The following is a 40576-nucleotide window of genomic DNA, read 5'->3' on the forward strand; positions in this document are numbered from 1 at the left end:
TTTTTTTTGGGGAACACACATAAACTAAAACACACACAACATATGACCGAAGAACATGCTATTAGTTCAAAAATATAAAATTTCTCTGTGATAGGTGTCATATTGGCGGTGAAGAACACAATTTGAGAGCAATTGACGAAAAATATCAAAGCTGATAATGATTAGAACAGTAAAAAACGTTCTTATTGGCATTTTTATGGGTAAAAAAAAGCCCGGCCAAAAAGCCGGGCTAAATAGTTTAATAAGGGAACACACATAAACTAAAACACACGCTAAATATGACCCATGTAATCTCAATTTAGTTCAAACAAAAATGCAAAAAAGTAAATTATTTAACTATCGGTACTAAATTGCAGATGAGAGCAGGCTGTTTGCCAACTAATCAGTCAACGGTAGCGTCTGTTCTTTGCCCTAAATTTGCGCATTGCGCCCTTTCCCTAAGGACTTTTCATTGGTCAAAAAAAAGCCCGACTAAAGAGCCGGGCTAAACTAGTTTAATCGGGAACACACATAAACTAAAACACACACTAGATATGACCGGCGTGTTCCGTCTTTAGTTCAAACAAAAATGCAAAAAAATAAATTACGTAACTATCGGTACTTGACCAATCCCTTCTGTTTGTTATTTAAAGATGAGGGGACTAGCGGCTAGCGTCTGATTCGCTTGAGGTCTGCAAATGTGACGTGCTTTTAGGTCAAAAAAAAGCCCGGCTAAAGAGCCGGGCTAAACTAGTTTAATCGGGAACACACATAAACTAAAACACACGCTACATATGACCGGTGTGTTCCGTAATTAGTTCACAAAAAGATCAAAAAAAATTAATTGGCGAGTTCAGGCTGTAAAAAATTCAGCTATTACGCTGGAGGCATTAAGCAAATAGCGAAATCAGTTCAGACAAGGTTTAGATGAGCGAAAATTGGATTTGCTATGCGATTTTATTGCGGGTAAAAAAAAGCCCAGCTAAAGAGCTGGGCCAAATAGTTTATTCAGGAAACACATATAAACTAAAACACACACCAAATATGACCAACATATCCTTTATTTAGTTCACTAAAAAGATTAAAAATATAATTATTTATCGATTGGTATGAAATTGGCGCGAATTTAATACAAAACAAGTCCGTTGGAGACAGTATTGAGGGTAGGTATTAGCGGTAAATGTTCAGCGTGATTGGCATTTATCCTAATTTTATTTAGGTCAAAAAAAAGCCCGACTAAAAGTCGGGCCAAATAGTTTAGTCGGAAAACACACATAAACTAAAACACACGCTAAATATGACCGTGAATATCGAAAAATAGTTCCCAAATAAATAACAAAAATTGAATTTATTGGTCGTTAGTACTAATTTAGAGGCCTGGAGGCTGTTTTTATCATCAAACGCAGGTTTATTTGAGATAGTTAGTATACCGGAATCGTGACGTAGTGAGTTCAGTTAATACTGCAGCTGCGTGTCTTTGCTTTGTGCATCTTGGGTTACCCAGAAGTACTTTAATTACAATGGTTTTTGATCGCGAAAGAATCCAACAGGCCTAATAGGCTAGGTCACCAAGCAATAACGAAGGGTAGGAAACGCAAAAGAGTTTGAACGGGAATCAAGGTAAGATATAAATACTAGGCAAAAAAAAGCCCAACCAGAAGTTGGGCTAAAAATTTCGGAAACACACATAAACTAAAACACACGCTAATTATGACCTTAGGTACTGCCAGTTAGTTCAAACAAATATACAAAAAATTATAAAAGGTAGTCGGCAACACTTACAACGCGTCCCACGGCGTGTTTTTGATTAAAAATTCTGGTCACAGCAAAAGCTAACACTCGCCCCATCCAACATTATAAAGAGTTGGATTCTGGTCCCGCTTACCACTAGTGCTTCTTACTAACAGTTCGTTAGTGGCAGCTTGTACCATTCAGAGCAGCGAAAACGAAGTAAACATGTGGAACCGAATGGCGCCTAAGTAAAAGCTTTGGGCCTATAAGTGCAAAAATAAAGATAAAAAAAGAGCAAAAAAAAGCCCAACAAAATGTTGGGCTAAAAAATTTTGGAAACACACATAAACTAAAACACACACAGGTAAGAGTCGACCGCGGATGAATAGTTCAATTGTGAGTGTAATTTTTGTTATCTGTTTAAAAGGTAGGGAGATTTAATTCTCATACTTACCATCGTCATGTCGATCGGGTTAGTATAGGCATTCATTGGGTGCGAATGAATCAACACTTGTGCTTCCTCTATAACTTTTGACGAGAGTGACGTATGTCTCGTAATGTGTACCTTCATCTAAAGTCCAGTCGAATTAAGCTCGGTCGATTCAAGCTTGGTCGAATTTTACTGCTGGCAGCTTCCATCTTTTGTCTGTCCAGTTGCACCACAACGCCACCAAAGAACATCAGTAATATTTGTGAAATATTTTTTGAAAAGCGCGATTGGTTTGATGCCGCTGACGACATGACGGAAAAGTGGGGCGTACCCATGCATGTGCCTATGGCAATGATGTATCAGGAAAGTTCGTTTCGAGCAGATGCCTTGCCTCCAAAAGACTATGTGTTTTTCGGTTTAATTCCTTGGGGGCGAGTGAGCAGCGCTTACGGTTACTCTCAAGCTAAAACTCCGACGTGGGCTGATTATACGCGCGAGACAGGAAATGGATGGGCGAGCCGAGAAGATTTTGACGACGCCATGGATTTCATGGGGTGGTTTATCAGTAAAACTAACAAAATTAACCGCGTTTCAAAATGGGACGCTGAGCTGCAATATTTGAATTACCATGAAGGATGGGGCGGTTATAAACGCAAAAGCTATCGTAAAAAACGCTGGTTACAAAAGGTCGCCAAAACCGTTAAGGCGCGCTCATTGCGTTACGCAACTCAACTTAAGGGCTGCCGTAAAGAGTTAGAGAAAGGCTGGTTTATGCGTTTGTTTACCTAACAATAAATGTTATCCACATAACTTGGAGTATTTAAAATTAACGGCAATGCCGCAGTAATGGAATATATTCTTAATACCCAAGAAGACAAGCGTGAGCGGCTGCTAAAAGTCATGACCTGCATTGAGCAGTGTGCGCCTCTTGCTAGTCTTTCTATGGATTATAATATGCCCACGTTTAGAACAGAGCAAGGCTGGATATCCGTCGCTAATCAAAAGCATTATTTGTCGGTTTATACTTGCCAAGCCGAACACATTGCGGCTTACAAAATGCTTTACCCTAAACAAAAAACTGGAAAGGGCTGCATAAACTTCTCAGATAAAGATGCAATTGATTTCGCAGCGCTGACCGACGTTATTAACAATGCACTGAGCGAATAAACTCCTAGGCCTCGCGCCATAAACATTACTCTTCGCGTTCTATACCAACTCCATTAAATAATTAGCCACTCAGCGAAAATTTAATGGAATTGGTATAAGTTCACGCGGCCATTGAGATTCTTTACTAGCTGTAACGCTCAATCACCTCTGAGCAGGCACTGCTTATTCGCCATTCACTTTATATATACCCTCCCATTTGAAATGCTGATGCAAACCAAAGCCTTGCTTAGGTTATCCTGCTTATACTGTCGATTTATTAATCAAACCTTGGGTCTTGATAGAATTGCTTGAGGCAATGAAGGGGAAGATATACCAAGGATAGGAGAAGCGAATGTCAGGCCATTTTCATTTAGCGGGTGAACAAGTAAAGCGTGAAGACATGTTATCCCGAGCGAGAAAAATTGCTCAAATGCTGCAAAACAAAGGGGTGTCTACTGGTGATGTGATTACCATTTTACTGCGTAACGATACTACGCTTTACGAGGTCGTCGAAGCATGTCGCTATGTAGGAGCTTATTATGTCACTTTAAATTGGCATGGCACCCAAGCTGAATTAATGCCCATCCTTAGTGATAGCGGCGCGAAAGTATTAGTAGGGCACAGTAATTTACTGGATCAATTTACGCAACCGCTACCTCCAGACTTAGCCGTCTTAGTGGTTGATACGCCAGACGTTATCAATCAACGCTACGCAAAGTCCGATGTGCTTCCCACAACAAAAAGTTCGACTGACGATAGGCTCAGCGCAACTGCCCATTGGGAACGCTTGACCGCAGTGCTGCGTGATACCCCTGAAATCGAAAGTCAGCCTGAGCGCTTTAGGGGCATGTTTTCATATACATCCGGAAGTACAGGGCAACCAAAGGGCATTAAACGCGAATACGATGAACAAAGACCCGATCCTTACACTGTCTTTGCTGGCCTAGCAAAGGCGCTTATGCAATTAGACAGCGGTGATCGCTTCTATATAGCAGCGCCGCTTTACCACAGTGCCCCACATGCATTGACACTATGCTGCCTGGCGGCAGGAAACGTAACTGTATTTATCGAGCCTAAATTTGATCCAGAGCGCTTTTTAGCCGATGTGCAGCAGCACAAAATAACCCATACCTACATAGTGCCTACTATGATGATCCGCTTGTTAAAGCTGCCACAAGAGGTACGTGAAAAATACGATGTGTCGAGTTTACGGTACGCGTTATCCACGGGATCGGCTTGGCCTGTTGATGTTAAGCAAGGCATGATTGATTGGTTCGGGCCGATATTTTTTGAGTCCTATGGTGCCAGTGAATTAGGTTTTATGACGTTAATTTCATCTGAAGAGTCGTTGGCGAAACCCGGCTCAGTAGGTAAAGCCATAGCAGGCGGTTCGATCATTATTCTGGATGATGCTATGCAGCCAGTACCTATAGGAGAGTCGGGCTCTATTTACGTGCATTTGCCTATGTTTGGGCCGTTTAAATACACCAATACGCAGGGGACGCTCGATGGCCTACATTATCAAAATTACACCACTCTCGGTGATATGGGCTATTTAGATGACGAAGGATACTTGTTCATCAACGATCGTAAGAAAGACATGATCATATCTGGCGGCGCGAATATATTCCCCGCCGAAATAGAGGCTGTTCTTATTCATATGCCGCAAATAGCTGATTGCGCAATCTTCGGTATTCCTGACAGTGAATTTGGCGAAATGATAGTGCTAGCGGCTCAATGTCAGCCAGGCCAACACTTAGACATAGCACAAGTATGTGAGTTTTTAGACGGGCGTATCGCGCGTTTCAAATGGCCTAAAAAACTAGATATACATGATCAATTGCCAAGAGAAGACAGCGGCAAAATATTTAAACAACGCTTACGAGCAGCGTATGTTTAATCGGGCTCGCGGATAAACAAATTGACTGCGCAAGTGCACATTTCTTCGATATGACTGCGATCAGCGTATATGCCATCTATTAATAAGCGTGCGATGCCGTGCATCGTGCCCCAGGTGACTTGGGCAAGACGAAGGGTATCTTCTTGTGGTGACATTAAACCCTGCTCTTGCCATTTTTTGGTCATTTCAACTTGGCGCTGAAAGCTAGGGTAAGCAATGGCGCGCAGATCTTTAGTCGCGCTGTTCTGCTTCCATATTGTGCGGCCAAACATCAGGTCGTACATTTCAGGATTTTCAGCGGCGTAGCCAATGTAGCTTTGAAAAAACTGATGATATTTTTCTCGGTTACTGATGTCGGTTTGCGCCAAAATACGCTCTGCATTGCTATGCCAATGATCAAAACCTTCTTGAGCGATGGCGCACAGCAGTTCATTTTTATCTTTAAAATGATGGTAGGGCGCCGTGCGCGAAACACCCACTCGGTCCGCCAATTTGCGCAGAGAAAGGCCTTCAATGCCCGATTCGCTGAGCATGGCTTTTGCTGCTTCAAGCAAACTAGAGCGAAGGTCGCCGTGATGATAGCTGCCTTTGATGGTAGCTTTTTTAGATGTTGTATTTTGCATAATGATAATTTACCACACATCTTGACAGCGTCAAAATAAGACTTTATCTTGACGTTGTCTAGTTTAACTGGCTGATGGGCGTGAAATCGTTTTTCACGAGAAAACGCGCTAATTAGCAACCTAAAATCCGTAAAATGGAGAATAACGTGTCTGATTTAGATTTTTCAAAGCTGGAAACCTTGAGTGTCAGTATTGACCAACATATCGCTCATATTCAGTTGTCTCGCCCCGAAGCATTGAACAGTATGATCCCTATATTTTGGCATGAGCTGCCGGCCACCGTTCGCAAAATTGATGAACAGTCAGCAGCGCGTGTCATTGTTATTTCCTCGCAAGGCAAACATTTTAGCGCAGGCATGGACTTGTCAGTTTTTACCCAAATGGGTAAGGACTTTGTAGGCGAGCCTGCCCGTCGAGGTGAGCGAATGCGTCGCATGGTGCTAGAACTTCAAGACAGTTTTAATGCTCTAGAATCAGTTCGCATGCCCGTATTAGTCGCTATGCAGGGCGGTGTCATTGGCGGAGCAGTTGACATGGTTTGCGCAGCAGACAGTCGTTACTGCACTGAAGATACTTACTTCACCATTAAAGAAACTGAAATTGGCATGACCGCAGATGTGGGCACGCTGCAGCGTTTACCGCATCTTATTCCTCAGGGCTTGGTGCGTGAACTGGCATATACCGGCCGTAACATGGGCGCTAAAGAAGCCAAAGAGTCTGGTTTAGTGAATCAAGTATTTGCTGACCAAGAAAGTTTGCTCGCAGGCGTCATGAAAATAGCGGCCAAAATTGCCAGTAATTCGCCTCTCGCCGTAGCGGGTTGTAAAGAAATGATCAACTACACCCGTGACCATACAGTAGCAGATGCATTGAACTATATGGCTACATGGCAGACGGGTATGTTTCAAATGCCTGACATTCAAGAAGCCATGAGCGCAGCGCAAGAACGTCGTAAACCCGTTTACGAAGAATTACATAAGAATATCAGTGGAATGCAGCGTAATAAGTAAGCGCTGATACAGAACAAAACAGGACCAAAAAATGACGACATCAACAGCAAATGTAGCAGGCGCTAGCGTATATCCAAACCTTCTTAAGCCACTGGATTTAGGCTTCACTAAATTAAAAAACCGTGTATTGATGGGCTCAATGCATACTGGCCTCGAAGAAGCTCCTAACGGCCATGAACGCATGGCGAAGTTTTTCGCTGAACGTGCCAGAGGCGGTGTGGGCCTAATCGTGACCGGTGGCATTGGCCCCAATGATGAGGGCGCAACACACAAAAACACCAAACGCCTGAGCAACGATAAGGAAGTGGCTCATCATAAGGTCATCACGGATGCGGTGCATAACGAAGGCGGCAAAATCTGTATGCAAATTCTGCACACCGGTCGTTACGCTTACAACCCGAATTTGGTTGCGCCATCAGCGGTGCAAGCGCCTATTAATCCGTTTAAGCCTAAGGCTTTAGATGACGATGGGATTGAAAAACAAATAGAAGATTTCATTTTCACCTCAACTCAGGCGCAAAAAGCCGGTTATGATGGTGTTGAAATTATGGGTTCTGAAGGGTATTTTTTAAACCAATTCATTGCTGCTCGTACTAACCAACGCGACGATGAGTGGGGTGGTAGTTACGAAAACCGCATTAAATTACCTCTAGAAGTAGTGCGCCGTGTACGTGAAGCTGTAGGTGAGAAATTCATTATTATTTACCGCTTATCGATGCTTGATTTAGTAGAAGGTGGTTCTACCTATGAAGAGGTGGTCGAGCTAGGTAAATTGATTGAGAAAGCCGGTGCGACCATCATCAATACGGGCATCGGGTGGCACGAAGCACGTATTCCTACTATAGCGACCAAAGTCCCACGTGCGGCGTTTACTTGGGTAACAGCAAAATTCCGCGAATCATTGTCTATCCCCGTCATTACCTCTAATCGCATTAACACCCCCGAAGTGGCCGAGCAAGTGCTTGCCCGGGGCGATGCGGATATGGTTTCTATGGCGCGCCCGTTTTTGGCCGACCCTGATTTTGTTATTAAGGCTATCGAAAACCGCTCTGATGAAATCAATACGTGTATTGGTTGTAACCAGGCCTGTTTAGATCACGTGTTTGAAGGCAAGATGACCAGTTGTTTGGTTAATCCTAGAGCATGTCATGAAACTGAGCTTAGTATTCTACCTACTCAACAGCCCAAGAATATTGCGGTTATTGGTGCAGGCCCAGCCGGGCTGGCAGCAGCAAAAACCGCCGCTGAGCGTGGTCACTCTGTTACCTTGTTTGATTCGTCCGATGAGCTCGGTGGGCAATTTAATATCGCTAAGCAAGTGCCGGGCAAAGAAGAGTTTTACGAGACTATCCGTTACTTCAAACGCCAACTCGAATTACACAATGTGACTGTTAAGCTCAACACGCGAGTGAGTGCGAGCGACTTAAACGATAGTGATTTTGATGACGTGATCGTTGCGACGGGTATTGAGCCACGCACACCGCCGATCGAAGGTATCGACCATGCGAAAGTTATGACCTACATCGAAGTGATTAAAGAGCACAAGCCGGTAGGTAAAAAAGTGGCTGTGATTGGCGCCGGTGGTATTGGTTTTGACGTATCTGAGTTTTTATCACACTCTGGGGAATCAACTAGTTTAAGCATTCCTGCTTTTATGAAAGAGTGGGGCATTGACATGACGTTCTCTTCTCGCGGTGGTATTGAGGGCATGAAAGCGCAGCCTGCACCGTCACCAAGAGAGATATTCTTGCTGCAACGCAAGACCACCAAAGTGGGCGCAGGCCTTGGTAAAACCACGGGTTGGGCACATCGTGTTGGTTTGCTGAATAAAGGCGTGAGCATGATTGCCGGTTGTGAGTACTTAAAAATTGATGACCAAGGCATTCATATTAAAGTGAACGATGAGGTGCAAGTGCTGGACGTAGACAATGTCATTATTTGTGCGGGCCAAGAGCCACTGCGTGAATTGGTTGAAGGTTTAACCAAACCGTATCACCTAATCGGTGGTGCTGACGTAGCAGCGGAACTTGATGCTAAGCGCGCTATAGACCAAGGCACCCGTTTAGCGGCTGAATTGTAACGACGCGATAACAATACTGCGTGATTTACCAAACGCGAGCCCCCATTACTGAATTTCAGTAATGGGGGCTTTTTTTGAGTATTGGTTGGGGACTATTTATCTTCAAAAAAGCATTTAGTGAACGCGATGAACGCTTTTAACCTAGCAGATTGATGTATGAGCTGCGGGTGAATTAGATAAATCGCGAATTCCGCATGCAGTGCATTTTCCAGAATGGGCACTAATACGCCTGAATCTATTTCTTTATCCACCACATATTCAGGCACCAAAATAATACCGTTATCTGCAATCGCATGCTTTTTAAGAATAAGGTTATCGTTTACTGCTATTGGGCAATTTACGTTTGTTTTTTTGTCTGCAAATTGCCATTCGCTCTTCAGTGATTGACTTAAACAAATATGCTCAATTAAGTCCTCTATACGCTTAGGTGTGCCATGTTTAGCTAAATATTCAGGGCTTGCACAACAGGTATGGCGGTAATCAAACAGCTTTTTAGCAATCATGTTTTGCGGGGGCGTTTTGGTTGCTCTAAAGGCTAAATCAAAATCGTTATGGGAAAGGTCATAGGTGGTGTAGCTGCAATCAACACTGACCGAAATTAAGAGATAGCACGCCTGAAATTCAGCACATAAATCCAGTATATAACGCTGAGCAAATTGATTGGGTGCAGTGATGCGTAGCACGCCCTCAAGGGCGTCGTTGTCGTGACGAACTTCACGCTCTAGGGCCAGTAGCGAGCGCTTTATTTGATTCATGCCTGCCAGTAATTGCGCCCCTTCTTCGGTTAGCGACACATGACGCGTGGAGCGAATAAACAAATGTTTATCCATATCTTGCTCAAGTTTACGAATTTGTTCTGATAAATACCCACGGGATATTGAAAGCACTTGTGCTGCGCGGGTGAAGCTTAATTGCTTTGCTACTTCGCTGAATAAAATTAAGCGTTCAAACTTTTTATGTTCACGGCTCATGGCAAACGATCACACTGGAAAATAATAGCGACATTTTAGCGTTGCATTGTTCGCTATATCAAACAATGTTTTCACTAACTCCCTCTTTTGCTTTGCCGTTAACTCACTACACTGTGCACAACGACTATATTCCCCTAAGAGGCTTTCATGACAAACTCGTCTTCCCCCCTAACTCACTATTTACCCAACGTTAGTTCAATTGTTTATGGCTGCATGGGTCTTGGTGGCAATTGGGATGATTCACCCATTACTAACGCATATGTCGAGCAGGCTAATGACTGCGTAAATACCGCATTAGAATCAGGGATTAATTTTTTCGACCACGCGGATATTTACACGCTCGGTAAAGCCGAGCAGGTATTTGGCAAGGTACTTAGTGAACGCCCACAGTTACGTAAAAAAATTTACATTCAATCTAAATGTGGTATCCGGTTCGCGGATGCCAATGGCCCCAAACGGTATGACCTATCAGCAGATTGGATCGAAGCCTCGGTTGAGAGCAGCTTGCAACGTTTAAACACAGACTATTTAGACGTACTTATGTTGCACAGACCGGACCCCCTTATGCAACCTGAAGAAATTGCACGGGCGTTTGAAGCCTTAAAGCGTGAAGGCAAAGTACACCATTTTGCCGTGTCGAACATGCAACACCATCAAATCGCATTTTTGCAACACGCATTGGATGAACCGTTAGTGGCCAATCAAATTGAAGCGAGTTTACTCAAACAAGACTGGATTGATGAAGGCGTTTACGCGGGGAACAGTGAAGGGCGCGACATCAATTTTACGTCGGGTACGTTGGAATACTGTCGCCGTCAAAACATACAACTACAAAGTTGGGGGAGTTTAGCCCAGGGCTTGTATTCAGGGCGGGATGTAAAGGGTGAATCGGATGCCGTACAACGCACTAGTCTGTTGGTTACAACCCTAGCTGATGTCTATAGCACAAGCCCTGAAGCAATAGTACTCGCTTGGCTAATGCGCCACCCAGTAAGGATGCAACCTGTTATTGGTACCACAGACTGTGCTCGGATCGCGGCGTCTTGCCAAGCAATGAATATCCAGCTCAGTCGCGAGCATTGGTACGCCTTGTATGTAAGTGCTAAAGGCCACGAGTTACCGTAACAAGGTTGTGCTTAAACATTACCAATTGGCATTCAGCATCAGCAATTAACAGCAAATAAAAACAAAAGAGCGCTTTAATGGATTTAAATACAGCAACAAATATGATGCAAGCGGCCATAACATCGGCGCGTGCAAACAATCAACACATCGCGATTTGTGTCACCGATAGTCACGGCGAACTGTTGTGCTTTAGCCGTATGGATGATGCCAGCTTGCAAGCGGGTGTTTTGGCGCAAACTAAAGCATATACCGCAGCACGAGAGCGCCAAACTACCCGCCAACTCGCCAAGTGGGCGCAAGAAACCCACAAAGATATGGGGTATTGGAATGACGCTAAATTTACTGGGATCGCAGGAGGTGTGCCGGTATTTATTGATGCAAAATGTGTGGGGGCAATGGGGGTCAGCGGTTTGAGCGAATTCGAAGATGAAGCAGTAGGAATAGCGGCAATTGAAAAGTGTGGTTTTGCTATAAAAGTTAAGCTGAAGGAGACCGCAGCATGATATTGGGCAGAGCATTATTACTAATATTTCTTACTGGCGTTGTCGCCGGTTGTGGCACTGCTGAAAATCAGGATACGCAGCACACAGTAAACAGCGGGAGTAAGGTCGTTGGCACCGGTACCGCGAACAACAAACTGCCAAACGATAACTATCTGTTACGTGATGTGCGCGACGATGTGTTTTATTTCGTGATGCCAGATAGGTTTAACAATGCTGACCCAAGCAATGATAATGGTGCTTTAGAGGGCGGTATTTCTGCTGGTGGCTTCGATGCAACGTCAAACCGTGGCTTTCACGGTGGTGATATGCAAGGTATTGAACAGAAACTTGACTACCTGCAAGGCATGGGCGTGACCGCCATTTGGATGACGCCAATCTTACGCAATAAAGCGGTTCAACGTGATGGCGTTGCCCATCATGGTTACTGGATCGTGGATTTCACCGAGATTGACCCACATTTTGGCTCAAATAACGATCTTAAAAGCCTAATTGCTGCGGCACACAAAAAAGGCATTAAAGTCTTTTTCGATATTATCACTAATCACACTGCCGACGTGGTGAAGTATGAAGAGTGCCATCACGCCAACGGTGATTTTAAGAAAGAGAACCACTGCTTGTATAAGTCTTTACAGCAGCTCACCGAGGGAGACGATTACACACCTTTCGTGCCGCTTAACGAACAAACGGTAAAAGTGCCAGGCTGGCTAAACGATCCGCAATTTTACCATAACCAGGGGGATACTACTTTCAAAGGGGAGAGCTCGTTAAACGGTGATTTCAATGGACTCGATGATTTAGATACAGAAAATCCTGAAGTGTTGCAGGGCATGATCGAAATCTACAAAAATTTGATCAAAGAATTCAAACCCGATGGTTTTAGAATTGATACGGTGCGCCATGTGCGCTTGCCATTTTGGCAAACGTTCAGCCCATCGATAATGGCGTATGCACAAGAGCAGGGCATACCTAATTTTCATATTTTCGGTGAAGTGTATGACCCAGACCCAGCGCAATTAAGCCGTTTTACCACTGAAGGTAAACTGCCGTCGGTTTTGGATTTCGGTTTTCAGCAAGCCGCTGCTGACGTGTTTTATCGTAAACATCACCCCCAAACTATTGATGCTTTATTCGCTCAAGATGATTTATACACAGATGAGGACAGTCAAGCGGATTTACTGATGACCTTTTTAGGTAATCACGATATGGGTCGCACCGGCTACTTTATCGAGCAAGGCGTACCAAATGCTAGCAACGAAGAAAAACTGAAACGCAGCATTTTGTCTCATGCGTTTATGTATTTATCTCGTGGTATACCTGTTGTGTATTACGGGGACGAGCAGGGCTTTACCGGAGACGGTAATGACGTAAACGCCAGACAAGATATGTTCCCTTCTTTGGTTGCCAGCGACAACGACAATCCATTGTTAGGCAGTAACGCGAGCACTGCAGATAATAACTTTGACCCTTTACATCCTATTTATCAGGCGCTGAGGGACTTAGCACAACTAAGGCATCAACATGCAGCATTGCGCCACGGGCAATATGAGAGTCGTTATTTCAGTGATGATTCGATGATGTTTGCCTTTGCTCGGAAATTGCCCCAAGGCAAAGAGTATTTGGCGGTGTTTAATGCCGGTACTGAAGCCGCTAGCATGAAGTTGTCCGGGCGGTCAGAGCATTATGAAGGTCTTGTTGAAGCGACTAGGTTCAACTTAAACAATGACGTAATTAAGGTAACGGTGCCAGCCTTGAGTTTCGCTTTGTATCAAGCTAAATAACCTGAATACTGGATAAGCCGAGCCTCTCGATAACGCCCTTTTTGTGCCTAGCTGCGTTGGGTTGTCTAGCAATAACACGTTATTACGTACGCCAATCCGCCTTACTATGCACGAAAAATTTCGTCACCGAGTAAGCTTTAGAGTAAAACAACTTGGGTGTAAATGCGTAAGCTATTGAATTATAATCTTAAACCCCATTGGAGCGACACTTCTTATCCAGAACTCAGGTTAAATAACGTAATCTACTTTATTTTTATCACAAAAAGCCGCAGACGTTATTGCTCTATCAGTGCATTAATATCTGCGTGTTAGCCTATTTATATGACTCAGCGTTCTTTCTTAGCGCGCCAAATGAAGCTTAGTAGAGTGACACCTGCAAGAACAAAGCAGTAAAACGAATAGGGAATAACATCTACCGGCGACAGTGAGAACGTTGCGCCGATAATCAATAACTGCCCGCCGTAAGGAATTAGCCCTTGTACCACACAAGCAAAAATATCAAGCAAGCTGGCGCTGCGCTTGGGCTCGATACCGCCTTGTTCAGCGAGGGCTTTAGCCGTACTACCGGCGACAATAATCGATACGGTGTTATTGGCAATACATACATTTAACGCGCTGATAAGTACCGCGATACCCAACGAGTTACCAATTTTAATTGGTAACGCTAGAGCACGAATGAGCTTGCTGATGGACGCTAGCAAAAAATCGATGCCCCCTTGTTGGCGCATGAGTTCAGATAATCCGCCGAGCATCAGCGATAAAATCATAATCTCCTGCATTTGGCCAAAACCGGCATACACATCTTGCCCCACAGAAACCAGCTGGTAATCAGTGATACTCATGCCGATAATTGCGCTAGATAAGATACCAATCACTAGCACTGCGAACACATTAACCCCGGCAACCGCTAACACCAAGATCAGCACATAGGGCAGGGCTAGCCAGCCGTTCGTGCCTTGGGGAATATTTGCTTCTCCGGTTTCGCCTAATACGACCAGTAGCACGATGACAATCAGGGCAGCAGGTAAAGCAAGGTGTAAATTAGCCTTGAATTTATCGCGCATTTCACAGCCTTGTGTGCGCGTTGCGGCGATAGTGGTATCTGAAATAATCGATAGGTTATCGCCAAATATCGCGCCGCTGACCAATACACCTGCTACTAATGCCGGCTCGATGCCTGTGGCTTGTGCTACACCCAACCCCACTGGGCCAAGGGCTGCAAGTGTGCCCATGGATGTGCCCATAGCGGTGGCGATAAACCCCGCGATTAAAAACAACCCGGGCAAGATAAATTGGGCTGGAATAATACTCAGGCCTAAGCTTACCGTTGCGTCTACTCCACCAGTGGCTTTAGCCACGGCAGAAAAAGCGCCCGCTAATAAATAGATAAAACACATGGTAATAATATTGTTGTGACCCGCCCCTTCGACGTATCGCGCCATGGTTTGGGTTAGGGTTTCCTTTGACAGCAAAACCGCGAGTATCACCGCAGGCAGTAACGCTGACGGGGAGGGTAACTGATAAAAAGCATACTCCACGCCTTGCGCTTGATAATAAAAGCCGACACCCAAAAACAGTACTAAGAAGGTAAGCAGCGGCAACAGCGCAAGTTTAGCGGTAGTCGAATAAGGGTTTAACGAAGGTGAAGGAGCTTGCATAATTTTACCATGGACGTTTAGACGTCTAAAATACTAACCGTCTGGGGGAAAATAGCAAGTTTAGTTCGTTATATCTCAATATTTTTCAACATGATCAGGTGCTTGCGTGGATATCAGCATTATATCTGTTTAATTGCTTTGCTTTTTATGTAGCAAATAAAAATTGTTGAAGAAAAAATTGGCGCATTGTATTTGTTGCTGTAATTGAAATTGAATCTATAAAGTATTGAATTTAGTTGAATAGTCGGCCACGTTGAATTAATCTTTTATGCCTAAAAAAATTACCAGCTAAGTTGTTGCTGATTGATACCGTTTGCTCACGACAGCAGCATGCCTTAATTAAAATCTATTGCGTTTAGAGTTGTTGAGTGTAAACAATACGAGGAACAAGGATGAAGTTTAGAAATATTCAAATATATACCATGTTATTTGCAACCGCTTTTCTGTTTGGTTGTGCTTCTAAGCCCGTAGGTGAATCGTTTGTAAAGCAAGATACAGCTGCTGATACCGACAAAGCAAGAGTGTTTATTTATAAAAACAAGCAGTTGTATGGCAGTGCCTTTTCATGGTTGATTACGGAAGGTGATACTGAATTAGCTGTTATGTCGACTAATACCTATTTTGTTTTTGATTCAACACCTAAAATGTTGACACTGAAGGCTGATTTAAGGTCTACCCCAACATATTTTCCCACAAGTCCTTTGGGCGTCGTTATGGATACCATTGGCGCTGCAAACGCGCACGAGACGAATTCGAAAATTAAATTAGAAGAGCTTCATACTTTTTCGGCATCCCCTGGAACTACGTATTATTTTAGGTTGGAGTTTAAGCACGATGTCGTTAGTTCACCCCAACCCTATTTGGTGGCAGTTAGTGAAGAAGATGCACTCAAGGAAATGCAAGGCACTCGTTTAGCCTTGTTAGAACATTAACTAAACGGAATAATTTAACAGATTATCTGCGTAGGTCTTGGCACGCGCATTCGTGGTTCACGAGTGCATATGTCGATACATGAAATCGCCAAGTATTTTCTATTGCACCTCTAGCGTATTTATCACTCACTGAGTGATTCATCAATCATCAGATCATCTAAAAGGTTTTCTAACCAAAACGATTTCAAATAACAATGCTTCTCTGCGCTGAAAAATATTTCATGAAGTTACATTCCATAACACTTTGCGCATCAATGTTAACAGGCGCTTTAAATGGCATGAGGTATTATTCTTGCGTCATATAAATACCTAATTGTTATGTCGAATCTGTGCAACTGAAATCAGTGCGCTTCGGTTTTCTCCCTAGCGCTTCTGCCACGACGCGACAACATTACGCCACACATTAATCTATAGGAACGTCCATGGACGCTTGGAATCTGATCTGTTTTTTAGGGGCACTGGCTGTCCTTATCGCTTTTACCAATCAATTCGTGCTCAAACTGCAAACAACCATTGCTATCACCACCGGCTCTGTGGTGATTTCTTTGTTACTAATATTAGCGGTAAAACTGCTGGGGGATAACTCTGCCCAGTCGCTTATCAATGTGGTCAGTGAACTAAATTTTAATCAGATTCTGCTTAATGGCATGTTGGGCTTTTTATTATTTGCAGGTGCTATGGAGATTGATTTACGCGCTTTGCGTCGTCAGCGATGGGAAATCACCATACTCGTGCTGTTTTCTACCGTTGTTTCTACCATCATAGTCGGGTATTTAAGCGCCTTTGTTTTAGCGCAATTTGGTTGGAACGTACCCTTTATTTACTGCTTGTTGTTCGGTGCGCTAATTAGCCCCACAGATCCCATCGCAGTGCTGGCGATCATTAAGCAAATGCAGGCACCTAAAAACATTTCGATTCAAGTCGAAGGAGAGTCTTTGTTTAATGACGGGGTAGGCTTGGTTATTTTCTCTACTTTGTTTGCCGTTGCGTTTAGCGGCGTTGAGCCAACTTTTAGCAGCGTGGCTGAGTTGTTCTTAACAGAAGCGGTGGGGGGGATTGTTTTTGGTTTAGTGCTTGCGGTGATTGCCCATTACTTGATCATAAAAAGTCCAGATATTAACGTTCGCTTATTAGTCACCTTGGCTATTCCATCTGCGGGTTATGCGCTTGCAATCGCATTGCATGTATCAGGTGCGCTGGCGATGGTGATGTGCGGGATTTTCATCGGCAATGTCACTCGCTCAAAAGGGGCGTCACTTGCGCGTATTTCTAGTATCCGCTTTATCAAGAACTTCTGGCATGCCACAGATACCTTCCTAAATGCTTTGCTGTTCTTACTGATCGGCATGCTGATTGTCAGTATGAGCCTGTCTTTAGATGAAATCTTGATTGGTCTTTGTATGATCCCCGCTGTGTTATTCGCGCGTTTTGTCAGTGTAGGGGCCCCTTACTTGGTCTTTAGGCAGTTTAGGCGCTACGACTTAAACTCCGTGCGTATTCTTACCTGGGGCGGTTTGCGAGGTGGTTTAGCACTAGCGATGGCGGCGTCTATTCCCAATGACACTATGCTAGGTAATGGTCACAATTTGCATAATTTAATGGTTATCGTGACTTACATAGTGGTTATTTTTTCCATCGTGGTACAAGGCTTAACAATTTCCCCCTTAATCAAGAAGAGTATTGCAGCATCTGAGCCTAACACCTAGGCATCTTGCTCACTTGTGTGTTTCGCACTTGATCCTTCAGGCCAAGAAAGGTGAATAAGTCATTAGACTAACGTATAGCTTACTCGGTAAATTAACTGAGTAAGCTATACGTTTATTTGGTCCTATTGAGTAATGAGGTTTGGTGTTATGTTTCAATTGATTTATGTAAGCGATTTTGCAATGGCGCTTGATGAAAATGATTTGCAAGACATCCTTATCTCAGCCAGGGCAATCAATAGTGAACAGGGGATAAGCGGTAAGCTTATTACGGTGTCTCGCCACTTTTTTCAAGTGATTGAAGGTGATGAAGCGAAGGTTAATCAGCTATATGCCAAAATAAAGCAAGATACACGGCATGAAAATGTCCGCTTAGTAATGACAAAAAGTACTGGTGTGCGCGAGTTTGGTGACTGGTCTATGGGGTTCTCAAGTTTACTTGAATCCCAGCAAGCGCAAGATGCGGCTTTTATATTGAGTGATTTTGCTAAGCGCGAAAGCTTTTCACCAGAACATCACAGTGGCATTGGGTTACTACTCAAGCAGGTATAAGAAGATGTAACCTTGGTCAAAGGATTTGACCAAGGTTTTTTATTCAATACTTTTTATTTCTCAGTCACTTGATAAATAGTCACTGTGCCGCTTACTTCATTGCCGATAATCAATAGTGCATTGCCATTTGGGCTGTCGCTTGGGGCGACAAATTTAATGCTCTCAGGCCCTAGATCTCCCGATATCGCGACTTCGCTGCAATCCATGCCTTCGGCTTCATCGCAAGGATTGTCTAAATCATCGTCTAGCTCGAAGTCTGTGCTGAAATCACGGTTGTTATAGTGAGCAACATAGGCAACATTGAATGGATTTGTGACATCGTAAGTGAACAGATCACCAGATCGTTCTTGGGCAATAAATGCGTAAGTTCGACCTTCTATTTCCCCTACGGCAATGGCTTCAGGCTCTCCGCCTTTATCATCTGAACGGTTGTCACCTTTGTTCTCTGTATGTGCGCTATTAAAATCATTGCCTAAAATAGCTGCTGAAATCTTACCGAAGTCATCGCCAGAATCGTACACCAGATTAATGTTTTGATCCCAGATAGAAAACGAACGTGCGCCGTAGGCGTACAAGGCTTCAAACTCACCGTTTTCATCAGCGTCCCCTAAGGCCGTAGTGACTTTTAAACGCCCTAGGCCATCATCACCGCCACTTACATCATAAGCGGATTGTAAGCTAGGAGAGAGTGTCATATTCAGCTCGTCTTCATCGATGATATCCGCTACTCTGACTTCTTCTGAGTAGGCGTCATAATCACGAGAGTCCCCTTCATTGGCTGACAAAATAAAGGTCGCGCCATTGTATTGGTAAGACGTGATCGTATCTGGTTGATACATACCGTACAGGCCATCAACGCTGCTGAAATTAGGCAGTTCGTCCTTATTGGTGAAATCTAGCTCGAAATCACTCCAGTCCTTAAAGCCAAGGGCACGCACTTCAATGGTCATGTCGTCTAAATCAAGAATGCCAATGGCGTTACTTTCTTGAAGTGATACATACGCGGTTTTGCCGTCTGCTGCGTAGGTAATGTATTCGGGCTCTAATTCTTGCGCGACTGTCATGCCCGCTGGACCGGCAAATTTAACCCCTGACGCTTGTAGCAGAGCCATACGTTCTGCGTCCGTGTCGAAATCTTCATCATCAAGTGTGTCACTTGAAAACGTCATATCTGTGGTGAAGTTAATTGTTTCTGCTGTGTCAGCTGGAACACCATCTGTGATGGTGATCATGGACACACTGCCTTGTGGGTCAACTGCGTAATCTGTATCCGGCTCACCTTCATTGGCGACTAATACATTAGTGCCATCAGGGTTAAACGCCACCATATCCGGTAGAGCGCCTGCTGCAACCGCCTTGACAAAGGTTCCTTGGCCAGTTGCATCTAAACTGTAGAACAATACGGCTCCTTGGCTGGTTTTCACACTGGCCTGGACTGCAATCGCCAGCATGTCACCGTTAATGGCAATGGAGTTGGCTGCCCCTAAGGTGATGGTTTGATCTGCATTTGCCGCATCTTTTACCGTTACGCTATCAGCGAAGGTAAACGCGCTGGATTGTAAGCTGGCATCAGAAAAAGGGTTAGCCACAGCAGCGGTGGTTAAGCCCGATAAATCAATCACTTCAATTTGATTAACTGCAGAGTTAATGGCGAAGGCGGTATTCGAAGCTTGGTGAAACTGAACGATTTCAGCTGCACTTTTACCAAATACCTCTATGCCACCTGCTGTAAAGCGGCCAACCACTTCAATGTTTAAATCACGGGGTAGACTTTGGCCATCGACTCCGTCAATGCCATTTGTGCCGTCAACACCTGCGGCGCCATCTTGCCCGTCATCGCCTTCAAGGGCACAGCCTGAAAGGCCAAAAACAACGGCCATACTTAAGATACTAAGTTTTAACGCTTTATTGAGTGGTTGCACTGCTTGTTCCTTATTTTAATTGTCTTGAGTAAACGCAGCCCAACAACTTAGAGTGCCCATGTGACTCTTTAACGACAAAAAAATGAACAAATTGTGACGGCGGGTATTTTAGAAAACGAAACTGGGAGGAGAGCAAACATCAGAAAATTGCTTAGGTGAGAAAGCAGACCTGAACTGAACAGTAATGGTGGATCCACTATACTGATGATTAGATTCAAGCCTGAATATATGAAAGCGTAAGCGTGTTATTAAGCCATTTCAGCCATAACTTTACCAACGTTTGACATTACCTGAGCTAATTCTTTGGTTGGGCTAAAATCGATAAATTTTAAGTCCTTGTCGACGATGGCGGTGTGCCCTGGCTGCGCGTAGAAAACGTCGCCGGCTTCAAATAACTCTTGTGTACCGTCATCGTATATAAAGCGGAAGGTCCCTTCGAATATATAACCCCAATGCGGGCAATGACAGTTGTTGTTGTTTAACCCTTTGAGCAAGGGCGTAAAATCAGTGCCTTTTGGTAGTTCATGAAAAACAACGGTCATGCTTCCCAATCCCGCTGGGGAGCGCATGATCATTCCGGGGGCTTGCATTACAACGGGTATATCTTCCTTCTTCATTTTCATGGTTATTTCCTTTCTATAACGCGAAAAAAGTAATGCTGTTTACTACTGGACAGCGTAAAGGGTAAGTCAACAAACTCGGCTTACCGCTGATAGAGTATAGATAAAAAATATAAATCCGAGTTTGATGCCAAAACGATTTACACGGAATGAAAGCTGATTTTTTAAAAAAAGGACCTCAATCCGAGATAAAAAAGCAGCCCGCAGGTACGAAAGACAGACGTTTGGCGAAGAATCGATGGTTTAAGTGGATTATTCAGAACTCTATCTTACGTTCTGTTTTAGAAGAGTATGAGCAAATTTGATTGTCCATTAATTGCCAAGAGCGGACATTCGGCATTAACTTTTTGTGCACCATAAGATCCCATTTAGCCGGATTACAAATTCCCTGACTTGCCAATTATCTCGTATTTAAATGGACTGTATAAAAAAACAGGTGCAATCGGATTTAGTGAATAATGCCCATGTCGCTTCCTATTATGTAATTTTGGTTGGTCTCGCTTTGTTTTTCTTAAAAACGCTAAGTTATTAATTTAACTATGGAAAATATTTTTCACATGGTTTTTAATAGGAAGCAGAAAAGTCTCGTTAAACCGAGGTCTCCTTTTGCTTTTGCAACTTCGAGTGGTTTTACTCGTACGATAGTAAAAATACTGAATAAAATCGGAAGGCAAGAACTTAAAATGACGAAAAAAACTACCGAATCGAGAAGTTACATATACGACATGCTCAATAATAAGCGTTAGCAGTATAAATCATGTATCGATTATTAATTTTACCGCTGATCTTAATATCAACATTACTCTACGGACAGAATACAATGTTGTGGCCTTCGTTAAGTGACTATAAATATACAAGTGGTCGCCAAGCCACAGAAGATGATATTAATTTAGGTGCTGCAGTGTTTATGCTGCAAGTCGAAGGGAAAAATATTGGTAAACCAATCGATATTATAATACCACAATATGCTATTCATATTGACCAAGAAACGGGTGAAAAGACAAAAGTTATAATTATTCAGGCTGAAGAAACTGACGACTCCCAAGTTATTGGGGCAATTAACATTCAAACAGACGAATTTATTGCGGCTTTAAAGTTTGAATTCGAGTTCTTAGGAAATAAAAAACCAAGTGCAGAGTAGTATACTGCTAACAAGGCATCCAAACGGACTAAAAACAGTTGGCTGTTTTCACTCCGTTCAACATTATAGCCAACAATTTTTAGCCGCTCAATGTGGCGTTAAATGAACTAAGGAAGGTCTAGTTGAAATTTCAAATCATTAAGTTGTTATTAATTTTACCAATTACAATTGCGGCTAATGTCAGTGAAAATAACTTTGCGGATGTGAAGCTAACCCATATCAAACCAGGAAAATCTGATGCTCAATGGATTAGAACTAAACAGGTCACTCCAATGTATCCAATGGATCTTGCGATGAAAGGTATTGCTGGTTGCGGCATATTTAAAGTAACTGTAAATGAAAATGGTAAAACAGATAACGTTGAATTAATTAGTTCAATACCGAAAAAAGTTATTTATAAACCTGCAAAGAAAGTTATAAAAAAATGGAAATGGCAAAATATTTCTGGTCACCCTAATGCTACTGAAGAAAAACTGATTAGGTTAGATTTTTGTATGGGTGGTAAAACAGAAGCCGAGGCAAAAGTAAGATGTGCTGAACAAGCAAAGTTAAAGTGTAGTGAATAGTTCACTTAACAAACAAATTAGGGCCGACGCGCACACAGCGCGCCCCATATGTTAAGCGTTAATGACCGCTTTACGCTCATAGCCGTCTGTCACAGTCGTTCGAAATCTTTCTGTCCCGAATATCACAATATACGTGAACTCAAACAGATTAAATGGAGTGCTGAAAAAACAATTTTGACGATGAGAGTCCGGTCCGTGAGCTACATTCCGCCTACAAATTCTTGCCATGATAAAAGGACTTCTTTGAAGTCTTCTAAACCGCAACCGCAGATTGATTCCTGATCGTATAATTCGGTGTCTTCAGGAATATCGATTTCACCTTCATCTCGGGTTATCGCTGCGTAAACTTCTATCTCATCTCGCGTTAAATCCATATTGAATTCACGCCCTTGCAGCGCGTATTGCTCAATGTTTTTGTGTTCTAATTGTTGAATAACATCCAACAAGTGGTGTATTTTCTGACGATCTCGACCGAGTTCTTCACTAAACCATAAGCCGAGCGTTTCTGCTCCCATTTCAAAAATGGCGGCAGGCTCTGCGCGATCGTTGCGAATAAATTGATAATCCATTAGGTGTCCAAAAAGATTAAATTAAAAAATGTCGCCGCGGGCTTCGATCTGAGTTAAATAAACTCGCAAGTCAAACTCCAGTTGATGGTAATCCGGCAGCATATGTAAACATAGTTGATAGAATGCTTTGCTGTGATCTTTCTCTTTTAAGTGTGCTAATTCGTGCACCACAATCATGTTAAGGAAGGGCTCTGGAACACGTTTAAATAGCGTACTAACGCGAAGTTCATTCTTGCTTTTGAGTTTCGCGCCTTGCACCCGAGAAACATACGTGTGTAAACCTAACGCATGGTTAACCACATGTATTTTGGGATCAAATGCGATTTTACTAAGTGGTGCAGACTTGCGCATAAAGCGGTTCTTTAAGTCCATAACATATTGCCGTAATGCATTGTCGTTGCTGACGTCATGCACATGGGGATAGCTTTTGAGCAAATAGTCTTTTAATTTATCTTGCTCAAGGAGCTGCTCTATTTTGTCTTGCAGGTGTCCAGGGTATGCAGCTAAGTACTTCATTGTATGAATATTAATGACTCGATTTTTTAGGCTCAGGCCAAACAAATTCATCCGCAGAAGCGGGCGCTTGAACGGTCTTTTTAGGGGAGCGAGACTTGCTCCTAGTGGTATACAAATAAAGCTCTTCGACTTTGGCTCTAGCCCAAGGGGTTTTGCGTAAAAACTTTAAGCTTGATTTAACGCTTGGGTCGCTTTTGAAACAATTGATTTTTACTTGCTCGTGCATTTGCTCCCAGCCTAGCTTTTCGACCAGAGTTTCCACTATGTGTTGCAAGGTTAAGCCGTGCAAAGGATTGTTTTTCTGAACTGTCATTCTGTCACATCTGAAATAGTTTGATATTGGGCAATATAATCTGCAACGTTAGGACTAGTAGGTACGCTAAATTATGATGCCTGTTAGGGGTTGTGAATTCTCTACCGGTTGCTCTGGGTAGGTAGCAAGTGTTTGCGATGAACCATGTTCGTCTATTTGCTCTAATTTAACAGAAAATCCCCATAAATGATGTAGATGCTTTAACACTTTATGGTGGCTGTCAGCCAGTGGAACACCGTTTTGTGGCAAATATGACAAGGTTAAAGAGCGGTCGCCTCTGGAGTCCACACCAAACACTTGTATATTTGGCTCAATATTACTCAAATTATATTGCGCGGAAAGTTTTTCTCTGACGGCGTGATAACCGGCTTCGTCATGAATGGCAGAAACATCGAGAAAGGCGTTTTGTTCATCATCTTCAATGGCAAAAAACTTAAAATCACGCATTAGCTTAGGTGACATAAACTGACTGATAAAGCTTTCATCCTTAAAGTTTTGCATGGCGAAGTGGACTGTTTCCAGCCAGTCTTTGCCTGCAATTTCAGGAAACCATTGGCGATCTTCATCAGTGGGTGATTGGCAAATGCGCTTTATATCCATAAACATATTAAAGCCCAATGCATATGGATTGAGGCCTGAATAGTTTGGGTGATTATATGCTGGTTGTGCCACCACATTGGTATGGCTGTGCAGAAACTCAAGCATAAACTTATCTGTGAGTTTCCCCTCATCGTAGAGATGGTTGAGTATATGATAGTGCCAAAAGCAGGCCCATCCCTCGTTCATAACTTGGGTCTGTTTTTGCGGATAAAAGTACTGAGATACTTTGCGCACAATCCGGACTAATTCTCGTTGCCAAGGTTCTAACAAAGGGGCATTCTTTTCGATAAAATAGAGCACATTCTCTTGCGGCTCAGAAGGGAACCTTCGAGTAGGTTCGCTGCTTTTAGCTTCAGACTTAGGCAAGGTACGCCATAATTCATTCACCTGAGATTGAATATGTTGCTCACGATTTTGCTGGCGCTCCCGCTCAATCTGCATGGATATTTTCTGTGGACGTTTGTAGCGATCAACACCGAAATTCATTAACGCATGGCAGGAGTCGAGCACATTTTCGACTTCACTAACACCGTATTTTTGTTCGCACTTCGCCACATAATTTTTGGCAAATAGTAGGTAGTTTATAATTGAGCTAGCGTCTGTCCATGCTTTGAATAGATAGTTATTTTTGAAAAACGAGTTATGGCCGTAACAAGCATGGGCCATGACGAGTGCTTGCATAGGCATGGTGTTTTCTTCCATTAGATAGGCGATGCAAGGGTCTGAATTAATAACGATTTCGTAGGCCAATCCCATTTGTCCGCGACGGTAATTTTGCTCTGATTGAATAAATTTTTTGCCATAAGACCAATGGGCATAATTAACCGGCATACCGATACTCGCGTACGCATCCATCATGTGTTCAGCGGTAATAATTTCTATCTGGTTGGGATAAGTGTCTAGGCCATAATGTTTCGCTACGCGATCAATCTCTTGTTCGTACTCAGCCAAAAGCTCGAAAGTCCAATCAGGGCCGTCACTTAGCACATCGGAAGTTTGCTTGTGCTGCACATCTGCTTGAGTATTCTTCATAAACTAAGCCACTCCTGATTGGTTTTCTACGCCTTGGTCGAACAGCTCCCTGAAAACCGGATAGATGTCATCAGCATCGACAATATGTTTAATGGCAAAATTATTATGGGTTTCGCTGAGCTTTTCATATTCATGCCAGAGCTTTTGATGTTGACGCGCAGTAATTTCGATATAAGCGAAGTAACGCACTGCAGGCAGCAAGCTCTTTTCGAGTATTTCAGTGCACTTGGCGCAATCGTCTGTCCAATTATCTCCGTCTGACGCCTGTGCTGCATATATATTCCACTCATGACGAGGGAAACGCTGCTCTACGATCTGCTTCATCAACACTAAGGCACTTGAGACAATCGTGCCGCCGGTTTCTGTGGAATAAAAGAACTCTTGTTCGTCGACTTCTTTAGCTTGAGTGTGGTGATGTATATAAACAACCTCGACGTCCTTATAGGTGCGCGTTAAGAATAAATACAGCAAGATATAGAATCGTTTGGCTTTGTCTTTGGTGGCCTGGTCCATTGAACCCGACACATCCATTAGGCAAAACATAACTGCTTTGCTCGATGGTATGGGGCGTTTTTGATAATTGCGAAAGCGCAGATCGAAGGTGTCGATAAAAGGCACACGAGAAATCGCCTTTTCCAACTGCGCTATCTCTTCTTTTAGCTTTTCCAACATAAGCTGGTCAGGAAGTTTAGATTCGAGGACTTCAACAAGTTGCGCTTGTAGTCGCTTTAGTTGGGCCTTTTTACCTGCTGTGAGGGCGATGCGCCGGGCCACAGACCCTTTCAGAGATCGCACTACATCTAAATTACTGGGGACCCCGTCTGATACAAATCCCGCTCGATAGCTTTCATATTCAACTAGTTTATCCTGCTGAGTTTTTTCGAGATTTGGCAGGATCAGATCTTCGAAAAGGAGATCTAGATATTCGTCTTTTGAAATTTGAAAGACAAAGTCGTCTTGCCCCTCACCGCTATCACTGGCGTTACTATCTCCGCCTTGTCCGGCACCTGAATCAGGGCGTTTTATCTTATCCCCCGCTGTAAATTGGTCATTGCCGGGATGCACAATGCTTCTCGCGCCACCTTTACCTGTATGAAAAATAGGTTCAGATATATCTCGGCTAGAAATACCGATTTTTTCACCACTGGTAACGTCAGTGACACTGCGTTTGTTGATTGAGTCAGACACCGCCTTCTTAATTTGCTCTTTGTAACGGCGCAAGAAACGTTGGCGGTTGACTGTACTCTTTCCTTTGCCGTTGAGCCGTCGATCAATAAAATGGGCCATACTACTTTACCTCAATGGATTCCATTGGAGCGCTGTTGTTTACCAGTGCCACATTAAGAAGATTTTCTCACCCGTAAATACCATTCGCATAACAATCTGACTTGTTTTTGGGTGTAGCCTTTTTCGGCCATACGGGCGACAAAATCATCGTGTTTTTTCTCGTCTTCCGCAGAGCCTTTTTTGTTAAATGATATAACGGGCAATAGATCTTCAGTGTTGGAAAACATTTTCTTTTCAATAACCGTGCGTAACTTTTCGTAGCTGGTCCAGCTTGGGTTCTTGCCTTTATTATTGGCTCTGGCGCGCAGTACGAAATTAACTATTTCATTGCGAAAATCTTTAGGGTTGCTTATACCTGCGGTTTTCTCGATTTTCTCAAGCTCGGTATTTAGCGCTTCTCTGTCAAATAGCTGGCCAGTTTCAGGATCTCGATATTCCTGATCTTGGATCCAGAAATCCGCATAAATGACATAACGGTCAAACAGATTTTGACCGTATTCAGAGTAGGATTCTAAATACGCGGTTTGGATTTCTTTACCGATAAACTCCACATACTTAGGGATTAAATAACCCTTTAAATGTTCTTTGTATTTATCAGCGATTTCGGTAGCGAATTGCTCTCGTTCAATTTGGCGCTCGAGTACATAGAACAAATGCACTGGGTTGGCGGCCAATTCTTGTGGATCAAAATTAAAGACGCGGGACAATATTTTGAATGCGAAGCGGGTTGATAGGCCTTGCATGCCTTCATCCACACCTGCGTAATCTCGGTACTCTTGATAGGACTTGGCCTTAGGGTCCGTGTCTTTCAAACTTTCACCGTCATACACCCGCATTTTTGAATAAATGCTTGAATTCTCAGGCTCTTTCAAACGAGATAACACACTGAACTGGGCTAGGGTTTCTAGCGTGTCTGGGGCACATGGTGCACCTGATAGTTCACTGTTATCGATGAGTTTGCGATAAATCTGCATTTCTTCTGATACACGTAAGCAATATGGCACATTGACAATAAATACGCGGTCAAGAAAGGCTTCATTGTTCTTGTTATTACGAAAGGTTTGCCACTCGGACTCATTCGAGTGGGCCAATATTACGCCTTCAAAGGGCAGGGCAGACAGTCCTTCGGTGGAATTGTAATTACCTTCCTGTGTGGCGGTTAATAGGGGGTGAAGCACTTTTATAGGCGCCTTAAACATCTCCACAAATTCCATCAAACCTTGATTGGCGCGGCACAACGCACCTGAGTAGCTGTAGGCATCAGGGTCGTTCTGGGCGAAGTGCTCCAAGCGCCTGATATCCACTTTTCCGACTAAAGCGGAGATGTCTTGGTTGTTCTCATCACCGGGCTCAGTTTTAGCAACCGCAACCTGATCGAGGATTGAAGGGTGTAACTTGACCACCTTGAACTTTCGAATATCCCCGTTGTATTCATGTAGGCGTTTACGCGCCCATGGTGACATGACGGTTCTTAGGTAGCGTTGTGGAATACCATACTCATTAAGCAGTAATGAGCCGTCCTCATTCGAATCGAACAAACTAAGAGGGTGGTCGTTCACCGGAGAGTCTTTGAGCACGTAAATGGGCTGTTGCTGCATCAGTTCTTTTAGCTTCTCGGCTAAAGAAGACTTGCCGCCACCAACAGGGCCAAGCAGGTATAGCACTTGTTTCTTCTCTTCCAGCCCCTGAGAAGCATGCCGAAGATAAGATACGATTTGTTCTATTGATTCTTCCATGCCATAAAACCCGTCAAACGCTGGGTAGCGAGCAATGATTCGGTTAGAAAAAATACGGCTTAAGGTGGCATCTTTGGCGGTGTCGACCATCTCTGGTTCACCAATTGCTTTGAGAAGACGTTCTGCTGCATTGGCGTATGCTGAATCATCTGTTTTACAGATTTCCAAGAATTCGTCGATGGTTAATTCTTCTTCTTTACGGGCTTCGTACCGTGTTTGATATTGCTCTAAAATTCCCATAACTCGACCTCACATATAGAAAATTTTCTGGCTTCACTGGTAAGATTAGACCCTTATTGGCATTTGTATGTTTCAGATTTAGAACAATATTTTCTAGAGAATGCTAAAAACTGATTTTTAAGCACTAACGAAGTTAGCGCAAGAGAAGCGCAGAGTAAGCAATGCTGAATGGAGTGTGAACAAAAGCCTATTATCGGCAAATTTGAGAGTGCGAGCGATGAGCTGCAGGAGGATTATAGGCACAAGAGCAAAGAAATCTGATACAAAAAAGCCCCGATTCATCGAGGCTTTTATATCATCTTCTGATTAGGTTAATCAGACCAGAATCGCTTAAGCGAAGTTACTCGCTGCGAAATCCCAGTTTGCTAGTGCCCAGAAACCTTCAAGGTACTTAGGACGAGCATTACGGTAATCGATGTAGTAAGCATGTTCCCATAAATCTACTGTTAGTAGAGGGGTGACACTTGTATCAGTTAAAGGAGTACCAGCATTGCTAGTGTTAACTATGTCTAGGCTGCCGTCAGCTGTTTTAACAAGCCAAGTCCAGCTTGAACCGAAGTTGTTAACTGCTTTGTCGTTTAACGCTGCTTTGAAGTCTGCGAAAGAACCCCATTTAGCGCTAATTGCATCAGCAAGTGCGCCAGTTGGCTCGCCGCCGCCATTTGGACTTAGGCTGTTCCAGTAGAACGTGTGGTTCCAGATTTGAGCAGCGTTATTGAAAACTCCGCCTTCTGACGATTTAACGATCTCTTCAAGATCTTTATTCGCCATATCAGTACCTTCAACCAAGCCGTTTAGCTTGGTAACATAAGTCGCGTGATGCTTGCCATAGTGATATTCCAACGTTTCAGCTGAGATATGTGGTTCTAAGGCATTTTTTTCATACGGAAGAGCTGGTAGTTCGAAAGCCATGATGATTCTCCATTTAAAGTTAACTAAAATCGTGTGTCTAACCTTGTGTAAACGCTAATGTTTTATACACGAATATAAAACGGTTTGTCCAAAGTTATCCTGAAACCCAGTCACCGATCTTAGGGCGCCTAAGGTACATTACAAGGGGTAAGCCTGATAATAATTTGAAACCAATAAAGATCACAAGGGAGCATTGGTATATTGCCTTGAAAACGGTAAACTTGACCGCATTACTAGCGTTAATACAATTTTGAGTGAGAATATTTATGGAAACGGTTGAAAAAATTCAGCAACAAATCAGTGAAAACCCCATTCTTCTTTATATGAAAGGGTCGCCTAAATTGCCTAACTGTGGCTTTTCAGCTCAGGCATCACAGGCGTTGATGTCTTGTGGCGAAGAGTTTGCTTACGTTGATATTCTGCAAAACCCTGACATTCGTTCAGAATTGCCAAAATACGCTGATTGGCCTACTTTTCCACAGTTGTGGGTAGACGGTGAGCTTATTGGTGGTTGTGACATTATCATGGAAATGGTTCAGCAGGGCGAATTGCAAACAATCGTCAAAGAAAGCGCTGAAAAACGCGCTAATAAGTAACTGAGCCAGTTACTCTAAGCGAAGTCCATTGGCTTCGTTTTGAACAATTAATCTTCCATAAAAAAAGAGTCTTGTAGGACTCTTTTTTTGTTTGTGTCTTGTTAACTTGCATCATAAAATTAATGAGCGGTAAAAAGGCACTGATTTTTGGTGTTCCTGCTGAGTGTTCACTCTGCTAGGTTGGGTTAACACACTTCTTTAAATAGAGATTCATCAATAATAGTGTTGTCAACGATGCTTTGCGCCATACGTACACATTTACCGCACTGATCACCCACGCCAAGCGCTTCACGCAGTTGGCGCATATTGCCCACACCGTCTTCGCGAACGGCCTGTTTAATAGCTTTGTCGGTAATGCCGTGGCACAAACAAACGTACATAATTAACCTTACTGAATATTGATGTAAATGATAATAATTGTTGTTTGCAATACTTTCAAGTATTTCTTTTGTTAATTTGTACATTAAATGGTCTAGATTTATTTCTACTTGATAGTCCAAGATAAGTAGGCCGCAAATTCGGACTCGCCACTTGGTTTTTACGAAACCATACTTACATTATTGGTTCGTAAAAGAGTGTGATAACCCGTTAATAGTCGTTACACTATGCGCCAGCATATTTTTAAACCCAAAGAATGGAGATCAAAAATGAGTGTACTAGTTAGTCGCCCAGCCCCAGATTTTACCGCCGCAGCTGTATTAGGAAATGGCGATATCGTTGAAAACTTCACCCTAAGCGAAGCAATCAAAGGGCAAAAAGCAGTTTTGTTTTTCTACCCTCTTGATTTCACTTTCGTTTGCCCATCTGAATTGATTGCTTTTGATAAGCGTTACGATGAGTTTAAAAAACGTGGTGTTGAAGTAATCGGTGTGTCTATCGATTCTCAGTTTACCCATAACGCATGGCGTAACACTGCTATCAATGATGGCGGTATCGGTAAAGTGAAATACGCTATGGTTGCTGATGTTAAGCACGAAATTTGTCAAGCATACGATGTTGAGCATCCAGAAGCTGGCGTTGCATTTCGTGGTTCGTTCTTGATCGACGAAGAGGGCGTTGTGCGTCACCAAGTGGTTAACGATCTTCCTTTAGGTCGTAACATTGACGACATGCTTCGCATGGTTGATGCGCTTAACTTCCATGAAGAACATGGTGAAGTGTGCCCAGCCGGTTGGCAAGCTGGTGAAAAAGGTATGGTAGACAGCCCTGAAGGTGTTGCTAGCTATCTTTCAGAGAACGCTGATTCGCTTTAATAACCTGTAGCGTTATGCGTTATAGATGAAGTGATAAAAGCCGCTGTGATCTTATGTGAACAGCGGCTTTTTTGTGTCTGCGAAATAATGCTTAGTCATGCTCCGGGGTCGGCCAACCACAGGCGCTTTGCCATTTATTAACAATATAACAATAGAGCTCGGCAGTTTTCTGGGTGTCATATAAAGCTGAATGTGCTTCGCTTTGATTGAAGCTAATGTTGGCCGCTTGACATGCTTTGACCAATACCGTTTGCCCTAACGCTAGGCCTGATAGCGTGGTGGTATCGAATGATACAAATGGATGAAACGGCGTACGCTTAATTTTACTGCGTTCGATAGCGGCATTGATAAAACCTAAATCGAATGCGGCGTTGTGCGCCACCATTACCGAGCGCTGGCAGTCAGCGTTTTTTTGCTCTTTGCGGATCTGCTTACACAGGTCTTTCATGACTTCTGTTTCATCTAATGCTCCGCGTAGGGCGCACCAAGGATCTATTCCGTTGAACTCTAACGCCGCCTTTTCTAAGTTAGCTCCTTCAAAGGGAACCACATGATAATGAAACGTTTTATCTGGGGTTAAAAAGCCATCGGCGTCCATTTTTGTCGTAATTGCAGCGACTTCCAGCAGTGCGTCGGTTTGCGCATTGAAGCCCGCAGTTTCAACATCTACGATAACGGGAAAGTAGCCTCTGAATCGGTCTTTTAGGAGAAATTGGGGATCTGACATAGCTACCTATAGCGATAAAAATAAGGCGTGATTATGTCAACTATCTGCGCACGTCGCTACCCTATATACTTAATAATCTAGCGAACTATAATCTTTAGTAGACTGGGCAAGCGGTGAATTCAGGGTTAAGCTTTTACCGTGGGAGTCGATAACCAATGCACAGGAGCAGTGATTGCTCGTGAAGCGGAATTAATCAAACGAAAAGACTTATGAAATCTATCTTATTTATAGTGTCCCTGACGTTAAGCAGTTCTCTATCAGCTGGACTACGGCAATACGCGGCAAAAATTGAGACTTCTGACTGGCAGTTAAGCCAGCAAAGTCGTTTGCAGTGTACCCTGGCACATAAAATACCAGGCTATGGTGAGGCAATGTTTACGAGCATGGCGTCTAAGCAACTGAATATGGAATTCGAGCTTGATATGCTGCGTCTGCCCAAAACGTTTGGCATGGCATCTGTCTATTCTGTTCCCCCTAGGTGGATGCCGGGGCAAATGCACCGCGCCATTGCAGATATGACCATACGTAAGCAATACAATGGTGATCTGCCAGAGCAAGCTGCGTGGACTATGCTCTCGGAACTAGAAAAGGGCTTCTGGCCGACCATATATTATCAAGACTGGTACAATCAAAGTGATAGGATTGCGGTTGGCTTAAATGCCAGCAATTTTGCTGCCCCTTATGAAAATTTCGCACAATGCGTATCGAATCTATTGCCCTACAGTTTTGATGACATTGCCTACACCATTCTCGCCTATCAAAAAAACAGCACCGAATTGACCAAGTACTCCCAGCGCCGTTTGAATATGATTGGTCAATACCTCAAAGAAGATAGCGATATGGAATTAGTATTGCTTGATGGTTACAGCGATAGCTACGGCGGTCGAGACATGAACAAAACCTTGTCGGTGAGTCGTGCGGTAGAGATAAAAAATTACTTTAGCGACATGGGCGTAGCCCCCCAGCGAATCGAAGTGACAGGCCATGGCGAACGACGACACATTGCCCCTAATACCAATGAGATGTCACGTGCAAAAAACCGCCGTGTGGTGATCCGTATGGCTAAACCTTAGCGGGGTCACTTTTTGTCCACCTACTTCAGAGTGCGATAGAGTCATCAAAAAAGCCGATTAATTTGATTAATCGGCTTTTTGCTATTGCTTGACTTATAGCTTCGCTATATCCCAATAAGTATCTACTTAGTGAGGTTGTTGCTCTAAATACTTAACGACTGTGTCAGTAAAATCAGTAAACAAGCCGTCCACTTTTAACTGTTTGAACAATAAGTCTAGCGTTTGTTTATTGGTAATCCCTTTTGGCAGCGCGTCTTGCCTGAAGGTATAAGGGTGCACGTCAAGCCCAGCATCATGAGCGAGTTTAACCAATCCTGTGGATTGTAAGGTCTGCATATCAACCAGTTGCGGGATCCACGGTCCTATACCTTGAGCGATTGTCGCTAACTCTTTGAGTTTTTCAGGTGTGCGCAGAGCATCATAATCAGTGGGGGATTCACCCCAATCATTCTCACCTAGCAACTGAATCAATTTTACTTTTGCGCCTAGTTCATGGCGCAAACGTTTCAGCTCAGCATAATCGAAGCACTGCACATAAATGGCTTTACTAGCGTCATCAAGGCCATGTTTGCGCAGGGTTTTCATCACAATTTTGCTGATATCCACGCCTTGTTCCCGGTGCCAAGCTGGGGATTTTATTTCAGGGTAAAAACCGATGTTCTTGCCAAATTGGCGGTTAAGTTGATTAATCAGCTCAATCTGTTCTTCAAATGTCGCAATGGTGAATTCTGCGCTTCCTTGATAGCGGTTTTTAAAAATCTGTTTGCCATCTGTTGTACTGCGCTCATGCACTTTTAAAGACTTCAATTCTGCTAACGTAAAATCAAGAGCATAGAAACGCCCGTCATCACGTTTGCGCTGTGGGTATTTATCTGCAACGTTTGATACTGTATCTAAGTGAATATCATGCAGCACCACTGGCACGCCATCTTTGCTTATCACCACGTCTTGCTCAATAAAGTCTGCCCCAAGGGCGAAGGCGAGCGTAGTGGACTCCATGGTGTGTTCTGGTAGATATCCCGAAGCTCCACGATGAGCAATGACCAATGGTTCGGCCCATGCCACTTGGCTCGCCAGCAGCCCAAGCAATGATAACGACAAAATTGATTTCTTCATATTGACTCCAATGTCACAGTTTCCTAATTCGGTTAATTGCGGGTAATTGCTGGTACTCGCGGGTAATAGCGAGTAATTATGTTGTTTGAATAAGCTCAATGGCGTAACCGTCCGGATCGCGCACAAATGCAATTACTGTGCTGCCGCCTTTAACCGGGCCCGCGTCACGGTATACATCGGCGCCTTTGGCTTTCAATTGCTCACACACTTGGTAAATATCATCCACCCCAAGGGCAATGTGACCATATGCAGTGCCGATATCGTAGCTATCTTCATCCCAGTTGTGGGTTAATTCTAATACCGTGTTGCTGTCTTCGTCGCCATAACCGATAAACGCCAATGTGTAGCGGTAATCCTTGTTCTCACTGCTGCGCAGCAGTTTCATGCCAAGCAGTTCAGTGTAAAAAGTGATAGAGCGGTCTAAATTACCGACACGTAACATGGTGTGCAAAAAGCGCATAATGGTCCTTAACAATACTGAGGTACGACTAAGTCGTTGATTGTAACTAGTTAACTGTCTCAACAATATGACAAAGCGTAACAAAAAATGGATGGAGAGGTGCTAACTACTCAATTTTAATCCAATGACACCCAAGGTGATGGTGATAAGGCTTAGAACCCGCCAAAAATTAAGCGGCTCGTTGAGCATAACGATACCAACAATCGCTGTGCCTATCAGGCCGATGACGACCCAAACCGCATAAGCGGTTCCCGCTGGGAGTGATTTCATGGCTATGCTGAGCAAACCAAAACTGATGGCCATGGCAACAAGAGTGAATATAGAAGGCCACAGCTTGCTAAAACCGTCACTATATTTAAGGCCAATTGCCCACACAACTTCGAATAGCCCGGCGATGATTAAAATAATCCAGTTCATTTTATACCTACACATTTTGAGCTGGGTCGTCCCAGGTAAAAGCAAGAGGGATGAGGTCGTCCTCATTTGGTTGATATCACAACCGTGAGCTAACATGAGCCTCTATACGCGCGCAGAGCGCACAGGAGGTGAAAATTTGATTGTCGAAAAGACGATAAGATTTTAACACAGTTGTTTACTTGAGGAATAGTCGCTAAACCACATGTTGCAAAACGTGGCGCTACAAAAAAATCGTATTTCTGTGTAACCCCTTGTGTAACAACACACGTCGATATAGATGGAAAGCCCGCTTTAATTATTTAGTGGCGGGCAAAGAAAATAAACACGAATAGTGTGTTTGTCGTTCTCTATTCATGTTTATCGGGTTTCAATTTCTAAATACATTATTCAGAAGTGGTTAAGCAAAATGGTACGGCTTAATTGCAGCTTCCTAGTAATGTCCATGAGGAATCGCTACCTGGCAAACTATTGGTGTACCAGTTTGCTTGATAAGCATTGCCTTGATATTGCATCTGGTCGCCTGTGTTATTGTGGGTATTGGCCCCACCGGCATAATCTGCTTGAACCCAGTTAGGGCAGCTATTTATTGCACTGCAATCAGTGCCACTGCCTGTTGTTTGCGGGCAACCGCTCGCATCTACATCTGTGCCTTGAGGTGTATCGGGGCATTGGTCTGTGATATCGCTAACACCGTCAGCATCAGAATCGGCTATCGCACAACCAATAATATCGACTGTTGTACCAGTGGGGGTGTTGTCGCATTGGTCATCACTGTCGTTCACTCCGTCGCCATCACTATCTAAATTGACGACACTCGAGTCCCACCCTTTAATAATTGATTTCACTTTTGTGCCAGACGCGGTCAATGAATTCCAGCTTCCGCCGGGAGTAAAAGTGGAAGCGCCTTCGGCTTTATCGTTCAGCGCCCAATTAGCGTGGCTGATATTATTTGCTTTAAAAAAAGCCATCCATGCATCGGTTTCATTTGCGTTTACTGCGCCATTGCCGTCAGCATTGACGGTACCCCACTCGGTGGCGAAGAGTGCGATGCCGTTGTTCATAGCCGTTTGGGCCTTATTGCGCAGTGACTCGCCGTGTGTGCCGGCGTAAAAATGGAGTGTGTAGGCAATATTGGCGCGATCGATTGGATCTTGTGAGGCCACATCAACATCTTGAGACCAAGTAGGTGTGCCAACCACAATTAGGCTATTCGGATCAATTGCACGTATTTTATCGATTAGTGTTTCTGCATAAGGCTTAATGTCATTGGCCCATGAAATTTGCAATGGCTCATTATAGATTTCATAAATAACGTTGTCGTAGGTGCCATACTTATTAGCGACTTCTTCGAAAAATTTTACGGCAGTGGCCTGATCCGTATGGGCCTCGTGACTATGAAAGTCAATAATGACATACATGTCTTGTTCAATCGCAGCGTTTACGACTGTGTCAAGGCGGCTCATGTTACCGTCCCAGTCAAAATTCAAGCTACCCGCCGTATTCACACCATGGCCTATAGCGGCTCGTATTACATTCGCACCAAACTCTGACTTTGCACTTGCAACGGCTTGCGCAGTATAGAATTTCTCGCCACCCCAACCGGTATTACTCCAAAATAGACTGTTACCCGCAAAGCTCACCGGTGTGCCACCTGTCACAATTTGATTTCCACTGACATTTAGTGGAGGAACAGCGGCTTCACTCATAATCGCCACTCCGGCCATTATAGCCAAAGGCAAACTAGTGCGTTTTAAACGGTCTTTTATAGATGTACGTAATACATGTTTCATTAAAACTCCTTGAAATTAATTATTGATCTAATTGTATTAATCGTTCATGTGCAAAATTTGAGTGCTGAAATTCTGTCTTTCTCAACACCTGTTGCACATCGATAAATCAAGCGGTATAAGCGAGAATATTGCTAATTAAGGGTAATATAATTACCCTTAATTTGTGAGTAGGCGAAATTTGTGCCAAGTGTCTTTGTTTTTTTAAGTGACTGTTTTTAAAGGTTTGTTTTTAATTTAATGAACGCTGAAATTAGTAGCTGTCGGTGATAAGGGACGAATATTAATTACGTTTAATATTATCGGAATAATATTTTCGTCAAATCTTGAAATGTTAAAGCGGGAGTCAGAGGCTAAGCCTGCTCAAATTTGAGTCGCGTAATTGAGCAAGGACAAGATGATGCTTCACATGTCTTTTATTTGTATGCACAGTGGTATTCATCGGTTCAGGTAAAGTATCATCGTCAATAAACGCCAAGCTTTGCTCACAAGCAAAACCGTTTGTTGCAGTTGAAGTGATTGCTAGCCCGCTGCAAGAGCTAACTGACTTTTCGACACCGAATAAAAATGCTCAAGCGCTATTTCCCCTGAAGACTATTTTTAGATGTGATGTTCTAAAACGAATAACGAGACGAACAAGTCAAAAAGTGGATCAAATAGAGCAAGTAACTCAAGTGAGTTGCTAGGGGAGAATTAAGAGGAGGTTATAGAGGAGCAATGCAAGACTCAGTAAAAGCATCGCCCCATGGGGGCCGCTAAAAGGCTTATAGCAACTACGACAGCAACTATCAGCCCTATTGTTTGTGATTATTCAGGGCTAATACTGACCAGCTGCTTGCCGAAGTTTTTGCCTTTGAGCATTCCTTGGAATGCAGGTATCGATTGTTCAATGCCCTCAACGATTGATTCTCGATACACCAATTGGCCATCTTTAACCCACTGCGCCAATTTTTGCGTGGTTTGTTGGTGTTGGTCTTGCCATTCAGTTTGCACAAAAAACCGAGCGGTGGGAGGGGTAGGGGACGTCGCCAAAATATCTTGCGGCGTTTGTACCTTGCTTAAATCAGTATCGTTATAATTTGAAACATAGCCGCAAATGGGCACTCTAGCGCCTGAGTTGAGTAGCTTAGCCACCGCCCGGGTTACATCACCACCTACGTTCTCAAAATAGATATCGATACCATTGGGGCAGGCTTGTTGTAAGTCTTTTTCAAGATTACCTGCCTTGTAATCTACGCAGGCATCAAAGCCGAGCTCATCAACTACGAACTGACATTTTTCGCTGCCACCTGCGATGCCAATGACTTTACAGCCGCACATCTTGCCTAACTGACCTACAATGCCACCAACAGCGCCTGAGGCGGCAGAGACCACTAAGGTATCGCCTTGTTGCGGTTTACCGATTTCGGTTAACCCGAAATACGCCGTACGGCCAGTCATACCCGCCGCGCCAAGGTAGGCTTGCAACGGAATGCCCATCTCCTGAATTTTGTACATCATGGGCGCGTCATCCGGTTTTATGAAGTATTCCTGCCAGCCGCCATAAGCGGTAATACGATCGCCCACTGCGTATTTGGTTGAGCGTGACTCCATTACCTCACCGACCACTTCACCTGTCATTGTGCCGCCAATAGGGGTAGGCGCTGCATATGATTTCATGTCATTCATGCGCGGGCGCATGTAAGGGTCTAACGATAACCACACAGTGCGCACCAGTATTTCGCCTTCAGCAAGTGAGACGAGAGGTTGCTCTTCAATTCTAAAATCATCATTTTGCGGCTCGCCATTGGGTCTTTTTGCTAATACAACGGCGCGGTTTACATATTGAGACATAGTGAACTCCTACTTGCTGTGGTTAATCTAGCTTGGGTTATTAACTAAATGGCTTGTTAACGTTGAGCGATCAATATTCTGTGGGCTGAATAAATCGTCGGGTTATTCGAATAACACTTAGTTGAACATATTCGAGCGATTTCTTGTGCACAATAGCCATTGTAAAAAATGATAAGTCACTATTATTTTTTTCTATAAGCTGACGCAAAACGCAAAACGCAAAACGCAAAACGCAAAACGCAGAAAAGCCCAGATAGCAAAAAGCCAGCATTAATGCTGGCTTAACACCGTCAACTTATTCTAATACGGGGCAACTCATTGCTAAATTGTGGCAAAGAGCTGGTAAAGCATAAGGCTCGGTTCAAACTCTCTCGTTTGAACCGAGCGGTTTAAGTCCTAATACTGCTTACCCAGCATTCGCCACTTGGCCACCGTCTAACACAACAGTGTGGCCGCATACGTAATTACTCGCACGTGAGCAAAGGTAAATTGCGGTACCAGCCACATCAGCCAGCTCACCCACTTTGCGCGCAGGAAGGCTATCAGCAATCTCTTGCTCATGACCCTGTAATTGTTTTGTCATCTTGCTTGGGAAAAACCCAGGGGCAATCCCATTAATATTGACGTTAGTTGGGCGAATATCTGCTGCCATATGGCGTGTCAATTGGATAACCGCTGCCTTACTCGCAGAATACGAATAATTGTTCATGTGAGGGTGAGTAAGCCCGTTAACAGACGCAATATTGACGATCCGTGAGGGCTCGTTCGCGTCGCCTGCTGAACGAAGCGCGGGCAATAAGCGTTGGCTCAAAAAGAAAATAGACTTCACGTTTAAATCCATGACTTTATCCCAACCTGATTCTGGGAACTCTTCTACTGGTGCTCCCCAGGCAGCACCTGCATTGTTGATAAGAATGTCTATTTTCGGCTCGCGTTTAAGCATTTCTTCAGCGAAGGCATCAACTCCTGCCATGGTCGATAAATCAGATTGAATCGCTATGCACTCACCTAAACCGGATAGTTTAGCGGCGGTTTGCTCAAGCTGTTCAAGTTTGCGCGAAGTGATATAGGTTTTAACGCCATTTTCCACAAAGCCACGGGCGATCATGGCGCCTATTCCACTAGAGCCACCCGTAACCACTGCAATTTTGCCTGCCACTGAAAAAAAATTATTCATCTACGTTCCTTATCTTATTAAAGCGCCAAGCATAAGGCGCTTAGTTATTTTTGTTTTTATGCACTTGGTCTGGGGTAACAATGCCAAGGGCGATTCACAAACAGGCTGCAATTGCTGCTTATATCCATGGTGCTGATCTAAATATAAGAGCCAAGTTCGCGGCTAATGTTTTGGCTGGTTCTAGTTCTTGGCTCGCGTCCTTTCTCGAAAAAAGCCAAATACTGAATAAGCAACGAGCGCGAAGCAAATTGCGGCAACTGCACCAGCAGGGTAGGCCATTAAAGCCATGCCGGTATCCCAGCCGTAGATAGCCATAACAAGGCATATCACACCCAAAGAGAATTCTATTAATAAACTTTCCCAAGGTAGTTTTTGGTCTGAATTAACAGGCCTAGCAAAAAAATTCACTTTATAGGGCATTTATCTTCATCCTTAACGTTACATTGGTTGCTATTTTCTTGAGCGCATTACTTATAAAAAACACCTAAAAAAATGGCACCTAAAAGATTGCACCTAAAACGCAGCTCCTAAACCGTTGCACTTCAATGCAACCCATCCTAAA

General features: G+C 43.6%; 37 protein-coding genes. 16 read left to right on the forward strand and 21 right to left on the reverse strand.

Annotation, left to right across the window (positions count from 1 at the left end; translation table 11 throughout):
• The first annotated feature begins 2257 nt into the window (after positions 1 to 2257).
• The 3 genes from GMES_RS14090 (at position 2258) to GMES_RS14100 (ending at position 5186) form a co-directional block, all read left to right on the forward strand.
• Positions 2258 to 2929: a transglycosylase SLT domain-containing protein gene (locus tag GMES_RS14090; protein WP_226990308.1), complete on the forward strand. Its 672-nt coding sequence runs from the start codon at positions 2258 to 2260 to the stop codon at positions 2927 to 2929.
• 57 nt (positions 2930 to 2986) lie between these two features.
• On the forward strand, positions 2987 to 3307 hold the full coding sequence (locus GMES_RS14095; protein WP_006993393.1) for a DUF1801 domain-containing protein: 321 nt from the start codon (positions 2987 to 2989) through the stop codon (positions 3305 to 3307).
• A gap of 331 nt (positions 3308 to 3638) precedes the next feature.
• Positions 3639 to 5186 carry an AMP-binding protein gene (locus tag GMES_RS14100; protein WP_006993394.1) on the forward strand — a complete coding sequence of 516 codons (1548 nt, stop codon included), beginning with the start codon at positions 3639 to 3641 and terminating at the stop codon, positions 5184 to 5186.
• Here GMES_RS14100 and GMES_RS14105 read toward each other — a convergent pair.
• Positions 5183 to 5809 (reverse strand): TetR/AcrR family transcriptional regulator, encoded by a 627-nt coding sequence (locus GMES_RS14105; RefSeq protein ID WP_006993395.1) that lies wholly within the window; start codon positions 5807 to 5809, stop codon positions 5183 to 5185. The genes GMES_RS14100 and GMES_RS14105 overlap by 4 nt on opposite strands.
• Positions 5810 to 5943: 134 nt before the next feature.
• Between GMES_RS14105 and GMES_RS14110 the strand changes: the two genes are divergently transcribed.
• Together GMES_RS14110 and GMES_RS14115 are read left to right on the forward strand one after the other, a co-directional pair.
• Positions 5944 to 6819: a crotonase/enoyl-CoA hydratase family protein gene (locus GMES_RS14110; protein WP_191917730.1), complete on the forward strand. Its 876-nt coding sequence runs from the start codon at positions 5944 to 5946 to the stop codon at positions 6817 to 6819.
• Between the two features lie 31 nt (positions 6820 to 6850).
• A complete protein-coding gene (locus GMES_RS14115; RefSeq protein ID WP_006993397.1) occupies positions 6851 to 8899 on the forward strand; it encodes an NADPH-dependent 2,4-dienoyl-CoA reductase in 2049 nt (682 codons plus the stop codon).
• Between the two features lie 92 nt (positions 8900 to 8991).
• On the opposite strand, the gene GMES_RS14120 is transcribed toward GMES_RS14115, so the two are convergent.
• Positions 8992 to 9870, reverse strand: a complete 879-nt coding sequence (locus GMES_RS14120; RefSeq protein ID WP_006993398.1) for a LysR family transcriptional regulator — start codon at positions 9868 to 9870, stop codon at positions 8992 to 8994.
• Positions 9871 to 10017: 147 nt separating this feature from the next.
• Here GMES_RS14120 and GMES_RS14125 point away from each other — a divergent pair, with 147 nt between their 5' ends.
• The 3 genes from GMES_RS14125 to GMES_RS14135 all read left to right on the forward strand — a co-directional run bounded on the left by GMES_RS14125 (position 10018) and on the right by GMES_RS14135 (position 13276).
• Positions 10018 to 10995, forward strand: coding sequence for an aldo/keto reductase (locus GMES_RS14125; RefSeq protein ID WP_006993399.1), 978 nt, complete (start codon positions 10018 to 10020; stop codon positions 10993 to 10995).
• A gap of 77 nt (positions 10996 to 11072) precedes the next feature.
• On the forward strand, positions 11073 to 11498 hold the full coding sequence (locus GMES_RS14130) for a GlcG/HbpS family heme-binding protein (protein WP_006993400.1): 426 nt from the start codon (positions 11073 to 11075) through the stop codon (positions 11496 to 11498).
• Entirely contained in the window at positions 11495 to 13276 is a 1782-nt protein-coding gene (locus GMES_RS14135) for an alpha-amylase family glycosyl hydrolase (RefSeq protein WP_006993401.1), read from the forward strand. The genes GMES_RS14130 and GMES_RS14135 overlap by 4 nt, the downstream gene beginning before the upstream one ends.
• A gap of 326 nt (positions 13277 to 13602) precedes the next feature.
• On the opposite strand, the gene GMES_RS14140 is transcribed toward GMES_RS14135, so the two are convergent.
• Positions 13603 to 14934, reverse strand: coding sequence for a Na+/H+ antiporter NhaC family protein (locus GMES_RS14140; protein ID WP_006993402.1), 1332 nt, complete (start codon positions 14932 to 14934; stop codon positions 13603 to 13605).
• Between the two features lie 392 nt (positions 14935 to 15326).
• Here GMES_RS14140 and GMES_RS14145 point away from each other — a divergent pair, with 392 nt between their 5' ends.
• The 3 genes from GMES_RS14145 to GMES_RS14155 all read left to right on the forward strand — a co-directional run bounded on the left by GMES_RS14145 (position 15327) and on the right by GMES_RS14155 (position 18121).
• Positions 15327 to 15866 (forward strand): hypothetical protein, encoded by a 540-nt coding sequence (locus tag GMES_RS14145; RefSeq protein ID WP_006993403.1) that lies wholly within the window; start codon positions 15327 to 15329, stop codon positions 15864 to 15866.
• A 422-nt stretch (positions 15867 to 16288) separates the two neighbouring features.
• Positions 16289 to 17572, forward strand: coding sequence for a cation:proton antiporter (locus tag GMES_RS14150; RefSeq protein WP_006993404.1), 1284 nt, complete (start codon positions 16289 to 16291; stop codon positions 17570 to 17572).
• Positions 17573 to 17719: 147 nt separating this feature from the next.
• A complete protein-coding gene (locus GMES_RS14155; protein ID WP_006993405.1) occupies positions 17720 to 18121 on the forward strand; it encodes a BLUF domain-containing protein in 402 nt (133 codons plus the stop codon).
• A gap of 53 nt (positions 18122 to 18174) precedes the next feature.
• Here GMES_RS14155 and GMES_RS14160 read toward each other — a convergent pair whose 3' ends face one another.
• Entirely contained in the window at positions 18175 to 20043 is a 1869-nt protein-coding gene (locus GMES_RS14160; protein WP_006993406.1) for a choice-of-anchor I family protein, read from the reverse strand.
• A gap of 248 nt (positions 20044 to 20291) precedes the next feature.
• Positions 20292 to 20666, reverse strand: coding sequence for a cupin domain-containing protein (locus tag GMES_RS14165; RefSeq protein ID WP_006993407.1), 375 nt, complete (start codon positions 20664 to 20666; stop codon positions 20292 to 20294).
• 754 nt (positions 20667 to 21420) lie between these two features.
• Between GMES_RS14165 and GMES_RS14175 the strand changes: the two genes are divergently transcribed.
• Together GMES_RS14175 and GMES_RS14180 are read left to right on the forward strand one after the other, a co-directional pair.
• Positions 21421 to 21804, forward strand: a complete 384-nt coding sequence (locus GMES_RS14175; protein WP_039987490.1) for a hypothetical protein — start codon at positions 21421 to 21423, stop codon at positions 21802 to 21804.
• Positions 21805 to 21926: 122 nt separating this feature from the next.
• Positions 21927 to 22370, forward strand: coding sequence for an energy transducer TonB (locus tag GMES_RS14180; RefSeq protein ID WP_006993410.1), 444 nt, complete (start codon positions 21927 to 21929; stop codon positions 22368 to 22370).
• Between the two features lie 200 nt (positions 22371 to 22570).
• Here GMES_RS14180 and GMES_RS14185 read toward each other — a convergent pair whose 3' ends face one another.
• The 7 genes from GMES_RS14185 to sodB form a co-directional block, all read right to left on the reverse strand.
• Positions 22571 to 22939 (reverse strand): YacL family protein, encoded by a 369-nt coding sequence (locus GMES_RS14185; RefSeq protein WP_006993411.1) that lies wholly within the window; start codon positions 22937 to 22939, stop codon positions 22571 to 22573.
• Between the two features lie 21 nt (positions 22940 to 22960).
• A complete protein-coding gene (locus GMES_RS14190) occupies positions 22961 to 23455 on the reverse strand; it encodes a M48 family metallopeptidase (protein ID WP_039987491.1) in 495 nt (164 codons plus the stop codon).
• Positions 23456 to 23465: 10 nt separating this feature from the next.
• Positions 23466 to 23768, reverse strand: a complete 303-nt coding sequence (locus GMES_RS14195) for a VF530 family protein (protein WP_006993413.1) — start codon at positions 23766 to 23768, stop codon at positions 23466 to 23468.
• A 66-nt stretch (positions 23769 to 23834) separates the two neighbouring features.
• Entirely contained in the window at positions 23835 to 25400 is a 1566-nt protein-coding gene (locus GMES_RS14200; protein WP_006993414.1) for a SpoVR family protein, read from the reverse strand.
• Between the two features lie 3 nt (positions 25401 to 25403).
• Positions 25404 to 26687, reverse strand: coding sequence for a YeaH/YhbH family protein (locus GMES_RS14205; RefSeq protein ID WP_006993415.1), 1284 nt, complete (start codon positions 26685 to 26687; stop codon positions 25404 to 25406).
• 53 nt (positions 26688 to 26740) lie between these two features.
• Complete coding sequence (locus GMES_RS14210; protein ID WP_006993416.1) at positions 26741 to 28663, reverse strand: PrkA family serine protein kinase; 1923 nt, start codon at positions 28661 to 28663, stop codon at positions 26741 to 26743.
• 330 nt (positions 28664 to 28993) lie between these two features.
• The gene (gene sodB, locus GMES_RS14215; RefSeq protein ID WP_006993417.1) at positions 28994 to 29575 is read right to left on the reverse strand and encodes a superoxide dismutase [Fe]; all 582 of its coding nucleotides are present in this window, start codon (positions 29573 to 29575) and stop codon (positions 28994 to 28996) included.
• A 266-nt stretch (positions 29576 to 29841) separates the two neighbouring features.
• On the opposite strand from sodB, the gene GMES_RS14220 reads away from it, so the two are divergent.
• Positions 29842 to 30171, forward strand: coding sequence for a Grx4 family monothiol glutaredoxin (locus GMES_RS14220; RefSeq protein WP_006993418.1), 330 nt, complete (start codon positions 29842 to 29844; stop codon positions 30169 to 30171).
• 185 nt (positions 30172 to 30356) lie between these two features.
• Here the strand turns inward: GMES_RS14220 and GMES_RS14225 are convergent, their stop codons facing one another.
• Positions 30357 to 30551: a bacterioferritin-associated ferredoxin gene (locus GMES_RS14225; RefSeq protein ID WP_006993419.1), complete on the reverse strand. Its 195-nt coding sequence runs from the start codon at positions 30549 to 30551 to the stop codon at positions 30357 to 30359.
• 267 nt (positions 30552 to 30818) lie between these two features.
• Between GMES_RS14225 and GMES_RS14230 the strand changes: the two genes are divergently transcribed.
• A complete protein-coding gene (locus GMES_RS14230; RefSeq protein ID WP_006993420.1) occupies positions 30819 to 31424 on the forward strand; it encodes a peroxiredoxin in 606 nt (201 codons plus the stop codon).
• Positions 31425 to 31515: 91 nt separating this feature from the next.
• On the opposite strand, the gene rnt is transcribed toward GMES_RS14230, so the two are convergent.
• On the reverse strand, positions 31516 to 32151 hold the full coding sequence (rnt, locus tag GMES_RS14235; RefSeq protein ID WP_006993421.1) for a ribonuclease T: 636 nt from the start codon (positions 32149 to 32151) through the stop codon (positions 31516 to 31518).
• 209 nt (positions 32152 to 32360) lie between these two features.
• On the opposite strand from rnt, the gene GMES_RS14240 reads away from it, so the two are divergent.
• Positions 32361 to 33224, forward strand: a complete 864-nt coding sequence (locus GMES_RS14240) for a flagellar protein MotY (protein ID WP_006993422.1) — start codon at positions 32361 to 32363, stop codon at positions 33222 to 33224.
• Positions 33225 to 33350: 126 nt separating this feature from the next.
• Here the strand turns inward: GMES_RS14240 and glpQ are convergent, their stop codons facing one another.
• From glpQ to GMES_RS14275, 7 genes are all read right to left on the reverse strand, one after another.
• Complete coding sequence (gene glpQ / locus GMES_RS14245) at positions 33351 to 34340, reverse strand: glycerophosphodiester phosphodiesterase (RefSeq protein ID WP_006993423.1); 990 nt, start codon at positions 34338 to 34340, stop codon at positions 33351 to 33353.
• 76 nt (positions 34341 to 34416) lie between these two features.
• Positions 34417 to 34800 (reverse strand): lactoylglutathione lyase, encoded by a 384-nt coding sequence (gloA, locus tag GMES_RS14250; protein WP_006993424.1) that lies wholly within the window; start codon positions 34798 to 34800, stop codon positions 34417 to 34419.
• A gap of 102 nt (positions 34801 to 34902) precedes the next feature.
• Positions 34903 to 35217, reverse strand: a complete 315-nt coding sequence (sugE, locus tag GMES_RS14255; RefSeq protein ID WP_006993425.1) for a quaternary ammonium compound efflux SMR transporter SugE — start codon at positions 35215 to 35217, stop codon at positions 34903 to 34905.
• Positions 35218 to 35633: 416 nt separating this feature from the next.
• Positions 35634 to 37007, reverse strand: a complete 1374-nt coding sequence (locus tag GMES_RS14260; protein ID WP_006993426.1) for a glycoside hydrolase family 5 protein — start codon at positions 37005 to 37007, stop codon at positions 35634 to 35636.
• A gap of 804 nt (positions 37008 to 37811) precedes the next feature.
• On the reverse strand, positions 37812 to 38837 hold the full coding sequence (locus GMES_RS14265) for an NADP-dependent oxidoreductase (RefSeq protein ID WP_006993428.1): 1026 nt from the start codon (positions 38835 to 38837) through the stop codon (positions 37812 to 37814).
• A 406-nt stretch (positions 38838 to 39243) separates the two neighbouring features.
• The gene (locus GMES_RS14270; protein WP_006993430.1) at positions 39244 to 40014 is read right to left on the reverse strand and encodes an SDR family NAD(P)-dependent oxidoreductase; all 771 of its coding nucleotides are present in this window, start codon (positions 40012 to 40014) and stop codon (positions 39244 to 39246) included.
• Between the two features lie 180 nt (positions 40015 to 40194).
• Positions 40195 to 40434, reverse strand: coding sequence for a hypothetical protein (locus tag GMES_RS14275; protein ID WP_006993431.1), 240 nt, complete (start codon positions 40432 to 40434; stop codon positions 40195 to 40197).
• Positions 40435 to 40576 lie beyond the last annotated feature (142 nt).

Origin of the sequence: Paraglaciecola mesophila KMM 241 (genome assembly GCF_000315015.1) — a bacterium.
Taxonomy (GTDB): domain Bacteria; phylum Pseudomonadota; class Gammaproteobacteria; order Enterobacterales; family Alteromonadaceae; genus Paraglaciecola; species Paraglaciecola mesophila.

Bases quoted from the DNA above. Each gene is read 5' to 3' on its own strand.
- GMES_RS14145 (WP_006993403.1), top strand. From the start codon at position 15,327: ATGAAGTTTAGAAATATTCAAATATATACCATGTTATTTGCAACCGCT.
- GMES_RS14135 (WP_006993401.1), top strand. From the start codon at position 11,495: ATGATATTGGGCAGAGCATTATTACTAATATTTCTTACTGGCGTTGTC.
- GMES_RS14175 (WP_039987490.1), top strand. From the start codon at position 21,421: ATGTATCGATTATTAATTTTACCGCTGATCTTAATATCAACATTACTC.
- GMES_RS14100 (WP_006993394.1), top strand. From the start codon at position 3,639: ATGTCAGGCCATTTTCATTTAGCGGGTGAACAAGTAAAGCGTGAAGAC.
- gloA (WP_006993424.1), bottom strand. From the start codon at position 34,800: ATGCGCTTTTTGCACACCATGTTACGTGTCGGTAATTTAGACCGCTCT.
- GMES_RS14205 (WP_006993415.1), bottom strand. From the start codon at position 26,687: ATGGCCCATTTTATTGATCGACGGCTCAACGGCAAAGGAAAGAGTACA.
- GMES_RS14120 (WP_006993398.1), bottom strand. From the start codon at position 9,870: ATGAGCCGTGAACATAAAAAGTTTGAACGCTTAATTTTATTCAGCGAA.
- GMES_RS14110 (WP_191917730.1), top strand. From the start codon at position 5,944: ATGGAGAATAACGTGTCTGATTTAGATTTTTCAAAGCTGGAAACCTTG.
- GMES_RS14115 (WP_006993397.1), top strand. From the start codon at position 6,851: ATGACGACATCAACAGCAAATGTAGCAGGCGCTAGCGTATATCCAAAC.
- GMES_RS14240 (WP_006993422.1), top strand. From the start codon at position 32,361: ATGAAATCTATCTTATTTATAGTGTCCCTGACGTTAAGCAGTTCTCTA.
- GMES_RS14140 (WP_006993402.1), bottom strand. From the start codon at position 14,934: ATGCAAGCTCCTTCACCTTCGTTAAACCCTTATTCGACTACCGCTAAA.
- GMES_RS14275 (WP_006993431.1), bottom strand. From the start codon at position 40,434: ATGCCCTATAAAGTGAATTTTTTTGCTAGGCCTGTTAATTCAGACCAA.
- GMES_RS14155 (WP_006993405.1), top strand. From the start codon at position 17,720: ATGTTTCAATTGATTTATGTAAGCGATTTTGCAATGGCGCTTGATGAA.
- GMES_RS14095 (WP_006993393.1), top strand. From the start codon at position 2,987: ATGGAATATATTCTTAATACCCAAGAAGACAAGCGTGAGCGGCTGCTA.
- GMES_RS14220 (WP_006993418.1), top strand. From the start codon at position 29,842: ATGGAAACGGTTGAAAAAATTCAGCAACAAATCAGTGAAAACCCCATT.
- GMES_RS14130 (WP_006993400.1), top strand. From the start codon at position 11,073: ATGGATTTAAATACAGCAACAAATATGATGCAAGCGGCCATAACATCG.
- GMES_RS14270 (WP_006993430.1), bottom strand. From the start codon at position 40,014: ATGAATAATTTTTTTTCAGTGGCAGGCAAAATTGCAGTGGTTACGGGT.
- GMES_RS14090 (WP_226990308.1), top strand. From the start codon at position 2,258: ATGTCTCGTAATGTGTACCTTCATCTAAAGTCCAGTCGAATTAAGCTC.
- glpQ (WP_006993423.1), bottom strand. From the start codon at position 34,340: ATGAAGAAATCAATTTTGTCGTTATCATTGCTTGGGCTGCTGGCGAGC.
- GMES_RS14105 (WP_006993395.1), bottom strand. From the start codon at position 5,809: ATGCAAAATACAACATCTAAAAAAGCTACCATCAAAGGCAGCTATCAT.
- sugE (WP_006993425.1), bottom strand. From the start codon at position 35,217: ATGAACTGGATTATTTTAATCATCGCCGGGCTATTCGAAGTTGTGTGG.
- GMES_RS14165 (WP_006993407.1), bottom strand. From the start codon at position 20,666: ATGAAAATGAAGAAGGAAGATATACCCGTTGTAATGCAAGCCCCCGGA.
- GMES_RS14230 (WP_006993420.1), top strand. From the start codon at position 30,819: ATGAGTGTACTAGTTAGTCGCCCAGCCCCAGATTTTACCGCCGCAGCT.
- GMES_RS14195 (WP_006993413.1), bottom strand. From the start codon at position 23,768: ATGACAGTTCAGAAAAACAATCCTTTGCACGGCTTAACCTTGCAACAC.
- GMES_RS14200 (WP_006993414.1), bottom strand. From the start codon at position 25,400: ATGAAGAATACTCAAGCAGATGTGCAGCACAAGCAAACTTCCGATGTG.
- GMES_RS14260 (WP_006993426.1), bottom strand. From the start codon at position 37,007: ATGAAACATGTATTACGTACATCTATAAAAGACCGTTTAAAACGCACT.
- rnt (WP_006993421.1), bottom strand. From the start codon at position 32,151: ATGTCAGATCCCCAATTTCTCCTAAAAGACCGATTCAGAGGCTACTTT.
- GMES_RS14225 (WP_006993419.1), bottom strand. From the start codon at position 30,551: ATGTACGTTTGTTTGTGCCACGGCATTACCGACAAAGCTATTAAACAG.
- GMES_RS14185 (WP_006993411.1), bottom strand. From the start codon at position 22,939: ATGGATTATCAATTTATTCGCAACGATCGCGCAGAGCCTGCCGCCATT.
- GMES_RS14265 (WP_006993428.1), bottom strand. From the start codon at position 38,837: ATGTCTCAATATGTAAACCGCGCCGTTGTATTAGCAAAAAGACCCAAT.
- sodB (WP_006993417.1), bottom strand. From the start codon at position 29,575: ATGGCTTTCGAACTACCAGCTCTTCCGTATGAAAAAAATGCCTTAGAA.
- GMES_RS14125 (WP_006993399.1), top strand. From the start codon at position 10,018: ATGACAAACTCGTCTTCCCCCCTAACTCACTATTTACCCAACGTTAGT.
- GMES_RS14210 (WP_006993416.1), bottom strand. From the start codon at position 28,663: ATGGGAATTTTAGAGCAATATCAAACACGGTACGAAGCCCGTAAAGAA.
- GMES_RS14190 (WP_039987491.1), bottom strand. From the start codon at position 23,455: ATGAAGTACTTAGCTGCATACCCTGGACACCTGCAAGACAAAATAGAG.
- GMES_RS14150 (WP_006993404.1), top strand. From the start codon at position 16,289: ATGGACGCTTGGAATCTGATCTGTTTTTTAGGGGCACTGGCTGTCCTT.